The following is a 57,671-nucleotide window of genomic DNA, read 5'->3' as shown; positions in this document are numbered from 1 at the left end:
GCTCCAGGTTATGATTGAGTCCGGACAGGAAAAACTCATAGCTGCCAATCGCGACTGCCTTGTTGACGCCGTGCTGGATAGCGCTCCAGTCAATGCCGTAATTATCCAGGTCGGCACTGGTCTGGATAAGATGGGTGCCGGATAAAGTGCCGTCTGTAGTGAGATACGGCCAGCGCACCTGGACGCCGGGAACGGTGAACCCCTGTGAGGCCAAGCTATGCCATGTGCCGTCGCCGTATGCGCCTTCATGTTTTGACGTAATGGGCGCAATGGCCAGGTAATTGTCGATGGCGGCTTTATCTGCGGCGCTTTGAAAGCCGGCGGCGCTGCTGGTGGCAGCGGCATGGCTGTGAACGGCCGGGGCCAATACGCCCTGGAGCCGTCCCTGGATATAGTCGCTCCACTGGCTCGGCTCGGTATAAAACTGGCCTGGGGTGTCGTAGAGGTCGGTCGGGATGCAGACATTATCGTTAATTACCGGCAGCGGTGTACCGCCGCAGGCTCGCTTACCTATATACGGTTTTTGCGGTGGATCTTCGGCCCGCGCTACGCTTGCCAGGGCAACTATGATCAGCGCACAATTAAGCCAAAATCGCATGGTGTTGCTCCTATTACCAGCGGCTCGGTGACTACATACGGGCCGGTTACTCGTTTATAACCGCAGGCGATGGTGATGCCGCCTCCGGTGATGGTTAAGCTGCCTGTGGTTACAGTGATCGTTTCCGCTATGGTACTGGTCTGGTCGGTCGGTTGACTGTTCGGCGTGAAATCCGGCCAGCCGCCGCTGATGACCAGCGGGGTATCAATATTGCCTACAGTAAGTATCCCATTGGCGGTGCAGTCGATAGGATTTGAGGCGACTGCCGCCTTGACCGCGTTGTATGCGGTCGGTAGATCGGCAAAATACAGGTAATCGAGGCTGCCGCCCGGTGCGCGGCAGACGCCATCCTGGTAGTAACCGAGGGCCGCGATTACCGGATACGACCCGCGGTAGCGCCTGGCTGCGATATCGTCGAGCGTTACGGTGCATGGCCGTTGATTCTCGAATTGTGCGCACAACCCGCCCCAGCCAAGCAGATCGGCGTTGCTGGAGTCGCGAATGATATCGAAGGTGAGCACCTGCCCGGCTGCCGCCTCGAACGTGCAGCGGGGCGAAGTGCTGCTGCAGGTAGTGCTGCCGGTGATGATGGCTGTGCCGGTTCCGCGCTTCTCGACTGTGACTGTGATAGCGTGGGCAGAAGCTGCCAGCAGCAGCATGGTGATTGCGATAAGCCATTGATGCCCTCTGTTGCGCAAATCATTCTCCGAACGTAACCGGATTGCCGTTGCCGTGGGCCAAGGCGGTAGTGGCATTACCAAAAGCCCAAAGACCCCAGTCGCCATGACATGTTGAGCAGGTCGGGTTTACCCGGGTAATCGCCGTGAGCGGCAAATAGTTCATTACGGTTCCCTCCGGAGGCAGGTCCGGGCCTGTATAGCTGCTGCACGGTGTATAGCTTGGGTTGCTCGGATTCCAGATCGGCTGATAAATGGAACCGTTATAATAGTTCCAAGTTGGCCCGGTAGAAGCGTTCAAGTAATTCCAGATTACGCCCTGGCGTGGTTTGGTTGATCGATCGCAACTGAATGCCAGTACTAGCCACCCCACAAAGAGACAAACAATTGGTATCGATATTCTCCACACTAAGAACCTCCTTGAACTTGCCAGGAATCAAGGGTACCGGGCAAACCCTCAACACCCACCGGTTAACCGATCCTTTACGCTAAATTGAGAAGAGTCCCGGCATTACGAACCGTCCCGGCAAGTTCATTGTATTTCCAGGCCGCCGATAATTACTGTTCTTACCCCGCTTGGAGGAGCGATCATGCTCGACACGATCGCACTGTAACCGCTTTCCAACCCGCTGCTATTAATTGCGGTAATGGCAATATAAGTGGGGTTTGTTACCCCTTTAAGTACCGCAGTAGTGACATTACCAACGCTGCTGTGGTTGGCGAATGGTGGTGTCGGTTGATTGCTCCAATGGATGCGGTAGCCAGCCAGATCCGGCTCGCTGTTGGGAGCCCACTTGACTTTCAAATCGGCACTACAGGCAATGCGGGCAAAGAGCGCCATAACTGCCAGCCACAGGATTACCAGCGCTATCAAGGTCTTTTTTATCATTTGATCACCATGGGACCGGTCAAGGTCAGAGTATTGGTAACAGGATCGAATATCAGGTTACTTTTGGCAGCTAGATAACCGTCACTACCGCGGTACTGGACATAGTTGAGGCTACCGGCAGCTGTGGCGACTACGCCTGTGGCGCAGTTCTCAAAAAAATAGGTGTTATTGATGCGCTTCTTTAAGCAAAGACCATCAACGGCAACTGCGCCTGGATCAACGATTGGTATCGCAGTGTTACTCAATGACCAGGCTGTGGTGCCATTGGAATTGTATGAGGTGATAGAGCCGTCATTCTTCATCCGGAGGCGCATCATATCGTTGTAGAGCAGCGCGATCAGTCCGTCGGTCTGGATGCGGGCAATGGGAAAGCCGTTGGCAGCCATAAAATTGAGATAACCAAGGCTATCGACCCACGCGACGGTATTGCCGCTATAGTTTTGAAAATCAAGTAACGTCTGCAGTCCTGGCGTGGCTGGCCGCACAGTTACCGGGTTGTTGCTAGGTTGGGCAATCTTGGCAACGATTTCATCTCTGGTTAGCTGGGTGATATCGCCAGGGTCACCCTTTTGGCCGATAGGTCCGCGCCGGGTGAAAGCAAAGGTGTAGCTGGCCGAACAGTTGCGCTTGTAGGGATATCTGGAGCTGGTGATCCAGGCGAAGCCTTTGACCTTGTTATTGGTACGCTGGCTTGAATACCTGGGCAGTATCGACAACTCCAGGACCTGGCGTTTTTGCTGCTGGCCGTCCAACTCCAGCGGCGGCGGTACCAACTGGGTGTCGACAGCAGGCATGGTCCAGGATGCGCCGGTGATCTGCTTAAGCGTGCTGTGTTCATAAGCCCAGATCGACAGAGGCCCGATGGTTTGCGGAGTCGGATTGCCGCCGGTTTCATCGTAGCTGGCCCCGTCGTTGCCTTCGTTAAAGATGATGCACTCAAGCGGCGGCGGTGCATCGCGACCGTCAAAACCGCGACGACCAAGCGGCACGGATTTGCGGAAATTGGCCGTCCAGGAATCAAACTCGGCTTTGGTTTTTGCCTGGGACAATAGATTATCTAGGCCGGTAATCGCAGAGGTCGGATGGGCATTGGCCGCATCCCGACCAGTGAGATTGTTATGCACCGTTACTCCGCCGCCGGTACCGCCGGGGCGCCGTTGCCAGAAATGTCCGTTTGTGCTGTACGCCTCGAACCACTCCCCTAGTTCATGAACATGCACTTGCATCCAGCGTTGTTTCCGCGACTCCGGAATCAACCGCAACTCTGATGAATAACGGACAAACATCGGTCCGCCTTTAACCTCGTTGGAGTCCACAATCGGGAAATTACCGCCTGGTCGGACGGTATTTGGAACGATCACCCCGGCTGCATACGCCACCCAAACAGCACAGAGCGGCAGGAAAATCGATAGGAAGATTAGCTCTCTCCAGCGTTTCATGACACCACCACAGTAAACGTGCCAGTGAGCTTGTTGGCGCTCCGGTAGATGCGGAACTCGGCCGAGTAGCCGGAGGCATTGACGAACTGGCGCTGAGTAAGTACCCAGGAGTCATCTAAGAAACCGTTGACCGTAAATGCTGCATCGCCGCCGGTGGCGAGATAGGCGACGTATATGTACTGATCGACCGGCGCAACGGTGCGGGTTTGGCCGCGGGACGTACTGAACTCTTTGCTGAGCGCAATGATGCCGGCATCGTCGATTGTCGCGGCAGAGCTTGCGCCCCAATAGCGCTGATGTGTGAATGTCACCGTGCGGCTGCTGGTAGCCGTGGTCTGACCGTCGCCAACCTGAAGCGCATATGTCTGGTTGGTTGAAACCGTGGCGTTGACGCTGTACGGGCTGGTGCGCGGCGTGCCGTTTATGGTCTGACTGGTGGCGGTTTTGTTGGTGCTCCAGGCCAGAGTGCCGACCGTGTATGAGCTGCCGATCTCGCGGGTAATGTTGCCGCCGCTGTCTAGGGTAAATGAGTTGATACCGATCGGCACATAGAGCAGCTGATCAAGGGCATCCTTGACCGTGCCGGCATTGTAGGCGATCTGCTCGGCGCCACTGGGGATAGTCGGTTTATTGCTCAAATCGCCATAGCTGTTACTGACGGCAACCGTGGCCAGGCCGGTGATAGTGCTTGCCGCCTGGGTATGGGCGGACGGTGCAAAGGTGCTTGGTTTGCTCTGGACATCAGCCCACTGCACCGGGCCACCGCCGGACCCGCTGCCGGGGATCCCCTGGGGGCCGGGTACGGCAATGGTGATAATTTCGGTGCCGGTAACATTGACCTGGGCATTGACCGTGACTGTTTCGGGCGTGATGACCGTGCTTTTTTTCTCGACATTCAACTGCTGGCTGGGGCCGGTGATGGTAATGCCGATTCGTTCGGCAGCGCACAGCGCCGGGAGGCACAGCAGTATTATGGCGGCGAGAAAATGTTTCATCTGGTTACAGTCTCCAGGAACTTGATGGCCCCGCGCATGCGATAGGTTACGGTGCCGTCTGGCGCAGTCTGCATCAGGTCATAAATGCCGGCAGCGTTGGAGTTGGCTGCCGTTGCCCGGCGACTGAGCCAATGGCTGGTTTGTCCGGCAGCCGCATCGGTAACGGCACTGGAGAAGTTGACCAGGACCGCTGCGCCCGGCCCTTTTTTGGCCTGAGCCTGCAGCTTGAATGAATATCCGGTGAGATTGACCGGCACACCATTGGCGGTGTGGGTAAGGTTGAGACGGTAATCCTCATTGGCATAGACCGTGATGTCGAACTGGCCGGGATCTAGCGCCTGAGCCGGAATAGCGATCATAAGCAGGATGGCAATGATGATTAATCTCATTCAAATCACCCTTTAAAGCCGTTTTCAAAGTCAGTTTGACACGCCACGCACCGGCAGCAGCCTGGTGAATATATTTGCCGTTTCGCCGGAATAGGATCGCCACAATCAACACAGTGAGTAAGACTGGTGCCGGTTACTCTCCGGCGGTAATGGTCGGCGAGGGCGTCGTCAATCCGCTCCTGGTTGATCTGCTGGCAGAGGTCCATGTCGTCAGGCACGGGCGCTAGCCTCACCAGCGGCAATCAGGTGAGTATCCGGGTTCTTACCTACCCAGAACGCCGGGCCGCCAAACAGATGGACTGCCTCGTAATATTCCCGAGCTCGAAGCCGCCTGAGTTTTTTAACCAGCCAGAGCTGATTGAACCATCCGTCGGCGCCATCGATGAGGCGCAGCACGTTGTTGAGGAAGGTTCGGTCAGCCTCGTCTTTGTCGGCTATAGTCTGACCGGTGGCGTACATCCAATCGTGGATGTCGCAGGCCGGGGCAACGCTCAATCCCCACATGGTGTCAGGGATGAGGTCTACCTTCCAGCCGCCCGGTCCGCAGCCATTAACAACCTGGCAACGGACCGCAGCAGAGGCGGCGACATAACTGTCGGGCGCGTACAGCTTGATCATTTGCCGGCATCCTTGGCAACGATCAGGCCGCCACCGACAAGGGCCTGTCCGATCATGGCCGCTACCTGCGTCCATGGTACACTGCTGGCGACTGCGTCACCGCTGACTGCGCCGTATGCCTGGGCACCGGTAGCTGCAAGGGTAAGGATTCCGGCCAGCGTGGTTTTCCAGCTGCTTTCTTTGATTCGAGTGGTGAGCTTTTTCTTTGACATAAGATTCCTCCAGTTAGTTTGTCAGGCTCTAAAGCCTTCTACATAAACAGTTTTGTCGCTAGTTCGTAACGCGCCATCCGGTCGTCAATGCCGTTAGTGCCACCATTGATCCGCTTGGTGAGGGCGATAAACTTATCTGCATCAGCCAGGGCGTTACAGCCGTTATTGACCCAGAACCAGCAGGCGCTTTCAATTGCACCTTCTTTGGTTTCGAGGTAGGCAAATACGTCGTCGTACGATTTACCGGCGGCTTTTGCGAATTCGAGATATTTGTCTTTACCTGTGATCTGAATAACGCCGCGGCCACGGTGTTTCCAACCGTCACCAGATGATTCCGGGCCGTTGCCCATACGGTCGGCGTAGGCGCGGTTAGCGATCCGTTCGGGTTGACGGGCGTATTCCTCGGCAACGCCTTGCGGGAAGCGTTTAGGCCAAGTAAGGGTTAGCGCTTCGGCGCTATAGTTGAGGTTTTCGATAACATCGGTGAAACCGTTGCTTTCGTGACCGCATTGGGCGAGAAACGCCATGATTCGCAGGCGGGTGTTAATGCCGTATTTAGGGAGTATTGCGTTAAGGGCATCGGTCCAGGCTTGCGGGTGTTTGTTTTGCGGGAAAAGCTTTACGAATTGCTCGACGCTTATCATAGTTCCCCCCAGGAATGGACCGCGGCGGTTCAGGCGTATCCGCGACGCCTGTTCCGCCTGGTGTCGGCAACGGGGATGCCGGCGGTCGGTTGTAATTCAATTGAGGGGGATAGTACGGAGTAATCGCGAGGGGATCATTTATTTAAAATAAAAAAACCCCGCATGGATAGCGGGGTTGCGGGGTATTTCGCCTCTATACTGCCAAACGGTTGCGACTGTCAATCAAAATTAAATTCATCCTGTTTTGGCTTGGGGCCGCTGCTTTCGTTGAGCAGCTTGTAGACGTAATCTACAGACAATCCGGTTTCGAGAGCAACCTTACGCGGCCTGAACTTATTGTCGGGGCCGGCCTGGGCAAACGCATCCAGGATGTATTGACGTTTGGCAGGAAGAAACAGTTTATCGGCACCTTTCAGGTATATATAGACCTTGGGCAGGTCGTTAGTGAGTTTAATGACGTTCTCCAGCCCTATAGATCCGGCCATTAACTGGTAATCTTCGGGCAGATCTTCAATCTTGATGTACTCATGCCATTTTGTCATTTTGTTTCTCCTGAGAGATCCCAGCCTTCTTTTTGTGCCCGTTTACGCAGGGCGGTGGTGATTTTATAGAGATCTTCCGTCTTTACCCAGGCGACTTTGTCTGCCAGGCGCATCTGTTTGGCAATTGAATCGGCATAGCTCCAGGGTAGCTTGCCGATGGTAAGCAGGGCCTCGATCTTCTCCAGCTGATCAGTGCGGCTTTGACCAGGGCGATTCATGTTGTGCGGACGGCCTGGGTATGAGCGGCGCTGTTTACCTGGTACCAGAGCCTCCAGGTGCTGGACGAGCTGCAGGAGCTGGCGCTCAGTTAAGCTGGATTTTGACTCAGCGCCGTCGAAGTTTACGAAGAGGATATCCCGGTATATTTCATCTGAGATATTCCCCTCGGCCATAAGGCTATGAATGCGACCATAGAGCTTAAGGCGGGGAGATTTATCACTTTTAAGGGCTGTTTTAGTCATGGTTTAATCCTCGTTATCTCTTTAAAAACACGAGCCAGTGAGACTTTGCCGTTTTCCCGCACCGATTGCCGAAAAGTGGTTGCTCAGGCGTCAGCGCCAAAATTTGCGCTACCGGCACTTCATGCTCGTTCCACTTGAAAATGAGCGTTCCTTCCGGCCGCAGCACCCGAAAGCATTCCGCGAAGCCCTGACGAAGTTCTTCCCGCCAGTCGCCTTCAAGCTTCCCGTACTTCTTTGCCAGCCACCCCTTGCGGCCGTTCCGTATCAGGTGTGGCGGGTCGAATACCACGAGGGCAAAGCGGTTGTCCCCGAACGGCAGCGCGGTAAAGTCGGCGACCATATCCGGGTCAACAACGAGTGTGCGGCTACCGCCGGCGCTGGACACATCAGGCAACACGTGAGTTTCCCGGCGCTTGTCCACGAAAATAGCGTCCGGGTTCTGCCGGTCAAACCAGAACATCCGAGAGCCGCAGCAAGCGTCTAATATTTGAGCGTTTTCCTTCAAATCAGCCTCCTTGAGATAACAAGCTGCTGGTGCCGCCAAGCGGCACATCAGCGGCCCGTTATGATCATCTTGGCTTATGGCCTGTCGGCCAGTGCTTCCAGCGCGAAGCCGGTAACGGTCGAATCGCAGAAATAGCGGTCTCCGCCATCATACCAATGCGCGATTGTGTGCAATGCCTTTTCCAGCCTGACAATTTTTTCACCCTGTCTCAGCATTGTCGCGTGACAGTCAGCTATTTCAGCCAGCAGCATCTTCCGGCAGTTGTGAATTTGGCCTTCCATGATGTTTTGACCGCAGTGTTTACATTCGGCATACTGATAATTCTCGCTCATACCTTCCCTCCACAAGCAAGATCAGCAGTTGTCAGCGGGTCGCATTCTCCGCAGGCAAAACAGACTTTCGCGCCCATGACAGTGCAGCCGTGTTCTTCCTGCAAAACCTTGATTGCTATGTCTTGCATCATCACAGCTTGCTCGTACACATGCCCCGGTTCCAGCACACCACGCGCAATCTTTTTCAGCGCTTCTTTGTACTTGTCATGTGGGGCAACTGTTTGATGCAGGTCTACTTGCAGCCGTGCTATTTTTCCAAGTGCTTCGTCAAGTTCATCGCGGAGCAACTTTTCGTGCTCGTTTACTTCTGCGATGCTCATAAAGCCCTTTTGCAACGACCTGCGAAATGTAATGTCGTCGCATACACCACAATCACAGCCCTGCTCATGCCCAGTCAATTCGTCTGCCGTTTTCATAGGCTCCCCCGTATTGGTGCTTCACATCCACAAATCGGGCAGTATGCCCGTCTGCCCCATTGTGTACGTCGATCTTCCGGCGCTCCCTTCCAGCCACATTGACAAGAGGCAACCGGCTTTTCGCCTCGACCTCTCCACGGATTTTCACAACCACACTTTTTACACATCCAATGCCCTCCGGGCAGGGGCTGCGCCCCGCGCCAAGATGATTCTAACCAAACATTCAAGCGGGCTGGTGAGGCCCGCCGCTTAATTCAAGCCGTTATATGACCTTTCACTTACGAGCCTCTTGCATCTTGGCTTGCTGCTCTGGTGTGATCTCCCGTTTGCCGAGTTTACCGTTAATGATTGCGCGGAGGGTTCGCAGATCGTCGTCTGTCAAACCCTCGATCAATTCCCGCAGTTGCTCTTTTGTCATAACTATTCCTCCCCTTGCCGAAGTCTTAAAACCTGTTGGTCAAAAGGTGAAATAAATGTAAGGGGTTTCCCTCTCTCTAGTTCGGCCTGCTTCATCCCTGCCGCTGTAATGATGCAACTATACGGGCCAAGTTTAGGGTACGGTAAAACCAGCCCTTTCTGAATCAACGCTTGTATGGGGCGTCCTGCCGTTTGAGCAGAAAACATCAACTGCCTATCTTCAACCGTTGCATCACCCCTAGCGTACCACGCCAATTGTTGACCATCGGGCTTTCCGGTCAGCGTCCCTGCTGCGGCAATCACACGCAGCAGGGTTGATTGTGCAATTGATAATTTCAGCATTGCTCGGTCACATAAAATTCGCTGTTGCGGGTTCTCTGGATGAAATCGGTTGCAGTGGCATCAAGCCAGACTTCGTGCCGTATGTGTGGAGTCCTGAAATTTGTATTTTCGCAGTACGTCTCAATCATAACCCAGTGGGTGTCTGTCGTGAACTGGCGGGAGAGTGTGGTGGTCGTGCCGTCTTTGGATACTGCCACGAATGCTTTCATTTTGTACCTCCTTGGTTTGCCCATCATTTGAACCAAGTATAACATAGCTAGTTACGTTGTCAATAATTTATTTTGCATTATTTAAAATAAAAATGTACTGCCAACAGCGGTCATATAACCACGCCTTGGTGCTGGCTGTAAAAGCCCAGCAGCACAAGGCACAGCCGTTATCTGGGTTAAAACCCGGTATGTTCCGGCAATGCTTCGTATTCACTCACAAGCATGTCCATAATCTCCACCTGATAGCAGTAGTCCCCACCATCAGCGAGAGATTGCAATGCCTCGGTAATATCAGTATCACAGTAGCTACCGTGGCCTTCCAAGGTGATCTTCACCACCTTGATTGTATCGTTGTAATGAGGGCAGTTCATGTGATGCTTATCCGTGATTGGTTGTGGATTGGCACGACACCAGTTTGAGCAAGCGCAATCCAGATAACCAGACGAATCGACCGAACCATCCTGCAATGAGTCGTAATCGTCTTTACATATCTTGTTTCCTAGTGCCATTTTATCCCCCTGTTGCCGGTCATTCGTAAACCCGTTAAAATAGTGACTGTTGCACTTCAACCTGCTCTTGATAGGCTGCTTTTAAACCGACAGTCTCATTATTGATCCGTACCAGTGCCCCATGAGCCACCTGGAAATCAACAATTTCAGCGGAAATACCGAGACAGTTATAAGGATCGTTTGCCTCAAGGCAGCGGGTGTAATAAATCAACTCATTATGCTTGACCAGCACTGCACCCCGTTTCATTGCAACATATATCTGAGGCCAGTATTTTGCGCCCTGCTTGTCGGTCATGAAGGCACCCCCCCCCCCTCGATTTCGGCGTCATCCAGCTCTAGCTGCCACCATCCGCTGTCATCGATGCGTACCATTACTTACTCCACGACATCCTGAAAAAATCTTCTGCAGGTGTCCCTTCACCAAGACTCATTTGTCGAGGTTTCGGTATGCCCCAACTGCTGTCACTGTCCCACGGTCGCTCACAGGCCAGCCGCTCGGCGTCACGTCGATTAAGCCGGCCGCAGTACTCCATGATTCCCACCCGCTCGATATAGTCATAATCAGCAATCGGCAAGGTGTGCGTCCAAGGCACGCTGCTGATCTCGGATGATCTTCTCCTCCAGGGCGAGCCGTAAATAGTTGGAGAGGTTATCTCCGGCAGCGGCTACCACATCGGCATGAAGGTGATCATCGATCCTGGTGCTGATGATGTTGTATCTTGGGTGTTCTTTCATTTTTGGCATGTATCTACTCCCTTACTTTATAAGCCCGTCCGGGAACTGCTCCAGGATCCTGGCATCGATCCGGTCAGGCAGAGTGGCAAAGAATTCGCGGTCGCGGCGATGGGCCTCTTTGGCTGCTATCGCCACACTCTCTGGAATGCCGCGTTTGCCAGCTTCGTAGTCCTGGTAGGTGCGACGCGGTAGGCCGAGCAGGCGGTACATATCGCAGGTGCCAATGCCTATTTCACGGCGCAGCTGCTTTAATTCTGCGCCGGTCATGTGCGTGCAGTTTTGGCGCTTTTTTGTTTTTTTAACTGGTTTTTGCACGCGGGTTTCCTTTGGCTCTTGCTTGATCCCTCAAAGAGAGGGCGCATGGCGATGCGCCCCTACTTTCAATGATCAAACTGTTTTACCGATATTCGACATACGCCGGAGAATCAGGCTCTCCGGGACGTGTTTTGCCATCGTGATAAATGAGACACATCCCGGCATTCATGCAATCCTCAAGCGGAGTATCGTCCGGCACATCAGCTATGGCTGCTCGCAGATCCCCGATAGTTTCAATGTGATCGATCTCTTTATTACGCATCAACATTACGCGGCCTCCTTGATCCTATATAGGCGGCTATGCTCCCGCACGGCATCGGCCAGGGTTTTAATCCGCTCGCTTTTCATAGCGATGGTTTCACCGCAGCAGGCGCAAACTTTAAATACGAGACCGGGGATTTCCCGGTCTTCTTCGATGTTAGTGCCCTGGCATGCAGGGCATTGCAGCTGCTCTTCCATGGCTTCCCCCTTATATCGCCGCTATATCAAGCGGGATGGCAACGTAAGCACCTTGATCGTTTCGCTCATACATCCGGACCTGTTTTTTACTGTTAACGACATTGATGGCGTCTTTAATGATAGCTACGCCCTCATTCCAGGTGTCATTGTCGACCTTATGCCGACAGAGGCGCAGAACCTCGGCGACACGCAGTTTACCGTCAACCTGAGTAAGACTGGCAGTCACAATGCCTTCAAGCTGGCTGCCGTTCCCCATCTCTCTGGCAGCCTGCAGCATCTTGGCCTTAGCAACCTCGATCTCTGGACCGAAGTCGAGAGTCTTCTGGATGGCGATTACAAGCTTGAACTTGCGATCGAAGGTGCCAAAGGTCATATTCCCCTGGGTGCCGCCTCGCTTGGTGTTGTGTTTCTCAAAGAGCAAATCAACAAAGGTGGTAACGTCACTGAAGTTATGTTCCTTGAACCGCGCTATCTTGCCGGCCAGCCCTTTCCAGATCGCCGCGATGGAGAGCACCAAATCGTGCTCCAGGAGGTCGGTCTCACGGATGTTTTTCAAAAGTACCAGGCTCCCTGCAGCATCCTCCATACGGCCATTGACAACCTGGGGATATGCCGCTTCGTAAGTGAGCCGGTCCTGACGTTTAAGGACGGCCCCTGCTGTCGTGTCGACGCCGCGTTCGGTGACCTCGCCCCAGGTCACTTGATTTGCTTGATCAAGGTGGGTAAGTTTCATCCCCTCGGTGGCGGCCTCTATGGCGGCCTCTTTACTTGGATGGTATTCCATGCCGAATGCTGGTGAGTAGCTGTAGAAATCCACTGTTATCTCCTATCTGTGTTTGATTGAGTTATATCTGGCGCAGAACGCCATTGGTGTAGAGCAGGCTGACCAGGCAGCGGCTGCGGGCGCGGTTGTTTAATAATCGCTTCGTCCGGTTCCATTCACGTCGAGCGGCCAGGTGCTTTAAGATGCGTTTAAGCATGGTTTAATCCTCCTCTTGGTATATGCACCCATCACAGGTTATGCAGCGGGGGCATGGCTCGACGGTGAAGCCGTCGGTGTGCATGTTGTCCGGTGTTACATCCAGAAGCGTTTCGCATCTACTGCAGCGGTATTCGGCGGTCATGGCTTACCTCCGTTGTTCGGGCAGCATTTGCATGCCCGGTACATGCGGGCGTAAAAGCTGTCTGTCGTGGGCAGCCGCTTTTTATGGGCGGCACAATCCGCAAAGGGTATGGCGCCAATTTCCGGGCAGAAGATGACTTCCTGGCCGAATACTTCGCGGATCTTCTCCAGGATCGGCTCAGGGTTGGGATAGGTGCCCTTACGAAACCAGGAAAGCTGTGATTGCGACATACCGAGGATTATCGCCACCTTTGCCGCACCGCCTTTGCCGTGCTTATCGTTGCGCTCGGTTATGGCTTGCTCCAGAATCTTTCTCAGATCGTTGTCGGTCATTCGGCACCACCTTCTATGCGCCGCCAGACGATCTTGCGCAGGTTCGGATCATATACTTGTTTGGTGCGCTGGATCTGGGGAGGGTACGGCCCGGTCCACATTGAGGTTATCAAGTTGTAGCGGCCACCGGCTCGGCCTACCAGATAACCGGCAGCACAGAGAGCAGCGCAGTAGGTTTTAGCCTCTGATTCGGCCACTGTGTGCAGTTCTGTGCTGGCATTGAAGGCAAGATCGCGGGGGCTAAACTCTTTGAGTACTTGCATGGCGTTCCACATCTGGCGCCGGCCCTGGCCCATAGTGACCTGTGTGCCGTCCTTACGGACACGAGGGGCTTCTATCCCGGTGTTTTTCTTAAGAAACAGAATGTTGCCGCCTTTAGCGCTACTGCGCAGGGTATGAATCCCTAGATATCCGGCGTTGATCAGGCCGGTCATGTATTCATGGACGCTGGACTGTTCCAGGAGTACGCATTTGGCAATTTCGGTAATAGAAAACAGTGCCGCTTCGCCGCGGTTTCTGATTTCATCCCATATAGCCTGGCGACATTCGGTCGGCTGAGTTTTGTCGATGGGTTTGCGGCTCATTTACGCCCCCCTCCGGCAGGGGCCGACCCGGTGTAGAGTGGCTGATTGCCCCAGGTGTCCAGGTCGATTTCGTCACGCCCCATGCGCAGTGTCATCTCTTCGACCAGTTCGAGGTTGACGCAGATCCGGCGGGCGGACCCACCTGATTTGGCGTGGATGTGAGCAAGGAGATCGTCGTACACTTTTACCTTGCGGCAGTAATGATCGGCCAGAAGGAGGGTATCTTCCATGTCTAGTGGTTGGACTGGCGACCAGTCGAGCACGCGGCTATGGACACGTTCCCATTTCATGAGCTCGGTGGGAAAGTTCTCTTCGCCGATCAGCAGCACCGGGGCCTGGCTGCCGTCGTATATATCGCGGATAATCTCTACAGCGTTCTTTTTTACCAGGTGATCCATTTCGTCTATAATGAGCGGTCGGCCGGACAGTTGTAGCTGGGTACAGACCTGGTCAAGCATGTCGGGCATGGTTTTGGCCGGGGTGATAAGGAACCTTTTAAGTATTTCAGTAAGTACGGTTTTACGGTTCCAGACGCTTTTGCATTCGATGCGGACAGCGTTGTAGCGGTTCATCAGGTAGGTGGCGGCGGATGATTTGCCAAGCCCGGCCCGGCCATACAGGGCACCGATTTTAGGCAGGTGACTGCTGGCGTTGACCAGGCGTTCCATACAGGTTGAGGCCAGGATGACGTTGTTGAGTGCTGCGACGCCACTCTTGACTGATGATGAGGGTTGTGACATTATGAAGCCTCCTTTAAGTTGTATTGAAACGGTCGGGATCGCGAGTTCCGGCCGTTTCTATTTCACGGCTGACGCCGATTCTTCTTCCATTCCCTTTAATACCAGGTATTCATTGCTCTGCTCGTAGATGACAAGGCTCTTATATTCGTCTTCTGATATGGTGCCACCTATCGTGAGTACGTCCCGTAGACCTTTCATCCGCTTGTATTTGGCGCGGGCAGATTCGGTTTCGAGATTCCGGATGTTCGTAGTTGGTTTGGCTTTCAGTTCGGACCTTATCCGGTCTTTCATGGCCTGCTGATCGGGAGTTAATGCCGGGGTTACAGGCTTAAGTGTGCCGTCCAGTGCGGCCCTGGCATCGGCTGCGGCCTGGAGGCCCGGCGTGGAGTACTCGACGCTCGGGCGAGGGAAATAGGTGACGTTCCCTTGCTCCTGGGCGTTTTCCTGTTCGCGGTAGGTGAGTACCGCATCAACGATATCAACTCCCTTAATGGCCTTTTTGGCCTCACGATTAAGCCGGGCAATCTCTTTTTTGTGCTGGGTATGCAGTGCTCGGGTGACTCTGGCGACTTCGGCCATGGAGATACCGGTGCGGTTCGGATCTTCGGCGATGCAGAGGAATTCCCAGACACCATGCTCGTTCATCAGATGGACTATGATGCGACCGAGGTCGGCAGGATCCTGGAAAGCGCGGCACTTTTTGCCGACATGGATACCGAGGGCAGGGTGGATATACACACCACCATTGACGCGGATCCCTTTTTTGCCGATGGTTGGCAGCCGGTTACCCCGGCGGACGGCTTCGGCCATGAGCATATCCAGGGCGCGTTCGTCGCTGATCCTGTGTATGGCATGTGGCCACTCAGCAAGCGCTTGGTTGGGTGTTTTGCCGAGGCGTTCATGTTTGGAGTTGTGATAGGCAGCGGTCCAACGGTCGATGAACTGCTGCAGCTGGGCGGCACTTACTGATACTTCGATAACCTCATCCGGTTTCATGAGGCGCTGGGCAAAGGATTTGCGCGATTCAATCTCTTTGCGATCGGCAACACTATGGCCGCAATAGCCAGGAGTCAGCTCGATCAGGTCATGGCTGAAGGTGCGGAAACTCCGCTCGATATGCGGTTTTTCATCTCCTGAGAACGGTTTGCAGACATGGTGATCAATGTCGAGGTCGTGCAGGATCCGGGTGAAGTGTCCGCCGATATAAGGGGATCCGTTATCGGTGACCAGGGTGCCATGGCAAGGCACACCCCAGTCGAGGATGCAGTTGCGAATGGCCCAGGCGTTATCCCGCGCTTTTTCAGTTACATTGACGTAGTATTTAAGGCGGGCGGTACCGACATCGGTGACGCCGATGATTTTGTAACGCTGGCCGTCGGTGAGCAGTAGATCGGCAGGAGTGGCATCGATCTCCCAGAGCTGATTTGGTCCGGTGATCCCTTCCGACCGCGAGCCAAAGGCAGGTTGGCGATTATTCTTGTAGTTGTCAGGGTTGCAGGCGATTTCGTACTGGTCGCGGTTCTGGCTCTTCCATTTATTCAGAAACCGCATGACCGATTTGTCGCTGACCAGCGGTGCATCATGAATGCCGCGCTCCAGCAGAATACCGCGGAGTGCCTCGTTGGCTTTTTTCTCGCGAATGCGCGGGTGTTTGAGAACCAGGGCTACCAAGATATCGACCATCGGCTGGGTTTTGCCGTCCGGAGAAAAGGTCTCAATCTTGCTCTGGTCTTTGCGGTTGCCGTACATATCTACGAGGCCCATGGAGCCGAGTTCGTACTCGGTCTTGATCCAGTCGCGCAGGGTTTGCGGGTGGAACTGCCGGATCTCGGAGCGCACCCAGGGTGCGACATCTATCCTGCCAAGGGCGTATTCGTGGGCAAAGGAGTTCTGGCCCTCTATTTTGGCGAGGCCGCAGTCGTTGATATACCTGGTGCAGGCTTTAATGATCTCCAGTTTGGCGGCCGCTGCCCGTTTCTGCCAGGCCGGGAGGGCCGCAAACTGGGAGGCGCTTTGTTGCCGGGCTTCGAGGCGTTGGGCTTCTTTTTGAGCTTCGGTTTGTTGGAGTTCGGCGACGAAGGCGATGTCCATCTCTAATACGTCACGGTAACCAACCTTGGTGTTTTGGATAGTCAAGGCTTTGCGGGTTTCTGGTGGGAGGGTGGTGATACAGTACTCTTTTCCACCGCCGCGGCCAGCGCGCTTACGGGAGGACCAGTTTTCACGGTCGGCACGGAATTGCACGGCTCTTTCGGTGCTGGGCATACCGGGCAGGCCGGCTAGATCTCGTGCAGTGTAGTGCGTCCGAGTGACTGTCACCGTTTGCCCTCCAGTTCAGCTAGAAATACCTGGCTCTTGCGCTTCTGGGCCTGCAAGTCTTTTATCAGTTCGTCCTGTTTCTGGATTTCAGCCCGCAAGGCATCAGGGCCAGGAAGGGTATATACTCCTGCGGCCTCGGCCTGGATCCGAATCAGTTCGATATCGCCGGTGGCAACGCAAAATGCAGAATAGTATTCTCCAGGCATCCGGTGTGGATGGCTGCCTGCGGTCCAGTTGTAGAGTTTGTCGGTGGTAATTTCGATGCCGAGCAGTGCGGTCATTTCATCGGCAATTATCTCTCGTGATTTTGGGGCATTGCTGATAGCGTTTTTTATGGCAGCTTGAATCTGGGCTGTGATATTGAGCCGACCTGGCCGAGTTGCTGCCCGTTCGACCTGCTCCTGTTTCAGAAGGTCAAGAAGGGACAGTTGGGCGGGGTTTGTGACTGATTTTTTATGTGATTTAGTCATTGCGGCCCGGTTAAAGGTGGTTTATATTTCAGTTAAATAATCAGTATGTTTTCTGCATACTATTTTTTATGCAGCGTAGCGCTCTGGCCATATCTGTTCAGGAGTTGTTCCGATCTTTTGAGCAATGATCCCCTCCCATTTTGGAGAGGGACAGTAGTTGACCAGCTGCACAGCCTGTCGACTAACTCCGCGCTCTTTGGCTATTGCCGAAAACGACGAACCATTAAGCCGCAATTGATACTTAATCCACTCCCGACGCTGCTCGGGTTTTTTTGGTATCGTGTGCCTTGACATGTAAAGGAGATTACACTTTGAAATTAACCATGTCAAATGCAAAATTACATTTCGGAGTTACATTTTCTCAATTTTAGAATTAAGCGCAAATAAACTTTGTAATTACGGTGTGTTATGGAACTCCGAAATATTTATAAAATTTCGGAGTTCATTTCGGAGTTTGCCTTATGAACTCCGAAATGAACTCAACTCATTTCGATGACGCTTGGGAAAGAGTTAAGAGCGTCTCTGGATGGGGTGACTATAAAGATCTGGCCACGTTCGTCGGATCAACGTCGCAGTCCATATCTGGAGTAAAGAAGCGTGGTAAGTTCCCGTTAGAGTGGGCTTACAAGGTTGCTCAAGCTTTTGCATCAAATACAGACTGGATCATGACTGGAAAGCTTGACCATCTTTCACAGGCCGCAAATGGGAATGGGATTTTACAGGGGCATCATGTTGATGCTGAAGAGATTCATATCGATGTGCATAACCATGTGACTAAGGAGCAGCACGAGGAATATATTGCAAGGGATCCGCTAGATGATGCTTTTGTAAGGGATTGGCATAGGTTGAGTGAGGTGGAAATGATGAGGTTTTGGACGCTATTGAAGGAAAAAATTGAACTATCTAAGGAGGATTAATAATGAGGTTATTGTTAATTTTATTAGTATTGTCTTTAACTTCGATAGCACATGCTGATTGCAATAAGATAGATTATCTTGAACTTAAGGATATGGATCTCAAGGAATTAAGTGAATTATGGTGCAAATATCTGGTTGAAGCTGATAATAATATAAATGAAATGTCAAAAGAATCATATTCCCTCTCACGACGACCTGATTCATACTTTAATAAAGTGAAACAATGTCGGGAACAAATTGACCAGATAGATCGCGTTTACAAGAGAAAAGGAGGCGGAGACTATTCTTGTCCCAGCACTAGCAATTAATTAAGTAAACCATGTGTCCAATACGCTGAAACTGAAAAAACCCATGTGTCCATCGGACGGAAATTTTTTTTCACGATTTTTTGCTCAACTCCGCACTAGATAAGCCGTCCCGCTGATTCCCGTTTAATCCCACTTTATCCCGGTATTATGCCTAGCATGTGTCTGGTCACAGTACTGCACGTACCAGGTTTTGCCACGCTTGTAGAGACTTGCCATGGAACTTGTCCTCCGCAAGTCTCTTTGTTCCGTGTGGCAACCCTTTTGCCCCATTTTTTTCGATTTATTTTGAAAATCGATCGAAACGTAGGGTACATTTTAGGGTACAAAGCACAAAAAAAGGGACTTGCGAGTTACGCAAGTCCCTGTAAATGCTTGGTTGCGGGGACAGGATTTGAACCTGTGACCTTCGGGTTATGAGCCCGACGAGCTACCAGACTGCTCCACCCCGCGTCATTGAAACCAGATTATTAGCACAGAGCTTCAGACTGAGTCAACAACTAAATTCCAAGAATCGAATATTTTTTACTCGGCGATAACAATCGCTCCGGAACCGAGCTTTGCGGCAAGCTCTTTTGCCTCACTCTGGGACAGGTGGCGCCCGGCCCTGACCCGGAATACGATCCCTTTCTCCGGAACCTTCACTTCATAGATGGTCGGGTTCAGACCTTTTGCGGCAAGCTTGCTTCTGAGCGATTCCGCTTCGGCCTTGTCCTTTACCGAAGCCACCTGCACCGCAAACTTCTTCTCGACAACCGGTTGCGGCGCTACCGGTTTCTCGGGAGCAACCGGCGCCTGTGGCTTGGCAGCGGGCTGAGGAACCGGTGAGGGTTTTACCGAAGCGGCAGGCGGAGTTGCTTGCGGCTGAATGGACGGCTTTGCTGCAGGTGCTGGTTGATGCTCGGTAAGGCCGGCGTTGATGCCGCTGCCAATTACAGTCTTTCCTCCGGGCAATGTTTCATAAAAGGTAAGCGGGGTTTGTTGACCTTTGGGCACAGCCGGAAGCGGCGGCTGTACCGGCGAAGCTACCGGTGTGCTTAGCGCCTGCTGCTGGACAGAAACCGTTTTTTTCATCTTGTACCAGCAGAGCGACCAGCCGCCGATGAAACCTGCCGCAAACACCAACAGAACGGCTACCAAAATTCCGGCCACATACTTCCCCACCGGCGGACGGCGTGGCTTGTTCTTGCTGGCAAAACTACGTTCACGATAATCAATTGCCATCGACTGCCATCCTCACATACGCTCAGGCGCAGATACCCCGAGAAGCGACAGGGCATTGCGGATGGTTCTGGCGATACATTTGAGGAGAAAAAGCCGTGCCGTGGTCAAGTCAAGCTCTTCGGTCACCACCCGGTTGCGATTGTAGTAGCTGTGGAACTCCCCTGCCAGCTCCTGCAGGTAATAGACAATCCGATGCGGTTCAAACGCTGCGGCAGCGCCTTCCACCACTTCCGGAAAGGAGAGCAGTGTCCTGATAATCGCCGACTCCTCGTCATTTGCCAGAAGCTCCAGCCGACATTGGGTAAAGTCCGGGACAACCCCGTTCTTTGCCGCTGTCTCGAAAATGCTGCAGATCCGCGCATGAGCATACTGGACATAATAAACCGGATTATCGAGCGACTGCTGCTTGGCCAGATCGATATCGAACACCAGCTGCGAATCCGGTTTGCGCATCACAAAAAAGAACCTGGTAGCATCACGGCCTACTTCGTCGATCAGGTCACGCAGCGTCACATAGCTGCCGGCACGCTTGGAGATCTTGACCTCCTCGCCACCTCTCATGACTGTCACCATCTGATGCAGGACATACTCCGGCCACCCCTTGGGAATATCGGCTTCCAAGGCTTGCAACCCGGCCCTCACCCTGGTGATGGTGCTGTGATGGTCTGCCCCCTGCTCGTTGATGACCCGCGTGAAGCCACGTTGCCACTTGGAGAGATGGTAGGCGACGTCCGGCACAAAATAGGTATAGCTGCCGTCTGTTTTGCGCATTACCCGATCCTTGTCGTCGCCAAAGTCGGTGGTACGCAGCCAGAGTGCGCCATCCTGCTCGTAGCTGTGACCTTTTTCGCTGATCTGTTTTACGGCAGCATCAACGCGGCCTTCACTGTAAAGACTCGATTCGAGGAAATAATGATCGAAACTGACATCAAACGCCGTCAAATCCTGATCCTGCTCTCGCCGCAGATATGCCACCGCAAAGCGGCGGATCGCATCCAGGTCGTTCGGATCACCGCCGGCATTGACATGCTGATCGCCGGCATCCACGGTTTCACAGGCCAGATACGATTTTGCCACATCCTTGATGTATTCGCCCTGGTAGCCGTCCGCAGGCCACCGGGGATCCCCCGGCTCGATACCGAGACAGCGCGACTGGACTGAAAGGGCAAGATTTGCTATCTGGGCGCCGGCATCATTGTAATAAAACTCCCTGGTTACATCCCAGCCGGTGGCTTCAAAAAGGCGGCAGAGGGTGTCGCCTATTGCCGCTCCACGTCCATGGCCGATATGCAGAGGCCCGGTCGGATTGGCACTCACGAACTCTACCTGCAGTTTTTTCCCTTCACCTGAAGTGCTTTTTCCAAAGCTATCGCCGGCAGCTTCAATTTCCAGCAACGCCTGTTGCCAGGCCTCACGGGCAATGAAAAAGTTTATGAACCCCGGTCCCGCAATGTCCACCCGACTGATCAGCCCGGTTTTTGAGCGCAACTTGGCAGCCAAAATTTCGGCGATCGCCCGTGGCGCCTTCTTTTCGGGCTTGGCAAGCAGCATGGCAAGATTGGTTGCAAAGTCACCATGCTCTGGCTGGGAGGGCCTTTCGATAACAAATGCCGGATCTTCACCAACGGAAATACTCCCGTCAGCCCGGCAATCCGCAAGGGCACCCCTGACAATATCTGCTATTCTCCGCTTCATTCACCCTTCCCTTCGCTCTTTTCAGATTCGGCGGCACTTGTGTCCTTTATGGAGACGTCGCGCGAAAAATCCGCGCAACGAGCACCACCGTCCGGAACAGAAAACTTCTTGGCGCAGTTGGCCCGCCAGGCACAGACCACGCAACATTGCAATTTGCCGTCATTACTCATACCGTCTCCATTGTCTCAGCGCTTCTTTACCGACGAGTATTGATGGAACTGGTAAACGATTTCGTTGGGCCGTACCAGGCCGAAGTCCTTGCGGGCGATGCTTTCCAGGTAGCGCCGGTCGCTTTTGAGCGCTTCGATCTCGCGTTTCAGGTTGTCGTTCTCAACTCGTAACGCCTCGCTGCGCCGGGCTATCTCCTGCTTTTCCCGGTTCAGCTCATAAATCCGTAAAAGTCCGCGTTCACCAAACACAGTGAAGAAGAGAAGAAACAGAATGACCGCGGCCGGTATCAGGTAGAGCCGACTGCGCATGGGAACCTCTATTGACGTCAGTTGTTTTTAATAATTGCAGCGAAATACTCGATAGTCTTTCTGAGCCCGTCTTCGACAGCGACATGAGGCTGCCACCCCAGCTTATCTATGGCAAGGCCGATGTTCGGCTGCCGCTGCTGCGGATCGTCTGCCGGGAGCGGCTTGAACACTATCCTGGACTTCGAGCCGGTAAGCGAGATGATCCGCTCGGCAAACTCAAGGATGGTGGTTTCCGTAGGGTTTCCGATATTGACCGGGCCGATAAATCCCTGGCAGTTCATCATCCGGACCATGCCATCCACCAGGTCCGAGACATAACAGAAGGAGCGGGTCTGCTGTCCCTCGCCGTAAACAGTTATATCCTCGCCCTTCAAGGCCTGAATGATAAAGTTGGAAACCACCCTGCCGTCATTTTCAGCCATCCGCGGTCCATAGGTATTGAAAATCCTGATTATCCGCACGTCAACGCCATTCTGGCGATGGTAATCCATCATCAGGGTTTCGGCGACCCGCTTCCCCTCATCGTAGCAGCTGCGGATGCCGATCGGATTGACATTGCCCCAGTAATCTTCAGTCTGCGGGTGGATCTTCGGGTCTCCGTAAACCTCTGAAGTGGAGGCCTGAAGAATTCTCGCCCTGACCCGCTTGGCCAACCCCAGCATATTGATGGTACCCATGACACTGGTCTTCACGGTTTTGACCGGATTGTACTGATAATGTATCGGGGAGGCAGGACAGGCAAGGTTGTAGACCTGGTCAACTTCCAGCAAAATCGGCTCGACGATATCGTGGCGGATCAGTTCGAACCGGTGAGAGTCGAGTAGAGGTTCGATATTTCTCTTGCTGCCGGTGAAAAAATTGTCGAGGCAGATGACATCATGCCCCTCTCCAACCAGCCGCTCGCAGAGATGCGACCCGATGAACCCTGCGCCACCTGTTACCAGTATCCGCATCTGCTATTTCCCACCAGCGGAGATGCCGGAACCATTCCGACCGAGCGGGATATAACGGAACCCTGCCAGCTGCATCCGGTCAGGCTTGTAAAGATTGCGACCGTCTACGATCAGAGGCTCTTTCAGGTCAGCCATGATCCGTTCGAAATCGGGATTGCGATACTCGCTCCAGTCCGTGATTATCACCAGGGCATCAGCTCCGCTAAGAATCTCGTACTGGTTGGTGCTGTAGGAGATCCGGTCCCCGAATGTCTTGCGCGCTTCCTTGATGGCCTCCGGATCGTGAGCACGCACCTGGGCGCCGTTGGCCAGCAGCTCCTCAATGATGGTCAGTGACGGGGCCTCCCGCATATCATCAGTACGGGGCTTGAACGAAAGCCCCCAGCAGGCGACTGTTTTGCCGGCAAGCGGCTTGTCTGCTCCGCTATCACCTAGCAGGTCCAGCACCTTCCGGGCCAGCACATGTTTCTGCAGCTCGTTGACCTCTTCAACAGCGTTCAGCAGGAGCATCTCGTAACCGCACTCGTCTGCAGTCCTGATCAGCGCCTTCACATCCTTGGGAAAGCATGAACCGCCGTAACCTGGGCCGGGAAAAAGAAAATCATAGCCAATACGGGAATCAGAGCCGATCCCTTCGCGAACCGCCGCCACATCGGCGTTCATACGTTCGCAGAGGTTGGCGATCTGGTTCATGAACGATATCCTGGTTGCCAGCATCGCATTCGCCGCGTATTTGGTCATCTCAGCGCTGCGGATGTCCATGATGATCATCCGGTTATGCTTGCGCATGAACGGCTCGTACAGCTCCTTCATTATCTCGGCCGTCCTGACGTTGTCCGTACCGATCACTACCCGGTCGGGCTTCATGAAGTCGTCGATAGCCGCCCCTTCCTTGAGAAACTCTGGATTGGAGACAACATCAAACTCGAAGCCGACGCCCCTGCTGTCCAGTTCAGCCTGCACCGCAGCCCTGACCTTGTCGGCAGTGCCGACCGGTACCGTGGATTTATCGACGATAATCTTGTAACCCTGCATATGCTGGCCGATGCTCCTGCCCACAGCCAGAACATATTGCAAATCAGCGGAACCGTCCTCGCCCGGTGGAGTGCCGACCGCGATAAAGCTTATCAGAGATGCCTTTACCGCAGCTTCGATATCTGTGGTAAAGGAAAGCCGTCCTTCAGACTGATTACGGATAACCAGCTCTTTGAGACCGGGTTCATAAATCGGGATAATACCCTGCTTGAGTCCTTCAATCTTTGCCTGGTCGACATCAACCGTAATAACATTATTGCCGCTTTCGGCAAAACAGGCTGCTGCCACAAGACCAACGTAACCGGCACCAAAAACGCAAATTTTCATCTCAACCTCCCGGTGTCAAATCAAGCGGATTTTATATCACAAACGACTAAAACAAAGCCACATTTTTCAACAGGTTCTAGCCATGGCGATGCTATTGCTGAGTGCTGCAAACTCTTGCAGCGAGAGGGTCTCGCCGCGACGTGAGGGATCGATGCCACAGTCAGCCAGCAGCTCTTTCAACCGTTCATCACTCGGGGCATAATCGCCACCCTTGAGGCAGTTCCAGAGGGTTTTCCGCCGCTGGGCAAACGAAGACTTCACCAACTGTTTGAACAGCCGCTCGTCGCCGATGGGGAACCGCGGCTCGCTAAGTGGCACAAACGAAAGCACGATGGAATCGACCTTGGGCACCGGGAAAAATGCACCGGGCCTGACGATAACCTCTTTTTTGATGGCGAAAAACATCTGGAACAGGACCGAAAGAATACCGTAATCCTTGCCTCCGGCCCCGGCAACCAGCCGCTCGCCAACCTCGCGCTGCAGCATCAGCACCAACCGGCTGAACAGCTTCCGGCTGTCATGAAACTTGAACAGCACCTGCGACGAAATATTGTACGGCAGGTTGGCCGCAACCTTCCAGCTCCCCTCACCCCGGCTCTGCAGCAGCTCTTCCAGGTCCACCCGAAGGATGTCGGACTGCAGCACCTCGACATTGCTTGCCCCTGAGAATTCAGCCATGAGAACCGGCACCAGCTGCTTGTCAAGTTCGACAGCCAGCACCTCTGCTGCGGCTTCAGCCAGAAGGCGGGTCAAGGCGCCACGGCCCGGGCCGACCTCCAGGACCCGGTCGCCGGGAACAAGCGCCACGGCATCAACGATGCGGCCCAGCACCCCTTTGTCCACCAGGAAGTTCTGGCCAAGAGCCTTTTTCGGACGCGGCAACATCAGGTAGCCTCCGCGAATCTGGCTTTGATCCGGTCAAGTGGCCACGACGGCAACGCATCGAAGCCGTTGATGGTAGCTATCCTGCGGGACAGGTAAAACTCACCGGGCACTGCCACCATTGCCGCATTGTCGGCGCAGAGCGCCGGAGACGGGATATACAGGTCGATGCCTCTTGTTGCCGCCAGCCGGGACATTTCGCGGCGCAGACCGCTGTTGCAGGCAACGCCACCGGCAATCACCAGCCTGGTGATGCCGGTTTTTTCAAGGGCACTCCAGGTCTTGACGGTGAGCACCTCGCAGACTGCCGCCTGAAACGAGGCGCAGAGATCATTCAATAGCTGTCCTGATTTCCCTTCGGGATTCTTCTGGGTCCAGTTGAGCACTGCCGTCTTCAAGCCGCTGAAACTGAAATTGCAGCTGCCGTCATGGAGCAATGGCCTGGGGAGCTTGACCGCTACCGGGTCACCTTCGGCAGCGAGCCGGTCAATCAGCGCCCCGCCGGGGTAAGGGAGCCCGACAAGCTTGGCCACCTTGTCAAACGCCTCTCCGGCGGCATCATCAAGAGTTTGTCCGAGTATCGTATAATGCCCGATCCCGTCAACCTTATAGAGATGGGTATGACCACCGGAAACCACCAGTGCCAAATAGGGGAAGGCAATCTCCTGTTCGAGGAACGGCGCCAGCAGGTGGGCCTCGATATGATTAACCCCGGTTACCGGAATGGAACAGGCAGCGGCAATCCCCCTGGCTGCGGCAATGCCGACCAGAAGAGCGCCGACCAGTCCAGGTCCCTGGGTAACGGCAATGCCCTTAATCTCATCCAGGGTCACTCCGGCAGTTTTCAGGGCCTCGATCACTACCGGGGCAACACTCTCCAGATGCCGGCGCGAGGCGATCTCCGGCACGACTCCGCCGTATTCCGCATGAATCGCCACCTGGGATGCCACAATGCTTGAGAGCACCGTCCTGCCGTCCCGCACCACTGCAGCTGCTGTCTCGTCACATGAGCTCTCGATTGCCAGTACCAACATGAAACAGCATCTCCTCAAAAAAACTGCGGGGCGTTCGACACGCCCCTATAAACAGAGTTCTTCTACGATTGTTCCAAAAGGAGTGCGATTTTTGAGTGAGATCAAGGCTGTCGAGCGGTTTCGCGGAGACGTAGCAGCGCTACGTCGCACAAGGGACCGCGAAGACTTACGCAGATATCGCTCAAAAGGTGCACTCCTAAAGAAGGTTGGCGGCCAGTTCAGCCAACTCCGACCTCTCCCCCTTAGTCATCGTTATATGCCCGGCAATCGCCTGTTCCTTGAACCGCTCGACCACATAGGTAAGACCGTTGCTTGAGGCATCCACGTATGGGTTGTCTATCTGGTAGGGATCGCCGGTAAGCACGATCTTGGTCCCTTCTCCGGCCCTGGTTATGATGGTCTTGATCTCGTGAGGCGTCAGGTTCTGGGCCTCATCGACAATCATGTACTGGTTCGGTATGGAGCGGCCACGAATATAGGTCAAGGGCTCGATGTCAAGAATCCCCATGGCCATCAGCTCCTTGTACCCCTTGCTGTGGCGCTTTTCAGCCTCATGCCCGGACAGCAGCAGTTCCACATTATCGAAGATCGGCTGCATCCACGGTGTCAGCTTTTCCTCGATATCGCCAGGAAGAAAGCCGAGATCCTTTCCCATGGGAAAGACCGGTCGCGATACCAGCAGGCGGTTGTAGACATTTTCTTCGGCAACTTTATGCAGGCCGGCCGCAATCGCCAGCAAGGTCTTGCCGGTACCGGCCTTACCCACGAGAGTTACCAGCTTGACATTGTCGTCCAGGAGCGCATCCAGGGCAAAAGACTGTTCGCGGTTGCGGGGATGGATGCTCCAGACCCCTTCCTTGCCCGCTTTTTTCAGCGGTACCAGGCGCCTCTGACTGGCATCGAAACGACAGATCGCGCTGTGTGACGGATTGAGCTGGTCCTTGAGGGTTACGAACTGGTTGGGGTAGAACTCCCCTTCCGCTTCTGCAAACCCTTGCCCATGCACCCGGTCGATGATCAGCGGATCCACTTCCATCTCGACATAGCCTGGATAGAGTTCCTCAATATCGACCTTGTCTGATTCATAATCCTCTGCCACCAGCCCAAGGGCGTCAGCCTTGATTCTCAGATTGGTATCCTTGGTCACCAGGATTACCGGGTTCTTCCCGTCCCGCTCCAGCAGGTCAACCGCGACAGCCAGAATCCGGTTGTCACCCCGGTCCACCCGGAGTTCCGGGGGAAGCCGTTTCAGGACTTTTTCTTCGTAAATTTCAACCCTGACGGTGCCGCCGTTTTCCAGGGCTATCCCCTTGGTAAGGGAACCGTCCTTGCGCAACTGGTCCACCAGGCGCGAGATATGCCTGGCATTGCGCCCGGTTTCGTTCATGTCTTTCTTGAACCGGTCGATTTCCTCAATTACCGTGATCGGGATAATGATGTTGTTGTCCTCAAATCGGTAGAGTGCATGCGGGTCGTAAAGAAGGACATTGGTATCCAGAATGAAAGTCTTCATTGATCCCTTTCCGTAAGCCGTTAATCTTCGGCCACTGTCTTACCGGATGATTACCCGGCAGCGATTATTTCTCGGTATAAATGGTCTTCAGTTCTTTGCCTGCAGATATCAGCTTGATGAAATAGGTCTTGTTCTTCTTGTCAACCCCTTCCATCACCACCTCTCCATCCTTGTTCAGCTGTGCCAGGACAGCATCGGGAGACTCCTTGATGGTAAAGTAGCTGAAGATGTTCGTCTTGAAGATGTCCTGCCTGGTATATGGTCTGATCGGCGGCAGTGAGCAACCAGCAACTGCAACCAGCAGGGCGATACAGGCAACCAACTTTATCCGGCTCATCTCTTCCTCCTTGCAATCCGGTCGATCGCGTCCAAGAACGTGGCGATTTCTGAACCGGTGTTGAACCATCCGGGGCTGACCCTTATGGTGCCGGATGGGTAGGTACCTATGGATCTGTGAGCATTCGGCGCACAGTGGAGACCTGTTCTTACGGCAATTTCGTAGTCATGGTCGAGGACAAATCCGACCTGGCTCGGGTCCATCCCGTCGATGGCGAATGATACCACGCTGCCGCGCGGCAGCGACGGGTCCGGTCCATATACCTTCAAACCGGGAATCAAGCGCAGCCCTTCCATTAAAGGCACGACCAGCGCCGCCTCATGCGCGGCAATGTTGGCCACACCGACACTGCTGACGAATCCGGCTCCGGCGAGCAGTCCGGCAATGGCCGGCGTGTTCTGCGTGCCACTTTCAAAGCGTTCCGGGAGAGTCTCCGGCTGGTCGAGACTGGCAGAGGAGGTGCCGGTGCCACCGACCAACAACGGCTGTAGAGAGACACCATCAGCGATATAAAGAAAGCCGGTGCCCGGTGGACCCATCAAACCCTTATGCCCAGGCGCAGCCAGCATATCGATATGCATTGACCCAACATCTATCGGAATACAGCCGGCGCTCTGGGCGGCATCGACCAGGAATGGGATCCCGGCATTGCGTGCGATCTCGCCGATCAGCGAAACAGCCTGGATGGTGCCGGTAACATTTGAGCAGTGACTCACTGCGATAAGCGCTGTGTTGGGACGAACCGCTGCCGCAAGATCTTCGGGGCTGACAAAACCGTCAGTTCCGGCTTCAACCCAGGTCACTTCCACCCCGCGCCTGGATGCCAGGTGCAGAGGTCTGGCCATGGAATTGTGCTCCATGCTGGTGGTCACCACGTGATCGCCGGGATTCAACAAGCCGTGCAACGCCAGGTTCAGTGATTCTGTCGCACTATGGGTAAACACCAGGCGACTCGAATCCGCCACCCCAAAAAGATGCGCCAATGTCTCGCGCGCTTCGAGCACTAACCTGGCAGCGGAAATCCCTCCGCGATGACCACCTCTGCCGGGACTGCCGGCCCCTTCGCGCAGGGCCGTGTCAACCGCTTGGTACACTTCTTCAGGCTTCGGATATGAAGTTGCTGCATTGTCCAGATATATTGGCATTGTCAAAACAGTAACATGCGATGCCGTGGTTGGCAACCGCATCTTCCCAAGAAAAGATAGGTCATGCGAGGGTTACATTACGGATTGCGGACGGTTCCGGAGAACAGGAAGGTACAAAACCCTGCCGGCTGCATCATTGGTATGGATTCTTGAAGAAATGCGTTCCGGCGCAATGCCACCCCACCAGTTGCCCATGACCGCGAGGTCACCATCGCCTGAATACTCAAGGTCATGGCTATTGTTGGCAGCGATAACATTACCCCAGGCAACATTGCCGCTACCGGAAATTTTGAGGCCGGTCTCGCCGTTCTGGCTGATATTGTTGCCATTTATCCTGATGCGGGAATGCGCCAGATTGATGCCGGCCTTGCGGTTGCTCAGGACCTTATTGAAAGAAACCGCCCCTTCCGAGCCGGTCAGGTCAACTCCGGTTCCGTTCACAGTAAAGCTGCAACCGGTCACCTTAAGTTTGCTGTTTTCAGCAACCAGCGCCGCCTGGCTGTTACTATAAAAAGTAGCGCCGGTCAGATAAAATGAGCCGCCTGAGACCTGCATGCCACTATTATTACTGGAGATATTCATGTCCCGCAGTTCAAGCTCGCTATCAACGGATTTAATACCGATACCGCAACTGCTTACTCCCCCACCAGCAACGTTGGCATAGGAATCTTTCAAACGAATCGCCGTAGCACTTGAAGAAACCTGTAAATCCCGCAAGGTAACCTGTGAATAAAAAACGTCCAGGGCTACAGCTGCCCCTTCAAAACGGCACTGGTCGAGCAGATTCTTCTTGTCGGTGGCAAGCAGTACCATCCCTTGCCAGTCACCGGTCGCCGGCTGCACATAGCGACCGGTAAACAGTATCTGTTTGTCAGCAGCTCCGGCCGCAACCAGCCGCCCCTGGACCAACAGCCCGGCACCACCACTGTCGCCACTTGCAGCAGGGCTGAACCTGACCACTGTCCCGGGCTCAATGGTAAGTGTGACCTGCGGCGGTACCGTCAACCAGCCGGTAACATGAACCTCACCGTGCCAGACCGCATCTTCCCTGAGGGTATCATTCTCATATGCCAGGTCTGCAGAAACAGAGGTATTGACAAGCCGCTCATTCTTCTGCCCAGCGTCAGAAGCTGCGGTCAGAGAAACAGCCGGCACCGGTGGTGCAACCTTAGGTACGATCTTTTCCGCTTCAACAACCGGTGCCGCTTGCTTTACTTGGGGCTGAACCACAGCACTCTTGGCAACAGGTAGCGGCACCGGATCAACGGTCGCTTTCTGCGGCGCAGGGGTCAACCGGGGAGTTGCGGTTATCATCGAATCAAGGCTGCACCCGGTGACGGCACCAGTCAAAGCAAGCAGCAAGGCTATTCTATAAAAAATGAGAGTCATCCTATCTCCTTAAAAAAATTGCAACAAAGCACGAACAAAGCAGGTGCGGTTGTAGCATAAAATGTCACTTATGTAAATCGCCAGGCAGCTCTTGCCAAGCCTCTAAAACTTTTCTCGGAGAATCGGGATGTTACATTTTTTTGACACAAGCCTCTTGACAGGCCATAGATGTTGTGTTTAATTCCTCTTCGTCATACAAAATGTAGTGGTAATTTAATATTTCAATAAAATCAAGGAGAACGGTAAATGGCAAAGGCAACCCCTGACAAAAACAAAGACAAGATCCCGGGTCTCACCCCTAACGCGCTGACCGTTCTGGAAAAGCGGTATCTGAAGCGTGACCTGAGCGGAAAGCCTTTGGAGGGGCCTGTCGACATGTTTCGCAGGGTTGCGGACACCATTGCCGCTGCCGACAAATTTCTGGACAACAAGGCCGATGTCAAGGGCCTTTCCGATGAATTCTATAAAATAATGACCAGTTTTGAATTCCTCCCCAACTCTCCGACCCTGATGAATGCCGGGCGTGAGCTGGGGCAGCTCTCGGCCTGCTTCGTCCTGCCGGTCGGCGACTCGATGGAGGAGATTTTCGAGTCGGTTAAACATACCGCGCTGATTCATAAATCCGGCGGCGGCACCGGGTTTTCCTTCTCCCGTCTCCGTCCGGCACAAGATGTGGTCATGTCCACCACCGGCATCTCCAGCGGTCCGCTCTCGTTCATGAGGGTCTTCGACGTAGCAACCGAGACGATCAAGCAGGGAGGCACCCGCCGCGGCGCCAACATGGGGATCCTGCGGGTCGATCACCCGGACGTCATGAACTTCATCATGTGCAAGGCAGACCAGAAGCACCTGAACAACTTCAATATCTCGGTCGGTCTTACCGAGGATTTCATGCAGGCAGTAGAGGAAGACCGGGACTACACCCTGATTAACCCCAGAAACGGCGAACCGTGTGGAGCTCTCAATGCGCGCAAGGTGTTCAACCGTATCGTCAAGCAGGCCTGGGAGAACGGTGAACCGGGGATCATCTTCCTGGACCGCCTCAATCGGGACAACCCCACCCCGCTCGTCGGCGAGATCGAATCTACCAACCCTTGCGGCGAGCAACCGCTGCTCCCCTACGAATCATGCAACCTGGGTTCGATCAACCTCGGCAAGATGGTGAAAAATGGCGATGTGGACTGGGAGCGGCTGAAAGAGGTGGTGATCCTTGCCGTCCATTTCCTGGACAACGTCATCGAGGTCAACAAATACCCGCTACCGCAGATAGACGAGATGACCAGGTCTAACCGGAAGATCGGCCTGGGGGTCATGGGCTGGGCCGATATGTTGATCCTGCTCGGCATTCCCTACTGCTCCGACAAGGCGATAAAACTGGGCGAAAAAGTGATGAAGTTCATCAACGACGAAGGCCATAGCGCCTCCCGAGAACTGGCAGCAAAGCGGGGTTCATTCCCCAACTTCAAAGGATCGATCTATGACCGTCCCGGCAAGGGAGCAATCCGCAACGCAACGGTTACGACCATTGCGCCGACCGGAACCATCTCCATAATCGCCAACGCCTCATCCGGTGTAGAGCCGCTGTTTGCCGTGTCTTTCGTGCGTAACGTCATGGACAACACCAAGATGATCGAGGTAAATCCGCTCTTTGAAGAAGTTGCCAAGGAGCGCGGTTTCTACTCCGCAGAGTTGATGGAGAAGATCGCCGAGCACGGCACGCTGCACGACATCGTCGAAATCCCTGCTGACGTAAGGGATGTTTTCGTGACCGCCCATGACATCACCCCCGAATACCATATAAAAATGCAGTCGGCATTCCAGAAATATACGGACAATGCCGTATCCAAGACCGTTAACTTCCCCAATGATGCATCAATCGAAGACGTGGAAAAGGTATACCGGCTGGCGTATCAGTCCGGCTGCAAAGGAGTGACGATCTACCGTGACGGCTCCCGCGACGAACAGGTACTCTCCACCGGGAAAAAAGAGGAAAAAGAGGCGCCGGCAGCGGTTGCGGATGACAAGCAGGTTTACAAACGCGAGCGGCCTAAGGCGCTCAAGGGTTGGACCTACCAGATGCAGACCGGTTGCGGCCCGCTCTACGTAACAGTCAACGAGGACAAGTCGGGACTGTTCGAACTGTTCACCACCATGGGCAAGGCCGGCGGCTGTGCCGCCTCCCAGGCAGAGGCGATGGGGCGGCTGGTCTCACTTGCCTGGCGCAGCGGAGTCCAGGCACGACAGGTCATCAAGCAGTTGATGGGAATCTCCTGCCACTGCCCTTCAGGGTTCGGGGAAAACAAGGTAACCTCGTGCGCCGATGCCGTTGCCAAGGCGATTCAGGCCCACATGGCCGCCTCCGGCCTGGACACCGGACTCCAGAAACAGGCCCCCGAGCGGGGCGCCTGCCCCGAGTGCGGCGGTACTGTCGAGCACGAAGGCGGCTGCGCCGTCTGCCGCTCCTGCGGCTACAGCGAGTGCGCCTGATCAGATGTAACGCTAGGCAACAGAGGCAGCAAAGATGATGAAAGCCCCACAGACAAGGTTCTGTGGGGCTTCGTTAATGGGGGCTCCAATCCTGCCCCCAGCGTGACCAAAAATCATTCTACCGTGACTCAAAACTCTCCCAGGTTCAATATCGCCTTTTCTTTCAACGGTTTCGAGAAAAAAGCCCTGACCCCCAGTTCGGCGCATACCTGCCTATCGTAAGGGTCGGTAGACGATGTCAGCGCATACACCCTGATCTCTCTTGTCCGCTCATCAGCACGGATTCTCCGCAGCACATCAAGTCCGTCGATCCTCGGCAGTCTCATATCCAGAATGATGATATCCGGGCGGCTCATCGCCCCTGCCGCTGAAGCCTCATCGCCAAACAACATGCGAACCGCCTCCAACCCATCCTGGGCAACAACAATGTTTTCCAGGCCGATCTTTTTCAGGGTCCAGACCGCGATTTCGGCATCATCGCTGTCATCTTCGACCAGCAGCACAGAGAGCTTTTTCATGCATCCTCTCCGCCCGTCCCTAGGGTAAAAAAGAAGGTCGCCCCTTCTCCCGGTTTTGCCTCTACCCAGATGTGGCCATGGTGCTTTTCGATAATCCGGTGGACAGTTGCCAGTCCGACGCCGGTCCCCTCGAACTCTTCCTGATGATGCAGTCGGCAGAACGGCTGAAAAATGTTTTTGATAAACGCCATATCAAAGCCAACGCCGTTGTCCCTGACAAAATAAACCGTGTCCGTACCAATAACTCGTTGTCCGAACTCGATAGCGGCTTCAGGGCTTTTTGCACTGTACTTGACGGCGTTGCCTAGCAGGTTCTTCAGGCATGTTTCCATCATCAGCAGATCGCCAGTGGCAGTTACATCCGGAGCGATCGAGATATGGACCCGGCGCGTGCCAACATTTTCTACAAGTCCTGAAACGATCCGCATCGCCATTTCCGACAGATTGAGATTCTGTTGATGCATTTCGGCAACAGATATCCGGTTCATGGCAAGAAGCGAGTCGATCACCGTTCTGAGCCGGTCGCTGGCAGCCACAATGCGCTGGGCACAGTGAATTATCTGCTCATCGCCACCTTCCCCTATGATGTCGAGCATCATGGTGCCGAACCCTTCAAGCCGGGCAAGGGGCGCCCGGAATTCGTGGGAAAGCGCATAACAAAAACCTTCCAACTCTCTGATCACCCGCTCCAGCTCGGCGGTCCGCTCTCTGACTCGGCTCTCCAGCTCGTCATTGAGACGTGCGGCTTTCTCTTCTGCCAGCTTGCGCTTGGTGATGTCGCGATTGCTGACACGTTGCCCGAGCGGTGCCCCGTCAGGGCCATGCACACTCTGACAGGTATGAAATATCCAACGATGCTCCCCTTTTTTGGTGACGATCCGGAAATCCAAATGCTCAGGCCCGGTATCGGTGGATTGGGCATGACTATGGTCTACGTAGATGTGCAGATCATCAGGATGGATGATCCGGGTCAACAACTCCGGATCGGCATAGAATTCATCCAGAGTGTAACCGCTGACCTGTTCACAAGAGGGTGACATATAGCGGAGCGTGCCGTCCGGCAGAACCCAGTATTCCCAGTCTGAAGTAAATTCCGCGACCGTGCGGTAACGCAGCTCGCTTTCCCTGAGCGCCGCCTCTGCCTGCTTTTGTTGGCTGATGTCGCGGGCAGCGGCAAAGACTCCCAAAACCTCCCCATACTGATCCCGATAAAGAGCCGCATTGTAGAGTACATCCATGATCCGCCCGGACACATGGCGTAAGGAAAGGGGATAATCCCTGACCATGCCGTTGCGCCAGACAGTTTTGTAACCAATCCTGGCACATTCGGGGTCGGTGAAGTAATCGGAGAAATCGGTGCCGATCAACCGCTCCCGCGGCACGCCCGTTGCCTCAATAGTGGCCCGGTTGACATCCATAATCTTGCCGTCTTTGCTGATGGTAACCAGCGGGTCCAGGCTGGCCTCGATCAGGCTGCGAGCATAGCTTGATGATGCCCGCAAAGCTGTTTCTGCCTTTTTCAACCTTCTCCGGCTCCAGATCAGATAGCCTATAAGAGACGCCTCCGCCACAAGGAACAACAGGGCAATAACTGCATACCCCCAGTATTGTTCCCAGAAACCGGAATGATAATTGATCAGAACCCTGTCCTTCGGCAGCCTGGACTTGTCCAGTCCCCAGCGTTGCATCTCAGCCCAGTCGAACATCGCAACATGCTTCTGAAATATTACCTTTGATAGCTGGGGCGCTGGCTTGGCGTTTATTAGATCAACCGAAAAACGGGCAATCGCGCTCCCCAGCTCCTTAAACGAAAGGAGATTACCGCCAACAATACCGGCACCGAGGAGACTGTCATGAAGACCGAAAACCGGAGATTTCGCTGCTCTGGATATTTCTGTCAAAACATCCCGTGGGGTATACTGCTTTCCTCTGGAATCGCTCGACAAGCGAGTATACAGGATGATCGCATGGTCGCGCTCCTTGGCGACCTCCCTGAGGATCTCGGGCAGGGGATGATTGGTGAGAAAGGTAACGGTCAGTTTCCCCTCAAACTGCTTAACTGCATCCATGGCATATTTAAGATGTTGACAGTCATCGGCTGACGGACCGGATATGACGATGATCTCCTTCGTGCCGGGGAGCAGCGCCAAGGCATAGCGAAGCGTAGTGAGAGCATCGAAACCGTAAACAAACTGAACGAGTTTCCTGGCGCTTGTGTCTTTGCGAATCTCCTGGGGAACGGCCGCAATAATCGGCGTGCCGTTAAACAGCTCTTTCCCCTCTTGCAACATCAAATCCAAAGCATCCGGTTGAAAGAGGATGATGGCATCGAAACGATGGTCAGCGTATTTTGTCCGGAGGTATTCGACCAGGTAATGCCGGTATTCCCTGCCTTGAGCATGTTGCAGATCCAGGTATTCCTGGTGGAGGTCAGAATCTTCCACTCCTGCGGCCTTCAGAACCGGCAGCAGTCCATTATTAAAAAGCGTATGTGCCGGAAGCTTGGTGCTGCCGCCGTAAAGGACGAGCACCGTTCGCTTAGGCGACTGTGAGGTGTAGCTATCTGCCGATGGTGGGAATTGTAGAAAATAGGCTGCCAGCAGGCACCAAATGACGAACCAGAGTACCCTGCAAGGGAAACAGCGATCTGTCTTTATTTTCGGTTCCGTGTTCCCCATCTCACCATCCAATAGGTCACAGCTGCTGACATTTAAAGAATGAGCTGTTCAGACATGAACTCATGTTTTCTCCAACCGCTTTCGGGAAGGTCCGCCTATGGCCGTAGCACTCCCCCAGGTTTTGCAGTCTTTGCCGCAGGCTATCGGGCAGGTTGACCAGCTCAGGTTCCATCCCTCGGAGCCGGGCACATTGGACCCATATGTAGATGAGCTGGTGACCGGTGGTGTCGATGGAGGTAATATGACTGCAGTCAACCAGCAGCCCTGTATCTAAACTTTCACTGATATGCTGTAAGGCACAAGCCAGTGAATCAATTTTGCCTTTGGTTACACCGTTGATAGTCCAATCGCCCTTCAGATACACCACTGGTCCTTCCATGCTGATTATCATACGTCTCTCCCTCGTATTTGTTTCAAGAAGGTGGTTTCGCATAGTCACAACGGTGCGGAGACCGGCACAAGTAACTGATGCCAAATTGGAAGGCATGCTCGCATTCGGCTCGATTGTTCTGGCAGAGATAGAAATCTCCGACAATGCTTCTGGTCCTGCAGTCATGTCTGCTGATGCGACAGCCGGGGTGCGGCAGAGCAGTGTTTAACGGCATCAATTGTCCGGTAACGCCTCGCTTGTCAGTCAACATGCATGGACTCCTTTCCGTTGCTCACCCATCTCCAGCAGTGAGAATCGCTCAGTTTATTATTGCCTACCAATAAATGAAGTCCATGGGGCATTTCGCAGTTACTGTTGCGAAAAACCTTTGCTGCTGATTGAGGAGTGGTGCTGCCGTGCGGGAACTACTTTTTGAGAGGGGACAATCCGTGCCGTACCGCGTATTTGGTCAGTTCGGCCACAGAGAAGAGATTGAGTTTCTTCATGATCATCTGGCGCTGGTTTTCCACGGTCTTATTGCTAATGCCGAGATCATAGGCGATCTCCTTCATGCTTTTGCCGGCGGCAATCAGTTGGAGGATCTCACGTTCCCGGGGGGAAAGGTTCTGAAAGAGAGCACTCATCTCTTCGGGGATACATTGCAGGAACTCTTGGACCAGCAGGGTTGAAACCTTACGCGGCAGGTAGGTCTCGCCGGCAGCAACGGTCGTTATGGCATCGCTAAGCTCGGCAAAGGCGGTATCCTTGAGTAGATACCCGGTTGCCCCGGCTTTCAGCACTTCGACCACGAAGAAACGGTCGCTTTCCATGGAAAGGGCCAGGATTTTGGTAGCAGGGAGCTGCTTCTTGATCTCGCGGGTGGCATCAATGCCGTTCATGACCGGCATGGTCAGATCCATGATCACCATATCAGGCTTCAGCTGCCCGGCAAGACGCACCGCCTCGGCGCCATCACCAGCCTCTCCAACCACCGCCGTTGCATCGACTTTTTCAATCAGCGCCCGCAACCCTTCGCGAAAAATGGGATGGTCATCGACAAGCAGGATTGTTGTTGGCATGCATCCTCCTGGCAGCTTATCTGCTTCCCTCCAGCGGCACGGTCAATGTCACCGAGGTGCCGCTGCCGGCCGCCGATTCGATCACCACCCGGCCGCCGATCTGTTCAATCCGCTGCTGGACGTTGTACAGACCGTAACCGCCATTTTTGATATGCTTTAAATGAGCATCGGGATGGCTAAAACCGATGCCGTGGTCAATAACGTTGACTTCAAGGGTGTGATTATTCGCTTTCAGGGAGAGTTGCGCTTTATCTATCCCCGCATGCTTGGCAACATTCAGCAACAGCTCCCGAACGGCATGGTACAGCGAATAACGGACCTCGGCAGGCAAAGGTTTGGGGTGACCGTCATCGGCAAAATCAATCTGCAGGGCGTAATCACTTTTGATTGACGAGCAGAGCCACTCCAAAGCGGTCTCAATGCCGGAGGTGTCCAGAATTGGCGGCCGCATCCGGAAGGTAAGCGACCGGATATCCTGTATTGAGTTGGCAAGAAGGGATGCTGCCTCCTCTGCTTGCATAAAGAGTGCATCAGAGTTGATGTTTGCAAGCAGCGCATCGAGTTTCATTTTTGCCAGAAGGAGAGACTGCCCCACCTGGTCGTGCAGTTCCCCGGCAATACGTTCCCGCTCCTTTTCTTCAGCCCAGACCAGTTCGAAAGACACCTTTTTCATCTGTTCATTGGCATCTAAAAGTGCCGCGGTCCTCTCGGCCACTCGTGCCTCCAGTTCGTCGTGGGCCTGTTTCAGAGCTTGTAACGCCCTGTTCCGCTCGGTAACATCCCTGGCAGCGGCGAAAACACCCTGCACTGCACCGAATTCATCCTTGTAAACACTGGCATTGTACAGAACCTCCGTAATCAAACCGGAGACATGCCTGAGGGCTAGCGGGTAGTCATGCACAAAACCGTCGGAGAATACCTTGAGGTATCCTTCTCGGGCTTTATCGGGATCTGTGAAGTAGGAAGAGAAGTCGGTGCCGATCAGCTGGTCTCTGGCTATGCCGGTCACCCTCACCGAAGCCTCGTTCACATCGGTGATTTTGCCGTCGGCACTGATGGTGACCAGCGGGTCCAGGCTGGCCTCTATAAGGGTGCGGGTATAGACGGATGCCGACCGGAGAGCATTCTCCGACTGTTTCCGTTCCGAGATATCGCGCAGAAACGTGAAAATTCCGGCTTCGCTCGGCAGGTAATTGGCACTGATATCGAGATCAATAGTCCGCCCGTCCTTGCAGCGGTGCTTGCTTTCAAAGCGGTGGTTGCCTTTGGCAACGATGTCCTGAATGCGCTGCACTACGTCGCAGGGATTTTCCAGTGCCTCGACATCGGATATGGCCATGCCCAGCAATTCATCGCGGCGGTAGCCGATCATATTGCAATACGCATCGTTCACATCGATGAAACGCCCCTGGAGATCGACAATCCAGAAGCCTTCCAGAGTTGTTTGCAGGATATGGTAGAGCAGCCGGTCATTCTTCTGCAGCTGCTCTTCAGGCGCTGTGCGGCTACTGGTGGTGCTCAACTGGACTCTCCCTGGATGCCCATAGGTTCGGAGTCTCCCGTACATTCCGGCTATTTTTCAGCCAACGCCTTCATGATAACCTCCTTCAGCGTTGACAGCTTGTACGGCTTTTGAATGAAACCGGCCAACCCCTTGCCGGCAAACTTCTGGTTGATTTCGTGTTCGTTGTAGCCGCTGCTCATGATGACTTTGACTTCGGGGTCAAGCTTGCGCAACTCGCGGAACGTCTGTTCGCCATCCATGTGCGGCATGGTCAGATCGAGAATGATACACCTGACCCCCTTGGCCTCTTTGTATTTTTCCAGCGCCTCACAGCCATCAGCCGCGGTAACAGCCTCAAACCCGAGCATTTTCAGCATTTCACTGCCAATGGCGCAGACCGTATCTTCATCGTCCACCAGCAGCACCGTACCTTCCCCACGCCACTCGGGATCAACTGCATCAACATTGAAGATCTTTGCCGGACGCTCACCGGCAGGCAACAGCACCTTGAATGTCGTCCCTTTGCCCGGTTCGCTGTAAACCTTGATCGCCCCGCGGTGCCCTCTGATAATGCCGAGTACCGCCGCCATCCCCAAGCCGCGACCGGTGAACTTGGTGGTGAAGAACGGGTCGAATATCTTTGCCACCGTTTCCTTATCCATGCCGCAGCCGGAATCGGCAATCTCCAGGTAGACATACAGTCCTTCGGGGATATTCTCCTCCATCCATACCCCTTTCAGATAGGTCCGGTCACACTCGATGCAGCCGGTACTGATGGCGATGACGCCGCTCTTATTGCCAATGGCGTCAGAGGCATTGATGACGACATTCATGATAACCTGGCGCAGCTGGGTGGCATCCCCCTCGACGCTCGGCAGGTTGTCGCTGAAGTGAAACCGCAGCAGTGCCTTTTTCGAGATCGATACCTGCAGCAGGTGCACCATGTCCTCGATCAGCCGGTTGAGATCAAGCGGTTCGACAACGAACTTCCCCTTGCCTGAATAGGCCAGCAGCTGCTTGGCAAGATCGGTGGCCCGCATGGCCCCTTCTTCGATCTTCTTTAAATTCTCGATGATGACCGACTCCGGAGAGGTGCGCATCATGGCAATATCAGCATTGCCCACGATCGAGGTCAGGATATTATTGAAATCATGGGCTATCCCTCCGGCCATTACCCCAAGGCTCTCCAGCTTCTGGGTGTGCATCATCTGCAATTCCAGTTGACGACGTTCCTCTGCCTGGCGTTTCTGCTCCGAAATATCCCGGTTGGAGACCCTCCTCCCCTTGTTGTTGTTACCCAGGTCAACCGGCCGGCATAGATGTTGAACCCAGCGGATACTGCCGTCACGCTTGATGATGCGGAATTGAAGCTCTTCCGATCCATGAATCTCTGAGAGTGCCGTCATGTGGTGTTTTTCATAGTAATCCCGGTCATCAGGATGGACCAGCCTGGTCACCAGCTCCCTGTCCCGAATGAACTCATCGGGGGTGTAGCCGGTAATCTGCTCGCAGGAAGGAGATACATACATCATGGTCCCGGAAGGGTCCGTCCAGTACTCCCAATCCTGGGTCCAATCGCACATGGTGCGGAATTTTTCTTCACTGTGCACCAGCTGCTTCTCGTAAACAGCCCGCCTGCGGGTAGCAAAGACAATCCCGCCGCAGCCGAGCACCCACAAAAACAGGTAACCGGATGAAATGTACGCCCGGACCCTTTTTTCTCCCTCAAGATACTCTTTGAGCGGAATGGCGATGCTGATGCCCCCCCTGATATCGTCCAGCTTGTAGCCATGCTGGGCATGGCATTTCAGGCAGGGCTGTTCGGTGACGAATCTTGAGATGAGCCGCAGATAAGGCTTGCCGTCAATCTCCTTAACTTGTGATTTTTCTTTTATCACCTTGCCTTCAAATGCCGTAAGCGCCTCGCGCTCCCAACTGTCCGGCGTATTTTCCGGGTTGGTCGGCTTCAGACTGGTAAGCTTGCTGACCACCGGGTCGGCCGATGATTTTCTGATATCGCTAAAAACCATCCTGGTCATGTATGCCGGGTTTACCAGGGTGAGCTGCTTGCCGTCAGTGGTTGTCACGTCACGGTTGGGGATGGTGAGGTAAGGGTTTGGTTCAATCTTGTCGGCAGCAGCGTAGACCCCACCTAGCCTGGCACCCCAGGCGCGATAATAGTAGTTCAACCGAAAATAATCGCGCGCCTCATTTTCTGCTTCAAGAATGACGCTCCGATGATGGGCCACAAGGGTCACGCCGGTTATTGCCACAATGACTGCGGTCCAGATCAGGCACAACATAAGGCAAAAACCGCCGGTTTTGCCCAGTTTTTCAGTGCATTGCATAGATAACCTCTATTCGACTGCCGATTCCCGGACAGCTAATTACATATCTCTAATTATCTTTACAAATGTAACACTCTAATCCGGCATGTCCATAGAGACTTTTCTTGCGCTGAGAGTAGAGAAATTGATATCCGTCCTTGACATTTTAGAAATAATTTATTAATTGGATATCACACATTAGTGTTTACAATTAATATTCTTAATCTTACAAACACACCCCACACAAAATCCATTCGCACAAAACACTGCAAATTTAAATTGTTACCTATTTAATTTCCGATCCAGGGGGGAACATGAATCAGCCAAATCTTCTAAAATACGCTGCATTGGGCACACGTAACGTCAGATGGTGGTCTGGATTCGTTTGTTTCCTGTTACTGTTCGCTATCAACACTTTTGCAGAGGCGCGGCAATTAACATGGAGCACAATGGCGCCGTTGTCAAATGCCGGAGCACGGGCCGGTATAGGTAATACCGGTGAGAAGATCTATATCCTTGGAGGAAAGACGGCATCCGGGGTTTCAGCGGCAGTCAGCGTGTATGACCCCGCCGCCGATACCTGGCAGAGCGTGCCCCCCCTCGCCACGCAGCGAGCTTCAGCCGGTACGGCAATTCAGGGAGGCACAATATACCTGGCCGGTGGCGAAGGCTCTGCAGATGCGGCAAACTCGGTAATTTCCTATGACACCGCCACTGGAACGACTGAATCGCTCGGTAGCTTGATAAAGGCCCGCTCAAACCCGTCCGCAGCTCTGTTCAACAATAACCTCTACATAATCGGTGGTGTTACCTCAGGCTTCGACTCCATCGAGGAGTTCAATCTCTCCAGTCGTACCAGCGCCTCCAAGACCACCTTGCCGGGCAAGCGCCGTGGTGCTGGTGCCGTGGCTGTGGGAAGCATGATCTACATCATCGGCGGCCTGGATGAAAACGGGCTAGCTGCCAATTCCTGCTGGGAATATGACCCTGCCAACAACAGCCTTATGGAAAAAGCAGCCATGCCGGTTGCAGCTGCCGGGAAAGGAGCCGTTTACCATAACGGCCGGATCTACATAGTTGGCGGGGAAACAAGCGCCGGTACGACTACAGCCTGGAGCAAGCTGGTTCAGGAATATGATCCTGCGACCGATTCCTGGCGCATCATCGGCGAGATGCTTACCTCGCGATACGGTGCGGCCGTAACTATCCTGAATAACGTGCTCTATGCCATCGGCGGCGATGACGGTGCACAAACCGCCAATTACCTGGCGGTAAACGAGATAGCCTTCCCTGCTTTGTCGGGCAATCTGTGGAGCAGCAGCGGCATTATGACTGCCGGCATCAGTGACGTTATTGCCTGCTCTGGTGGAACCGAACAGCTGGGATTGAAAGCCGACGGGACGGTCTGGAGCTGGGGGGATGGCAATACATGGGGAGAACTGGGACGCAGTGGCGATCCTCACGTGCCAGGGCCGGTATCAGGGCCGACCGGGGCCAAGGCCATTGCCTCGGCTGGCGCCCAATCCGCAGCACTGGCAGGTGACGGCTCAGTCTGGGTCTGGGGATATTACGGAGGTTATTCCCCGACCCGGATCGACCATTCCCAGTTTCAGGATATGACCGCCATCAGGACCGCGACCTTTGCCGATATCCTGGCGCTCAAGAGTGACGGCACAGTCTGGAGATCGAATCTCGGGGCCATATCTCAACTGCAAAACCTGAGCAACATCCGGGCGATTGAACAGGGGATGTATCATGGGCTGGCAGTAAAGAATGACGGAACCGTCTGGAGCTGGCCAGACAATACAGAGGGAGGAATCCCCCATACTTGCAACCCGGCTCTGCCTGCTCAAGTGACCGGCATCAGCCAGGCAATCCAGGTAGCAATAGACAACTATGCTTCTTTCGCACTGAAAGCGGACGGAACGGTCTGGGCATGGAACCCGACCAATCCTGTACCGGTGCAGGTGCCCGGGCTAAGCGGCGTGGTGGAGATTTCCGGCAACGGCATGGCCCTTAAACGTGACGGCACTGCCTGGGATATCGATTACAACGCCACAGGTTTAAAGGTCAGCCAGGTTACCGTTGTCAGCGGCGTCGTTGAAATGGGGGTCAGGAACGGCCAGTTCATTATCCCGGCCGGGACAACTCCGCGCATCATCAACGCAGTCATGCCATCAGGTGACAAACTCGGGTACAGTCGTTTCCTGGCAGCCAGCGGCGGAACAGCTCCATATACATGGGGTGTCGATGCCGGCTCATTGCCTGCCGGATTGGCCCTGGCTAGCGACACCGGGGAGGTCCATGGTCAGCCAACTACTGCCGGGACTTCATTTTTCACAATCAGGGTCGCAGACGCAATAGGCAAGACAACGGTCAAGCAGTTCAGTATCACCATCTATGACATACTCACGATCTCAACGGCTTCGCTGCCTGACGGCGTGATCGGGAGGTCTTACAGTAACCCTCAGTTAACAGCCACCGGCGGGCTTCCCCCCTACACATGGAGCTACACCGGCAATCTGCCGCCAGGGCTGGTTCTGAACTCAAATTCTGGCGTGATATCCGGCACACCTGCCACTGCCGGCTCCTACTCGGTTCAGTATACCGTTACTGATGCCAGGGGGACCAGTAATTGGAACTCGCTGACTATCACGATTCATCCAGCCATGGCACTGCCGGCTACGCCAGCGCCAACGGGCCATGTTGCAAAGCATTACAGCTTTTCGGTGCCGATAACAGGTGGGCTTACCCCACTTGCCTGGTCAGTTATCTCCGGCAAACTGCCCCGAGGGCTCTCCCTGAACAGCTCAACCGGCGAAATATCCGGCTATCCGGTGGCTGCCGGTCAATCCGAGTTTACGCTGCAGGTTGAAGATGCCACAGGTTCACTCCAGTCAAGAGACGTAACCCTGACCGTTACCACACTCCCCGGAAAGCTCTGGAGCTGGGGAGGCGGTTACCGGGACATACTCGGCAGGAGCGGCGATCTTACAGTGCCTGGAGAAATCAGCAATCTGGAAGGGGTTACAGAGGTTGCCATCGGTGGCTACAACTCTGCAGCCCTGCTGATGGACGGCACGGTCTGGACCTGGGGCGACAACATGTGGGGCAACATGGGGCGCAATAGCTTTACTGTCAGCTACAGCGTGCCGGGGAAAGTCGAAGGGATCACCGGTACTGCTATAGCGGTCGGCACCTACCAGACCGTTATTCTGCAGCCCGGCAAGACCCTCTGGTATTTCGGCGGCTGGGCCAGTTGGGAAGGACAGCAGGTTATCGGGGCGGATAATGTTACAGCAGTGGTGGCTGGCGGCGATGCTATCCTTTTCATGAAGGGGGACGGCAGGGTCTGGCAAATGAGGGGTTACAGCCAACCGGTCCAGGTAACCAACGCTCCTACGAACGGAATTGCCATCGCCAGGGACAAAACCTTTGACCAATTCCTGGTGTTGACTGATGAGGGCAAGGTCTGGAGAACCATTAACACCACAGCAACAGAAATTGCCGGACTGACTGATGTGATTACTGTGGCGGATGGGCTGGCATTGAAGAATGACCGCACCGTCTGGGATATCAGCGGTACCACGCCGGTACCGGTAACCATCCCGGCCGAACCTGTTGTCGTTGCTCTGGCCAAAGGGTTTGCAGTAACCGCTGACGGTAACGTCTGGGATATAAGTGGCACTACTCCGATCCCGGTCAGTGGCATCGGCCAGGTAACAACGGTTGGCAGGGATTATTATTACGCAAACATGGCAATTGTCCCCCATACTGCCACGACCCTGGTTACCGATGCCTTTCCATTTGGGACAACCGGTGTAAGCTACAGCAAACCGGTTGCCGTATGCGGCGGGACCAAACCCTACAGTTGTGAATTGACTGCCGGAGCACTGCCACCTGGTCTGTCCCTTGGTGCAAGCACCTGCTCGGTAACCGGGACACCATCCACACCAGGCCCCTATGGATTTACGCTCCGGGCTGTCGACAATATGTCGATTGCTGATTCAAAGGAATTCACCCTCAATATTTACGACCCGCTGACCATCACAACGGAATCACTGCCCAATGGCGGCGTTGGTACCGCTTACAGTGCCACGCTGACCAGCTCCGGCGGAACAGCCTATTCCTCGCTGGACTACTGGTCCGGCATGCCTCCTGGACTGACCTACAATTCAAACACCAGGGTCATATCCGGCACCCCGACAGCATCCGGCACCTATTATGTTACCTTCAGACTCACCGATCAAAACGGGACAATGGTATCTAAAACCTTCCCCATCTTCGTACTCGGCATTGCGACACAAACCCTGACAAACGGACAGGTGAGTGTGCCGTACAGCCAGAACCTGAGCGTAAACAGCGGCGGCACCCTACCCTTCACCTGGACTGTAACGGCTGGCAGTCTGCCGCCCGGTCTCCTGCTGGACCGGCTGACCGGTATGTTAGTGGGAATGCCTACCACGGCTGGCACCTACTGTTTTACGGTGCAAGCGGCAGAAAACGGGACAGCCGTGACCAGCAAGGCATTTTCGATTGCCATCGCGACCGCTGCACCGGCCACCGGCTACCGCTGGACCGGCATCGGCCCTGATGGCGGAAGCATCACTGAACCAGTCTTTGATCCGGCCACCCCAGGAAGACTCCATGTCGCCACCTACGGCGGCGGCGTTTTCAGCAGCAGTGACAGCGCTGCCAGCTGGTCGCCGGGCAATCATAACCTGGCCAACCTGTTCGTCCGGTCACTCACCATTGATCCCTCATCTCCGGCCACCCTCTATGCCGGCACCAACGCCGGGGTCTTCAAGAGCCTGGATGGCGGGCAGGTCTGGGGCCAGGTCAGCAACGGGTTAAACAGTTACGATCAGGTTCAGCTGGTTGTGATTGATCCGGTTACCCCTTCAACGCTGTACGCCGCAACGTCCGGCTATCTCTACAAAACCATCGATGGCGGTGGAACCTGGTCGTCGTTACCGCAATACTATACTTCACACCTGGTAATCGATCCGGTCACCCCCACAAAGTTATATGCCGGCACCAACGGCAACGGGATTTACCGAAGCAGCAACGGCGGCACCACCTGGAATCAGATAAACAGCGGGCTGCCTTTTGGCTATGACTTCTACGAGATCTACATAAGCTCCCTGGCCATTGACCCGGTAACTCCCACAACGATCTACACCGTCACCAGCGGCACCGTTTACAAGACCGTCAACGGAGGCGACAGCTGGAGTGCTGCCAACACCGGCCTGGGGACAGCAAATGTCTATCGGGTAGCTGTCGATCCGCAAACCCCGGCTACGCTCTATGCAACCACCACTGCAGGTCTCTATCGCAGCACCAACAGCGGCGACAACTGGAGCCTGGTAAATGCCGGAATGACCGGCAGCCTGATTAAGGTTGATCCCCATGCGGCGGCAACTCTCTATTCTGTCACCACCGGCGGACTCCGCAAGACAATTGACAGCGGTGTCACCTGGCAGCCGGCAAACAACGGCCTGACAGCTTCTTCTGTTTCCTCTTTGGCTATCAATAGCATAAACGGCACGGTACTGGCGGCAGTCGGCGCTGAGCTTCTGCAAAATAGCGGCAGCAGCTGGAGCCAGGCCGCTACCGGTACTCTTACAGGCAATATCTACGACCTGGCTCTGAATCCAGCCTCAGCGACAGTCTATGCCACCAATAGCGGCGTAAACAAGAGCACAGGGGGTTCTGCCTGGACAGCTATCAACACAGGCCTTGGCGGGACATACGGGATCAACGCCAACAAGCTGGCCATCAATCCGCAAAACCCCGACATCATCTATGTCGGTACCAATTCCGGAGTTTACCGGACCAGCGACGGTGGCAACAACTGGCAGCCCGATACTGCCAACTTTCCTACCGGCTACGAATACATTTCCATACCAGCCCTGGCCTTGGCGGCGGCAAACCCGTCAACAGTCTATGCCGCCTGGCAAGGCTCCTATGACTTCGGCGATAGCGATGCCGGTGTCTACAAGCGTGGGATATTCGGCACCTGGAGCCGCCTTGTTCCGTCCCTCACAAATTTTTATGTCACAAGCCTGGCAACCGATCCTGACGGAACCACTGTCTATGCAGGCAGAAGCGGATACGGGGTTTACAGGCTCGATGGTGGCACCTGGGCACTTAGCAACAGCGGACTCACCAACCTGAACATCAGCGCCCTCGCAGTTGATCCCCATGTGCCAACTACGGTCTATGCCGCAACCAGCGGCGGCGGGGTCTTCAAATCAACCAACAGCGGCACAAGCTGGGCCCCTTTCAACGAAGGGCTTGGGAGCCTTACCATTCAGTCTCTGGCCATTGATCCGGTCAGTTCCATGCTTTACGCAGGGACCAACGGCCGCGGGGTATTCCAGATCGCGACCACCTTGGTCATTGCCAATCCGTCCCTTCAGCCTGCTGTGCGTAATGCACCTTACAGCCAGCAGATCAAGGCCGCAGGCGGCAGGCCCCCTTATGCCCTGTCTCTCAGCGGAAGCCTCCCGGCTGGAATAAGCTTCAATACCACCACCGGAATACTTTCAGGCACTCCGACCGCCACCGGCGACAGCACCTTCACAATACAGGTTACGGATGCGGATAACCTTACCGCCAGCAAAAGCTACACCCTTACGGTGCTTGCAATCGCCACAGCAGACCTTGTAGTTACCGCCATCAGTGGCCCGGTCAGTGCAGATCCCGGGGCTGAAATTTCCGTTCAGGATTCTGTCACCGGCGGCTCAATAGGGTATGCAACTCCAGCATTCAGTGTTTCCCTTTATCTGGACATGCACGACTCTTGCGATTCGCCATACAGGGTTCTGGGGAGCAGGTCAATAAGTGGCCTATCACCTGAAAACAGTTCATCCGCAGCAACAACGGTCCGGGTGCCTGCCAACATAGTTCCGGGCACCTACTATTTATGCTCCGGAATAGGCCTCGGCCAGCAGATATTTGACCCCAATGAAGCCAATAATCGCAAAACAGGCAACCAGATCACAATCAACGCTCTTGTCACTCCGGCCTCTGTCTGGACCTGGGGGAATTACCCGGGGCGTTCGGGAGATGCCACTTTACCGGGCCTGGTAACAGAGCTTAACAGCATCATCTCCGCCGATGCCGGTGATTACCACAACGTCGCACTCAAGTCTGACGGAACGGTCTGGACCTGGGGGAGCAACATGTTTAGCGCCCTCGGCCACTATGGATTTGACGGGCTTCCGGCCCAGGTGGATGGGCTTACAGGAGTCAAGGCGGTTGCCGCCAACGTTGCTCAGACCCTCCTATTGAAGACCGACGGTACCTTGTGGGGAATCGGCCCTTACAGCTCATCGCCAACGCCATTGTCATCTCCGAATGGAGTGAAATCTATTGTCGCCAACGGCGTTTACAGCCTGGCGCTCAAAACAGACGGGACTGTCTGGCGGGGAACATACAGTGATTCCTATTTCCCGCAGGTAAATGGACTGACTGATGTGGTTGCAATAACGGTCAACACTTCCAGCGAGAGATTTCTGGCCATCAAGGAGGACGGAACCTTATGGGTGGTTGATGCAACAACTGCAACGAAGATCAATGGTTTGGAAGGAGTCGTACTTGCAGGGGGAGGATATGCCGTGAAAGCCGACGGTACCCTCTGGACCACGGGCGCTACGCCGGAGCAGGTAAGCGGCATCAGCAGCGGCATAGTTGCCCTGACCAAAGGAATGGCACTCAAGGATGACGGAACTCTCTGGCTGCTCAACGGCACTACCGCCAACCAGTCGCCTGAGATCAGCGGGATATCGGCGATTTCCGTAAATGATACGGCAATCGCGCTGATTCCTGCTGCCGTGCAGCCGCAAATACTCAATACCGCTCTGCCCAATAGTCTTACCGGTTCAACCTACACCAAGACCCTGCAGGCATCGGGCGGAACAGTACCCTATTCATGGTCACTTCCTGCCGACCCTCTCCCGGGCGGTCTGACCCTCAACGCCGCTACCGGCGAGATTTCAGGGGCACCAACAGTGCCGGGAATTTTCACCTTTGAAATCAAGGTGACTGACTCGGCCAATGCGACCTCAACCAAAAGCTTTACCATCGCCGTATTTGATATCGCTCCGGCAACATTTGCCAATGGCACCACCGGCGTACCATACAGCCAGACTCTGACCGCAACAGGTGGAACAGCTCCTTACACCTGGTCCTTAGTTTCCGGGACACTCCCGGCCGGTCTCACCCTTGACCCGTCTTCCGGACTGGTTTCCGGCACTCCAACAGGTGTTACCGGTGCATATTTGTCATTCCGGGTTGTAGACGCCAACGGCTTTACCCTTTACAAAACCTATAGCTTTGCCATCAACGGCATTCAGCCGTCAGCCCTGGCTTCCGGGATTACAGGCGTCAACTACAACCAGGCTCCCTGGGCATCAGGAATGAGCGGGACATTGACCTGGAGTATCAATTCAGGAACTCTCCCCCCGGGGTTGGCCATCAACAGCCCCGATGGACAAATCTACGGAACACCCACCACTGAAGGGAGCTATAACTTTACCATCCAGGCAACCGATTCCCTTGGAGTGACTGCCCTCAAGCATTATTCTGTAACGATTTTCTCCATCTCGCCCTACCCTCTCCCTCTACCTCCGGCCATTGCCGGGACCCCCTACAGCCAAACCTTGTCGGCATCCGGTGGAACAGCACCTTACACCTGGTCAGTTACGCCAACTTACTCGGCTACACCCGGCCTTACCCTGAGCTCTACCGGCACTGTTTCCGTGGCATCGCCAGCTACAGGAGGCTACAATCTGCCTCTGACCCTGACTGACGCTGCCTCCAAGAGCGTATCAATCATGACCAACGTCAGCGTAATCGAGATACCGGCCAAGGTTATCGGCGGCGCAGTGGGCACTGCCTATTATCAGTATCTTGCTGGAAATGGAACCAACGGCATTACCTGGTCAATCACGTCTGGGAGCCTGCCGCCAGGCGTTGTACTGGAACCGGCTACAGGATCAGTCTCAGGAACCCCGACCAGTCCAGGAATTTACACCATTACAGTTCAACTGACGCACAACGCAACTGCAACCATAATCGGGACCAAAACCAGTGCCATCCCGATTTTCGAGCTCACCCCGCAAACCATGCCAGGAGGTGCAAAGGGCGTTGTTTACAACAATAGCCTTGCCGCTTCGGGAGGAACAGCACCATACACCTGGTCGGTTACTTCCGGTACCATCCCTTACGGGCTCTCGCTGAACGCATCAACCGGCACAATTTCGGGGACCCCGTCAAATGGGGCTAATTTCGCACCAACAGTGAAAGTGGTCGATGCCGCCGGTTATGCCGTTACAAAATACTTCCCCATATCTATAATAGAGTTAACCACCGTAACTAGTGACTTCCCCATAGCCGGCAAAAATGCCGCATACAGTAAAACGGCAACCGTAAATGGCGGTTTTGCACCATATTCATGGGGGATAACGTCCGGCGCGCTCCCGGCAGGCGTGGCTCTCAACCCGACGACCGGCGAAATATCCGGCACGCCAACGGCTGCAGGAACATTCAACTTCTCCCTTAAAGTTACCGATGCCACCGCGAATTCAAACAGTAAAGTGCTGACGATTTCTGTACTCGGCTTTACCAATCCGTCCCTTGCCAAGGGAGTTGCGGGAACTCCGTACAGCGCTTCACTTACCGGTGCGGGCGGCTACCCTTCTTACCGCTGTACAATCACAGCAGGAACCCTGCCTGCCGGGCTTTCCCTCAACGAAACATCCTGCCTGATATCCGGGACACCGACCATTCCAGGGACAGAGGCAGTTACGTTCAGGATTACCGACTCGGCAAGCAACACCGCATCCGGCACCTATGCGATCTCGATCCTGGGATTCACAGCGGCACTACTCCCGGATGCTGAAATAGGTTATGTCTATGATCAGACGTTAACCGTATCCGGCGGTCCGGCACCCTATACCTGGATAAAGGATGCCGGAACACTCCCTCAAGGATTGACCCTCAACATGTCAACCGGGCAAATCTCAGGAATCCCGGCAGGCTTGGGGACATCCTCGTTCACCGTCAGGGTCATAGACGCCAACTCGACCCAGGCCTCCAGGGCTTTCACCATTACAACCAAAGGGATCTCGCCTCTCGGGCTGGCAGGGGGCGCAGTAGGTTCACCTTACAATCAGACAGTTACAGCTGGGGGAATAGCATTACCATACACATGGCAGATAACCTCCGGTGCTCTTCCGGACGGCCTGTATCTGGACAGTGCAACAGGAGTAATTTCCGGCACCCCCTCGACTCCGGGCACGTTCTCATTCACCCTCAAAGCAAGCGATTCGGCTTCCCTTTTCGTCTCCAGGGCCATGTCGATCATTATCAATCCAACTCTGACAGTGACCACCACATCGCTCCCTCCGTTCATCGGCCGAGGCGGCTACTTCCAGTTGGCCGCCACCGGTGGACAGACACCATATTCATGGTCACTGATTTCCGGCACCCTACCCAGCGGCCTTATGATGAACGGTGCCACCGGGGTAGTCACCGGAAGTTCCGACACAGCCGGATCATTTGAACTGACCTTCAAAGTGACGGACGTAAATGGCGCCACTGCCACCAAGGCCTTTACCCTGACCCTGTACAACCCGCTCTATATCGGCGGGACGTTCTCGACCGTTGGGTCGATCGGCAATGCGTACTCAATGGCTCTCTCACCCTGGGGGGGGAATCCGCCGTACAACTGCACCGTCACCTCCGGCAACCTGCCGGCAGGAGTGACTCTCGACAGCGCCAATTGCACGGTTTCCGGCACCCCGACCCAGGCCGGGAGCAGCAGCTTTTCGGTAAAGGTGACCGATGCGAATGCGGCCACCAACTCCAAAAACTACACCATCGCCATAACAGAGCTGCCGCTCGCCATAACCTCCACATCGATGCCAGCGGCAGCTTCCGGCCGGCCCTACAGCTTCACCCCTGTTGCTGTGGGCGGCAAAACCCCCTATACCTGGGCGCTCAACTATGGGTCGCTGCCTGCCGGGCTGACCCTGGACAGCTCCACCGGGACCGTCTCCGGAACCCCGACGGTGACGGGGAGTCACTTGATCTACTTCCGGGTAACCGATGCCTACTCGTCAGTAGTGGTCAAGGTACTGACCCTGACCATCAGCGCACCGCCGACCATAACGACTACTACCGTGCCGAGCGGCTCTACAGGTAGTTCCTACAGCAGCACCATTGCCGCGACCAGCGGCAGCACTCCGTACTCCTGGTCGATTGCATCCGGAAGCCTGCCGCCGGGATTGTCTCTCAACGCGGCAACCGGAGCCATCACCGGGATACCCTCTGCTCTCGGCACCTTCTGTTTCACGGTGCGGGTGACCGATGCCAACGGCATCAGCAGCGATGCCCCGTTCTGCATCACCATCGATCCGCAACTGACCCTGACTGTTCCGGCCCAAACCGTCTGCACGATCGGATCACCGTGCAGCATTTCCCTGCCGTTCACCGGAGGAACTGCGCCGTACAGCTGTTCGGTAATAGCAGGTACGCTTCCGGCCGGGTTAACCCTCGCAACCACCACGAATAGCTGCCTCATCTCTGGAACACCGACCGTAAACGGCATTTTCGGTGTAAATGTACGGGTGATGGACAGTAATTCGCGGACCACCCAAAAAGGGATTACCATTACCGTAAACGAGGCGATCCTTACGATTCCGGGAGTCACCGGCAGCTATGCCACGCTCCAGTCCGCCTTCGGCGCGGTTCCCGACGGCGGCAGCATCAATCTGAGGGATCTGCTGTTCTCCGAAGCCCTTATCTTTGACCGTCCGGTTGCCATAACGCTACGCGGCGGCTATGACGCTGCCTACAGCACCAACCAAGGGGTGACAACCATCTCCGGGGAGCTGGTCATCGCCCAGGGGACGGTCACGGTCGAAAACATTACGATCAAGTAGGGTGATCTGTTGTTCGAGCTGAAACGGAAAAGGCCCGCATAATCGCGGGCCTTTTCCAATATTATCAGCAAGTCACCTTACCCCCAGAGCCGCTCCCTGAGGCCGGAACTCCGCTGTACCCGGCGGCTCACTGCCTCGATAAACGACTGGTCCCTCCCCCAAAGCTCCACCCGTTTCCGCCCTCTGGTGATGGCGGTGTAAATCAGCTCGCGGGTCAGGACATCTCCGGGGAGCGGCGGGAGCAGGACCAGCAGGGCATCGAACTCCGATCCCTGGCTCTTGTGCACAGTCATGGCAAACACGGTATCGCACCCCTTCAGCACCAGCGGCGAAAAACGCCGGCAGTTCCCCTCCAGCGCCGGGAACCACACCTGCACCCCCTCCCCTGCTTCAGCGTTCAGGGTAATGCCGATATCGCCATTGGCAAGCCCCAGCTGGTAGTCATTACGCGAGATCAGCACTGGCCGGTAACGATACCAATCCTGGCCGTCGGCACCACGCAGCTTCAGACCGAGCGCCCGCTCGGCAATGGTGTTGATCTGCTGCACGCCGTAAATACCCTGGCGCACCGGAGAGAGAATCCGGAACCTTCCGAACCGGTCCAGACAGGAGGCAGCATCTTCAGCCAGGAGAAAATCGCCATAGCCCTGCGCCGCCACTGTGCTGAGCTGCGACGGCAGCTCATCGGGAGACGGCAGTTCCCGCCAGGTGATATCGGCAAAATCACCCGACTTCATCAGCTCCAGCGCCTCAGCTCCCCGTCCCTCGTTCACCAGCCTGCTGACAGCGGCAATGCCGCTGGACTCGGTGAAGCGGTGGCTCTTTTTCAGAGTCACAATCGAATCGCACAGCTTCGGCACCGGGCCGGCCGGATAATCAGGGAGTGTTATCCCGGAGACCGCTGCATAGGCATCATGCAGGGCCGGAGAAAAGCGGTTCTGCCGGTACGGGTGGCAGATATCACCCAGCACCGCGCCCGGCTCCACCGAAGCCAGCTGGTCGCGGTCACCCAGCAGCACCAGGCGGCTAGCCGGCTTGATTGCGGCAACCAGCTTGGCCATCAACGGCAGATCCACCATCGACGACTCATCGACCACCACCACGTCGAACAGGAGCGGATTCTCGGCAGTATGGCGGAACGAGACCGACCCCGGCAGATACCCCAGCAACCGGTGAAGGGTGTAAGCTTCCCGTGGAATTGCCAGCCGGATTGCCTCTGGCAGCGACAGACTCTCCATGGCCCTGGCGACCGCCTCCATCAGGCGGGCCGCTGCTTTGCCGGTCGGAGCGGCCATGGCTATGCGCAGCTCCTTTCCCTGGTGCAGCGCCAGCAGGAGAGCCAGCATTTTGACCACAGTGGTGGTCTTGCCGGTCCCCGGCCCTCCGGCAATCACCGTCAGCGAACGCTTGACAGCGGTAAATGCTGCCAAACGCTGCCAGTCAGGCTCTGTTGCATCCGGACTGCTGGGGAACAACGCTGCCAGCTCGTTACGGAGCCGCTTATCGTCAATACCATCGCGGCTTTCAGTTGCCATGGCCAACAGCCGGTCAGCAAGCGCCTGCTCGTATCCCCAGTAGCGATGGAGATAGAGCCGGTTGCCGGCATCGAGCACCAGCGGGGCAAAGCCCCCAGGCGCAGTCACTACATCGTATTGTGCCAGCTCCCGGCCCCATTGTGCCGCATCCAGCAGGCAACTCGCCTGATCTTCGCCAAACCCTGCCGCTGTTGCGGCAGCAGTGGCGACCTCGCCGGCAAGCGAGCCAAGTTCTGCGCAGATACTGCCGTTACCGGCAGCGCTGGAGGCAAAGGCCGCTCCCAGCCACAGTCCGGGGTGCCGGCGCCCCGCCAGGCGGCAGATAAAATCGGCAAACACCCTGTCGAGAGCGGCCAGTTCAATGAGGGACCGGTCAGTTGTCATAATTTGTCTGTCTCATAAAGGGATATAAGGTCGGAAAGCTCCAGAAGCAGCTCCCTACAGGGCCTCGCGCTAAAAACCCCGGTGTCGACCGCATCCCTGGCTATGCCGCGAAGAAACAGGTAGAACACCCCACCGAACTGTCGATCATAGTCGTAACCGGGTATTTTCACCGAGAGAAACCGGTGCAACGCCACGCTGTAGAGATGATACTGCAGGGTATAGAATTCCCGCTCCATCACCCCGGACAGTTGCCCGGCAGCATAGTCGGAGCGACGATTTCCCAGGTGATTGGATTTCCAGTCAAGCAGGTAGTAACGGCCATCGACCCTAAACACCAGGTCGATAAAACCGCGCAGCATCCCTTTGACCTCTGAAAAACCAAGCTCTGCCAGTTTTTCCGGAAATGCCCCGCCAATGCCGTGCCGCCGGAAGACAGCAGCCAGCGTTGCCGGAGCTAGGGAATCGAGCGGCAGCATGAACTCCAGCTCCGGTCGCCAGCTTCCGGGGAGTAGCCGCCCAAGCGTGACCGTCTCTGAGCCCAGTGTCAGCGGCGCTGCCAGCGTATCGGTTACCATGGCGGCAACAGTTGCGGTCCATTCCGGAGCAAAGCCGTGGGCTAAAAGTTGCTCTTCCGCCAGAGCCAGCAGTCCATCTTGTGATAGAGCGGCAAAATCAACCCGCTCCAGAATGGCATGCAGACAGGTGCCGGCCTGGGCGCCCCGCGGAAAGGCAAAAATACCGGCCGGTGCGGCTTCGGCAGTTGACGCTGACTCATCGCTGCGGGCGTGATCGGCGTCCCGGTCAGGGAGTTCGCTGCCATGGGCTTTTGATGAGGTGAGCCCGGTGAAGCTCGTTACCCGCCAGCCATTGTCAATGTCGCCGTGGAAAGGGCGAGCCGCCAGCGTCGCGGCCGGTTCCGGGACCGGGCAGACCGGGGCAACCGCGGTGCCACCGGTCTCAACCCTGATTGAACCGTTGGAAAGCTCTGCCAGGCGATGCAGCGCAGCGATTTCCAGCTCTTCATCCAGCCCGGCCATGAACTTGGTGGTAACAGCCACCGGGTCGGCAGCTTCGTCAAGCGCCGGCCGGTGGAGCAGATAGGCCAAGGCCGACGAACCGGAGTGCTTGAATCTTCCCCAGGTAAGGTAGCAGCGGAACTTCGCCCTGGTCAGGGCAACATAAAGCAGGCGCAGGTCCTCGGCAAACTGTTCTTCCTTGGCCTGCCGCAGGTTTTCCTCCAGCTGGTCCGAACCGATATCGAGAAACAGCCGGTCGCCGCGATGGAAAACCGGGGTGCTCTCCCGGCGGACCCCTTCCCAGGCATAGGGACAGAAGATCACCGGGTATTCGAGCCCCTTGCTCCGGTGAATGGTTACCAGCTGGACGCAGCTCTCGTCCGTCTCCAGCCGCAGCTGGTATTCGTCGCTATCCGGCGCCTCGGTTATATGCTCTGCCAGCCAGGCGATCAGACCTTCCGCCCCAAGCTCCAGTTCGAGCTCTGCCCGGTGCAGCACCTCAATGGCATGGAGCAGATTGGTCAGACGGCGTTCGCCGTCACGGTATGCCAGCAGCCGCGGCCTGACCCCTTCAAGGGACAGCAGCTCCATGGCCATCACCATGAAACCGTGCTTGAGCCATTTATCGTGATAGGCCCTGAATCGTTCGAGCAGATCGATCCATTGCGAGGAATCGCCGGACATCGCTACCAGCGCCCCGGGCGACCAGCCGAGGATGTCGGTGACCAGCCCTCCTTTGAGGCAGGCGATGTTGCCAGGATCGACAACGGCAACCAGCAACCGGTGCAGCTCCAGCACCTCGCGGCAACGAAACAGGCTTTCCGTGCCGTGCATGACGCTGGGAATACCCAACTCCCCGAGCGCAGCCTGGACAACTCGCCCCTGGTGATTCTTCCTGACCAGCACGGCAATATCACCGGCAACAAGAGGCTTGCCGGCGATGAGCGCTGCGCCGCGGCTACCGGCCCGGAGCAGCTCCGCCACCTCCTGGGCAACGTCGGTCGCAATAAGCTGCTCTGCCTTTCCTTTGGCAAGAGGCTTCTCACCATGATTGCCATAATAGCGCACTACAAACGGCGGCTCGCCGGGGAACAACCCTTCGCCAGCGCCATACCTGCCGGCAGTCACCCCGCGGTATGCGATTTCCGGGAGCAGAAACGGCAAATCCCCGCTGAACAGCAGGTTAAAGGCGTTGAGCAGTTCCGGGGTAGAGCGCCAGTTTCTGAGGAGAGTGAACGAATTGCTTGCCTCCTGCCCCTTTACCGCAGCCAGATAGGCGTGCAGGTCGGCGCCCCGGAAGCTGTAGATCGCCTGT

Annotated in this window: 58 protein-coding genes and 1 tRNA gene (2 of these 59 running past the window's edge); 3 read left to right on the top strand and 56 right to left on the bottom strand. The window is 55.2% G+C overall.

What is annotated here, in order from left to right; translation table 11 throughout:
- From KI809_RS15630 to KI809_RS20980, 35 genes are all read right to left on the bottom strand, one after another.
- Positions 1-598: the 5' end (the start) of a hypothetical protein gene (locus KI809_RS15630; RefSeq protein WP_214172512.1), read on the bottom strand. 1,361 nt of this gene lie to the left of the window's left edge; the window shows 598 of its 1,959 coding nt (coding positions 1-598); its start codon is at positions 596-598; its stop codon lies beyond the left edge, outside the window.
- Positions 571-1,296, bottom strand: coding sequence for a hypothetical protein (locus KI809_RS15625; protein WP_214172511.1), 726 nt, complete (start codon positions 1,294-1,296; stop codon positions 571-573). Before KI809_RS15625 ends, KI809_RS15630 begins: the two co-directional genes overlap by 28 nt.
- A 1-nt stretch (position 1,297) precedes the next feature.
- Entirely contained in the window at positions 1,298-1,441 is a 144-nt protein-coding gene (locus KI809_RS15620; RefSeq protein ID WP_214172510.1) for a hypothetical protein, read from the bottom strand.
- Positions 1,442-1,807: 366 nt separating this feature from the next.
- Complete coding sequence (locus tag KI809_RS15615) at positions 1,808-2,164, bottom strand: hypothetical protein (RefSeq protein ID WP_214172509.1); 357 nt, start codon at positions 2,162-2,164, stop codon at positions 1,808-1,810.
- Positions 2,161-3,603 (bottom strand): hypothetical protein, encoded by a 1,443-nt coding sequence (locus KI809_RS15610; protein ID WP_214172508.1) that lies wholly within the window; start codon positions 3,601-3,603, stop codon positions 2,161-2,163. Before KI809_RS15610 ends, KI809_RS15615 begins: the two co-directional genes overlap by 4 nt.
- Positions 3,600-4,598, bottom strand: coding sequence for a hypothetical protein (locus KI809_RS15605; RefSeq protein ID WP_214172507.1), 999 nt, complete (start codon positions 4,596-4,598; stop codon positions 3,600-3,602). Before KI809_RS15605 ends, KI809_RS15610 begins: the two co-directional genes overlap by 4 nt.
- Complete coding sequence (locus KI809_RS15600; protein WP_214172506.1) at positions 4,595-4,987, bottom strand: hypothetical protein; 393 nt, start codon at positions 4,985-4,987, stop codon at positions 4,595-4,597. Before KI809_RS15600 ends, KI809_RS15605 begins: the two co-directional genes overlap by 4 nt.
- Positions 4,988-4,992: 5 nt before the next feature.
- Entirely contained in the window at positions 4,993-5,205 is a 213-nt protein-coding gene (locus tag KI809_RS15595; RefSeq protein WP_214172505.1) for a TraR/DksA family transcriptional regulator, read from the bottom strand.
- Positions 5,198-5,605 carry a hypothetical protein gene (locus KI809_RS15590; protein ID WP_214172504.1) on the bottom strand — a complete coding sequence of 136 codons (408 nt, stop codon included), beginning with the start codon at positions 5,603-5,605 and terminating at the stop codon, positions 5,198-5,200. The genes KI809_RS15595 and KI809_RS15590 overlap by 8 nt, the downstream gene beginning before the upstream one ends.
- Entirely contained in the window at positions 5,602-5,817 is a 216-nt protein-coding gene (locus KI809_RS15585) for a hypothetical protein (protein ID WP_214172503.1), read from the bottom strand. Before KI809_RS15585 ends, KI809_RS15590 begins: the two co-directional genes overlap by 4 nt.
- Positions 5,818-5,855: 38 nt before the next feature.
- Positions 5,856-6,461 carry a glycoside hydrolase family 19 protein gene (locus KI809_RS15580; protein WP_214172502.1) on the bottom strand — a complete coding sequence of 202 codons (606 nt, stop codon included), beginning with the start codon at positions 6,459-6,461 and terminating at the stop codon, positions 5,856-5,858.
- Between the two features lie 218 nt (positions 6,462-6,679).
- Positions 6,680-7,003 carry a hypothetical protein gene (locus tag KI809_RS15575; protein WP_214171538.1) on the bottom strand — a complete coding sequence of 108 codons (324 nt, stop codon included), beginning with the start codon at positions 7,001-7,003 and terminating at the stop codon, positions 6,680-6,682.
- Positions 7,000-7,464, bottom strand: coding sequence for a regulatory protein GemA (locus KI809_RS15570; RefSeq protein WP_214172501.1), 465 nt, complete (start codon positions 7,462-7,464; stop codon positions 7,000-7,002). The genes KI809_RS15575 and KI809_RS15570 overlap by 4 nt, the downstream gene beginning before the upstream one ends.
- 13 nt (positions 7,465-7,477) lie before the next feature.
- On the bottom strand, positions 7,478-7,969 hold the full coding sequence (locus KI809_RS15565; RefSeq protein WP_246559437.1) for a class I SAM-dependent methyltransferase: 492 nt from the start codon (positions 7,967-7,969) through the stop codon (positions 7,478-7,480).
- Between the two features lie 74 nt (positions 7,970-8,043).
- Positions 8,044-8,301, bottom strand: a complete 258-nt coding sequence (locus KI809_RS15560; RefSeq protein WP_214172500.1) for a hypothetical protein — start codon at positions 8,299-8,301, stop codon at positions 8,044-8,046.
- On the bottom strand, positions 8,298-8,717 hold the full coding sequence (locus tag KI809_RS15555) for a hypothetical protein (protein WP_214172499.1): 420 nt from the start codon (positions 8,715-8,717) through the stop codon (positions 8,298-8,300). The genes KI809_RS15560 and KI809_RS15555 overlap by 4 nt, the downstream gene beginning before the upstream one ends.
- The gene (locus tag KI809_RS15550) at positions 8,686-8,871 is read right to left on the bottom strand and encodes a hypothetical protein (protein WP_214172498.1); all 186 of its coding nucleotides are present in this window, start codon (positions 8,869-8,871) and stop codon (positions 8,686-8,688) included. The genes KI809_RS15555 and KI809_RS15550 overlap by 32 nt, the downstream gene beginning before the upstream one ends.
- A 120-nt stretch (positions 8,872-8,991) precedes the next feature.
- Positions 8,992-9,135, bottom strand: coding sequence for a hypothetical protein (locus KI809_RS15545; RefSeq protein WP_214172497.1), 144 nt, complete (start codon positions 9,133-9,135; stop codon positions 8,992-8,994).
- Positions 9,136-9,137: 2 nt separating this feature from the next.
- Positions 9,138-9,476: a hypothetical protein gene (locus KI809_RS15540; RefSeq protein WP_214172496.1), complete on the bottom strand. Its 339-nt coding sequence runs from the start codon at positions 9,474-9,476 to the stop codon at positions 9,138-9,140.
- Complete coding sequence (locus tag KI809_RS15535) at positions 9,470-9,685, bottom strand: hypothetical protein (protein WP_214172495.1); 216 nt, start codon at positions 9,683-9,685, stop codon at positions 9,470-9,472. Before KI809_RS15535 ends, KI809_RS15540 begins: the two co-directional genes overlap by 7 nt.
- A 176-nt stretch (positions 9,686-9,861) precedes the next feature.
- Complete coding sequence (locus tag KI809_RS15530; protein WP_214172494.1) at positions 9,862-10,194, bottom strand: hypothetical protein; 333 nt, start codon at positions 10,192-10,194, stop codon at positions 9,862-9,864.
- 34 nt (positions 10,195-10,228) lie between these two features.
- Positions 10,229-10,489, bottom strand: a complete 261-nt coding sequence (locus KI809_RS15525) for a hypothetical protein (RefSeq protein ID WP_214172493.1) — start codon at positions 10,487-10,489, stop codon at positions 10,229-10,231.
- Between the two features lie 76 nt (positions 10,490-10,565).
- Entirely contained in the window at positions 10,566-10,769 is a 204-nt protein-coding gene (locus tag KI809_RS15520; RefSeq protein WP_214171535.1) for a hypothetical protein, read from the bottom strand.
- Positions 10,756-10,938 (bottom strand): hypothetical protein, encoded by a 183-nt coding sequence (locus tag KI809_RS15515; RefSeq protein ID WP_214171534.1) that lies wholly within the window; start codon positions 10,936-10,938, stop codon positions 10,756-10,758. Before KI809_RS15515 ends, KI809_RS15520 begins: the two co-directional genes overlap by 14 nt.
- A gap of 12 nt (positions 10,939-10,950) precedes the next feature.
- Entirely contained in the window at positions 10,951-11,244 is a 294-nt protein-coding gene (locus tag KI809_RS15510) for a helix-turn-helix transcriptional regulator (RefSeq protein ID WP_214172492.1), read from the bottom strand.
- Between the two features lie 82 nt (positions 11,245-11,326).
- Complete coding sequence (locus tag KI809_RS15505) at positions 11,327-11,512, bottom strand: hypothetical protein (RefSeq protein WP_214172491.1); 186 nt, start codon at positions 11,510-11,512, stop codon at positions 11,327-11,329.
- Positions 11,512-11,703, bottom strand: a complete 192-nt coding sequence (locus KI809_RS15500) for a hypothetical protein (protein WP_214172490.1) — start codon at positions 11,701-11,703, stop codon at positions 11,512-11,514. Before KI809_RS15500 ends, KI809_RS15505 begins: the two co-directional genes overlap by 1 nt.
- 10 nt (positions 11,704-11,713) lie before the next feature.
- Positions 11,714-12,520: a DUF3164 family protein gene (locus KI809_RS15495; RefSeq protein WP_214172489.1), complete on the bottom strand. Its 807-nt coding sequence runs from the start codon at positions 12,518-12,520 to the stop codon at positions 11,714-11,716.
- Positions 12,521-12,548: 28 nt separating this feature from the next.
- A complete protein-coding gene (locus tag KI809_RS20785; RefSeq protein ID WP_281416920.1) occupies positions 12,549-12,683 on the bottom strand; it encodes a hypothetical protein in 135 nt (44 codons plus the stop codon).
- Between the two features lie 140 nt (positions 12,684-12,823).
- Positions 12,824-13,159, bottom strand: a complete 336-nt coding sequence (locus tag KI809_RS15490) for a hypothetical protein (RefSeq protein WP_214172488.1) — start codon at positions 13,157-13,159, stop codon at positions 12,824-12,826.
- Positions 13,156-13,743 (bottom strand): hypothetical protein, encoded by a 588-nt coding sequence (locus KI809_RS15485; RefSeq protein ID WP_214172487.1) that lies wholly within the window; start codon positions 13,741-13,743, stop codon positions 13,156-13,158. Before KI809_RS15485 ends, KI809_RS15490 begins: the two co-directional genes overlap by 4 nt.
- Positions 13,740-14,483 (bottom strand): AAA family ATPase, encoded by a 744-nt coding sequence (locus KI809_RS15480; protein ID WP_214172486.1) that lies wholly within the window; start codon positions 14,481-14,483, stop codon positions 13,740-13,742. The genes KI809_RS15485 and KI809_RS15480 overlap by 4 nt, the downstream gene beginning before the upstream one ends.
- Positions 14,484-14,540: 57 nt before the next feature.
- Positions 14,541-16,802, bottom strand: a complete 2,262-nt coding sequence (locus KI809_RS15475) for a DNA-binding protein (RefSeq protein ID WP_214172485.1) — start codon at positions 16,800-16,802, stop codon at positions 14,541-14,543.
- Positions 16,799-17,272, bottom strand: coding sequence for a hypothetical protein (locus tag KI809_RS15470; RefSeq protein ID WP_214172484.1), 474 nt, complete (start codon positions 17,270-17,272; stop codon positions 16,799-16,801). Before KI809_RS15470 ends, KI809_RS15475 begins: the two co-directional genes overlap by 4 nt.
- 66 nt (positions 17,273-17,338) lie before the next feature.
- Positions 17,339-17,566 carry a helix-turn-helix domain-containing protein gene (locus KI809_RS20980; RefSeq protein WP_214172483.1) on the bottom strand — a complete coding sequence of 76 codons (228 nt, stop codon included), beginning with the start codon at positions 17,564-17,566 and terminating at the stop codon, positions 17,339-17,341.
- A gap of 167 nt (positions 17,567-17,733) precedes the next feature.
- Between KI809_RS20980 and KI809_RS15460 the strand changes: the two genes are divergently transcribed.
- On the top strand, positions 17,734-18,189 hold the full coding sequence (locus KI809_RS15460) for a helix-turn-helix domain-containing protein (protein ID WP_214172482.1): 456 nt from the start codon (positions 17,734-17,736) through the stop codon (positions 18,187-18,189).
- 681 nt (positions 18,190-18,870) lie between these two features.
- Here the strand turns inward: KI809_RS15460 and KI809_RS15455 are convergent.
- The 13 genes from KI809_RS15455 to KI809_RS15395 form a co-directional block, all read right to left on the bottom strand.
- Positions 18,871-18,947 (bottom strand) — tRNA-Met (locus KI809_RS15455).
- A 72-nt stretch (positions 18,948-19,019) separates the two neighbouring features.
- Positions 19,020-19,718 carry an SPOR domain-containing protein gene (locus tag KI809_RS15450; RefSeq protein WP_214172481.1) on the bottom strand — a complete coding sequence of 233 codons (699 nt, stop codon included), beginning with the start codon at positions 19,716-19,718 and terminating at the stop codon, positions 19,020-19,022.
- A 12-nt stretch (positions 19,719-19,730) separates the two neighbouring features.
- Complete coding sequence (gene argS / locus KI809_RS15445) at positions 19,731-21,413, bottom strand: arginine--tRNA ligase (protein WP_214172480.1); 1,683 nt, start codon at positions 21,411-21,413, stop codon at positions 19,731-19,733.
- A complete protein-coding gene (locus tag KI809_RS15440) occupies positions 21,410-21,583 on the bottom strand; it encodes a hypothetical protein (protein WP_214172479.1) in 174 nt (57 codons plus the stop codon). Before KI809_RS15440 ends, argS begins: the two co-directional genes overlap by 4 nt.
- Before the next feature lie 15 nt (positions 21,584-21,598).
- Positions 21,599-21,892, bottom strand: a complete 294-nt coding sequence (locus KI809_RS15435) for an FtsB family cell division protein (protein ID WP_214172478.1) — start codon at positions 21,890-21,892, stop codon at positions 21,599-21,601.
- A gap of 17 nt (positions 21,893-21,909) precedes the next feature.
- Entirely contained in the window at positions 21,910-22,845 is a 936-nt protein-coding gene (locus KI809_RS15430) for a UDP-glucuronic acid decarboxylase family protein (RefSeq protein ID WP_214172477.1), read from the bottom strand.
- Between the two features lie 3 nt (positions 22,846-22,848).
- Positions 22,849-24,207, bottom strand: a complete 1,359-nt coding sequence (locus KI809_RS15425) for a UDP-glucose dehydrogenase family protein (protein ID WP_214172476.1) — start codon at positions 24,205-24,207, stop codon at positions 22,849-22,851.
- A gap of 66 nt (positions 24,208-24,273) precedes the next feature.
- Positions 24,274-25,092, bottom strand: a complete 819-nt coding sequence (gene rsmA, locus KI809_RS15420) for a 16S rRNA (adenine(1518)-N(6)/adenine(1519)-N(6))-dimethyltransferase RsmA (protein WP_214172475.1) — start codon at positions 25,090-25,092, stop codon at positions 24,274-24,276.
- Positions 25,092-26,123, bottom strand: coding sequence for a tRNA (adenosine(37)-N6)-threonylcarbamoyltransferase complex transferase subunit TsaD (tsaD, locus tag KI809_RS15415; RefSeq protein ID WP_214172474.1), 1,032 nt, complete (start codon positions 26,121-26,123; stop codon positions 25,092-25,094). The genes rsmA and tsaD overlap by 1 nt, the downstream gene beginning before the upstream one ends.
- Positions 26,124-26,319: 196 nt before the next feature.
- Positions 26,320-27,636, bottom strand: a complete 1,317-nt coding sequence (locus KI809_RS15410) for a PhoH family protein (protein WP_214172473.1) — start codon at positions 27,634-27,636, stop codon at positions 26,320-26,322.
- A 64-nt stretch (positions 27,637-27,700) separates the two neighbouring features.
- On the bottom strand, positions 27,701-27,973 hold the full coding sequence (locus KI809_RS15405; RefSeq protein WP_214172472.1) for a hypothetical protein: 273 nt from the start codon (positions 27,971-27,973) through the stop codon (positions 27,701-27,703).
- The gene (locus KI809_RS15400) at positions 27,970-29,118 is read right to left on the bottom strand and encodes an aminotransferase class V-fold PLP-dependent enzyme (protein WP_214172543.1); all 1,149 of its coding nucleotides are present in this window, start codon (positions 29,116-29,118) and stop codon (positions 27,970-27,972) included. The genes KI809_RS15405 and KI809_RS15400 overlap by 4 nt, the downstream gene beginning before the upstream one ends.
- 72 nt (positions 29,119-29,190) lie before the next feature.
- Positions 29,191-30,507: a right-handed parallel beta-helix repeat-containing protein gene (locus KI809_RS15395; protein ID WP_214172471.1), complete on the bottom strand. Its 1,317-nt coding sequence runs from the start codon at positions 30,505-30,507 to the stop codon at positions 29,191-29,193.
- A 246-nt stretch (positions 30,508-30,753) separates the two neighbouring features.
- Between KI809_RS15395 and KI809_RS15390 the strand changes: the two genes are divergently transcribed.
- Positions 30,754-32,994 carry a vitamin B12-dependent ribonucleotide reductase gene (locus KI809_RS15390; protein ID WP_214172470.1) on the top strand — a complete coding sequence of 747 codons (2,241 nt, stop codon included), beginning with the start codon at positions 30,754-30,756 and terminating at the stop codon, positions 32,992-32,994.
- A 128-nt stretch (positions 32,995-33,122) separates the two neighbouring features.
- Here the strand turns inward: KI809_RS15390 and KI809_RS15385 are convergent, their stop codons facing one another.
- The 6 genes from KI809_RS15385 to KI809_RS15360 form a co-directional block, all read right to left on the bottom strand.
- Positions 33,123-33,512 (bottom strand): response regulator, encoded by a 390-nt coding sequence (locus KI809_RS15385; RefSeq protein WP_214172469.1) that lies wholly within the window; start codon positions 33,510-33,512, stop codon positions 33,123-33,125.
- Positions 33,509-36,190, bottom strand: a complete 2,682-nt coding sequence (locus KI809_RS15380; protein ID WP_214172468.1) for a PAS domain-containing sensor histidine kinase — start codon at positions 36,188-36,190, stop codon at positions 33,509-33,511. The genes KI809_RS15385 and KI809_RS15380 overlap by 4 nt, the downstream gene beginning before the upstream one ends.
- Positions 36,191-36,206: 16 nt before the next feature.
- Positions 36,207-36,581: an STAS domain-containing protein gene (locus tag KI809_RS15375; RefSeq protein WP_214172467.1), complete on the bottom strand. Its 375-nt coding sequence runs from the start codon at positions 36,579-36,581 to the stop codon at positions 36,207-36,209.
- Between the two features lie 404 nt (positions 36,582-36,985).
- Positions 36,986-37,639 (bottom strand): response regulator, encoded by a 654-nt coding sequence (locus tag KI809_RS15370; protein WP_214172466.1) that lies wholly within the window; start codon positions 37,637-37,639, stop codon positions 36,986-36,988.
- A 16-nt stretch (positions 37,640-37,655) separates the two neighbouring features.
- The gene (locus KI809_RS15365; protein ID WP_214172465.1) at positions 37,656-39,161 is read right to left on the bottom strand and encodes a PAS domain-containing sensor histidine kinase; all 1,506 of its coding nucleotides are present in this window, start codon (positions 39,159-39,161) and stop codon (positions 37,656-37,658) included.
- Positions 39,162-39,211: 50 nt separating this feature from the next.
- Positions 39,212-41,491, bottom strand: coding sequence for an ATP-binding response regulator (locus KI809_RS15360; RefSeq protein WP_214172464.1), 2,280 nt, complete (start codon positions 41,489-41,491; stop codon positions 39,212-39,214).
- A gap of 428 nt (positions 41,492-41,919) precedes the next feature.
- Here KI809_RS15360 and KI809_RS15355 point away from each other — a divergent pair, with 428 nt between their 5' ends.
- Positions 41,920-53,421: a putative Ig domain-containing protein gene (locus tag KI809_RS15355; RefSeq protein WP_214172463.1), complete on the top strand. Its 11,502-nt coding sequence runs from the start codon at positions 41,920-41,922 to the stop codon at positions 53,419-53,421.
- A gap of 77 nt (positions 53,422-53,498) precedes the next feature.
- Here the strand turns inward: KI809_RS15355 and recD are convergent, their stop codons facing one another.
- Positions 53,499-55,340, bottom strand: coding sequence for an exodeoxyribonuclease V subunit alpha (recD, locus tag KI809_RS15350; protein ID WP_214172462.1), 1,842 nt, complete (start codon positions 55,338-55,340; stop codon positions 53,499-53,501).
- Positions 55,337-57,671, bottom strand: the 3' portion of a protein-coding gene (gene recB, locus KI809_RS15345; RefSeq protein ID WP_214172461.1) for an exodeoxyribonuclease V subunit beta. 1,229 nt of this gene lie beyond the right edge of the window; the window shows 2,335 of its 3,564 coding nt (coding positions 1,230-3,564); its start codon lies off the right edge, out of view; the stop codon is at positions 55,337-55,339. The genes recD and recB overlap by 4 nt, the downstream gene beginning before the upstream one ends.

The sequence above is a fragment of the Geoanaerobacter pelophilus genome (assembly GCF_018476885.1).
GTDB classification, from domain to species: Bacteria; Desulfobacterota; Desulfuromonadia; order Geobacterales; family DSM-12255; genus Geoanaerobacter; species Geoanaerobacter pelophilus.
Note: the sequence above shows the minus strand (reverse complement) of the source record. Positions and strands in the feature narration are given on the sequence as shown.

Coding starts and splice junctions, on each gene's coding strand:
- KI809_RS15620 (WP_214172510.1), bottom strand. CDS start 1,441: ATGAACTATTTGCCGCTCACGGCGATTACCCGGGTAAACCCGACCTGC.
- KI809_RS15615 (WP_214172509.1), bottom strand. CDS start 2,164: ATGATAAAAAAGACCTTGATAGCGCTGGTAATCCTGTGGCTGGCAGTT.
- KI809_RS15610 (WP_214172508.1), bottom strand. CDS start 3,603: ATGAAACGCTGGAGAGAGCTAATCTTCCTATCGATTTTCCTGCCGCTC.
- KI809_RS15605 (WP_214172507.1), bottom strand. CDS start 4,598: ATGAAACATTTTCTCGCCGCCATAATACTGCTGTGCCTCCCGGCGCTG.
- KI809_RS15600 (WP_214172506.1), bottom strand. CDS start 4,987: ATGAGATTAATCATCATTGCCATCCTGCTTATGATCGCTATTCCGGCT.
- KI809_RS15590 (WP_214172504.1), bottom strand. CDS start 5,605: ATGATCAAGCTGTACGCGCCCGACAGTTATGTCGCCGCCTCTGCTGCG.
- KI809_RS15585 (WP_214172503.1), bottom strand. CDS start 5,817: ATGTCAAAGAAAAAGCTCACCACTCGAATCAAAGAAAGCAGCTGGAAA.
- KI809_RS15580 (WP_214172502.1), bottom strand. CDS start 6,461: ATGATAAGCGTCGAGCAATTCGTAAAGCTTTTCCCGCAAAACAAACAC.
- KI809_RS15575 (WP_214171538.1), bottom strand. CDS start 7,003: ATGACAAAATGGCATGAGTACATCAAGATTGAAGATCTGCCCGAAGAT.
- KI809_RS15570 (WP_214172501.1), bottom strand. CDS start 7,464: ATGACTAAAACAGCCCTTAAAAGTGATAAATCTCCCCGCCTTAAGCTC.
- KI809_RS15560 (WP_214172500.1), bottom strand. CDS start 8,301: ATGAGCGAGAATTATCAGTATGCCGAATGTAAACACTGCGGTCAAAAC.
- KI809_RS15555 (WP_214172499.1), bottom strand. CDS start 8,717: ATGAAAACGGCAGACGAATTGACTGGGCATGAGCAGGGCTGTGATTGT.
- KI809_RS15545 (WP_214172497.1), bottom strand. CDS start 9,135: ATGACAAAAGAGCAACTGCGGGAATTGATCGAGGGTTTGACAGACGAC.
- KI809_RS15540 (WP_214172496.1), bottom strand. CDS start 9,476: ATGCTGAAATTATCAATTGCACAATCAACCCTGCTGCGTGTGATTGCC.
- KI809_RS15535 (WP_214172495.1), bottom strand. CDS start 9,685: ATGAAAGCATTCGTGGCAGTATCCAAAGACGGCACGACCACCACACTC.
- KI809_RS15530 (WP_214172494.1), bottom strand. CDS start 10,194: ATGGCACTAGGAAACAAGATATGTAAAGACGATTACGACTCATTGCAG.
- KI809_RS15525 (WP_214172493.1), bottom strand. CDS start 10,489: ATGACCGACAAGCAGGGCGCAAAATACTGGCCTCAGATATATGTTGCA.
- KI809_RS15515 (WP_214171534.1), bottom strand. CDS start 10,938: ATGCCAAAAATGAAAGAACACCCAAGATACAACATCATCAGCACCAGG.
- KI809_RS15505 (WP_214172491.1), bottom strand. CDS start 11,512: ATGTTGATGCGTAATAAAGAGATCGATCACATTGAAACTATCGGGGAT.
- KI809_RS15500 (WP_214172490.1), bottom strand. CDS start 11,703: ATGGAAGAGCAGCTGCAATGCCCTGCATGCCAGGGCACTAACATCGAA.
- KI809_RS20785 (WP_281416920.1), bottom strand. CDS start 12,683: ATGCTTAAACGCATCTTAAAGCACCTGGCCGCTCGACGTGAATGGAAC.
- KI809_RS15490 (WP_214172488.1), bottom strand. CDS start 13,159: ATGACCGACAACGATCTGAGAAAGATTCTGGAGCAAGCCATAACCGAG.
- KI809_RS15485 (WP_214172487.1), bottom strand. CDS start 13,743: ATGAGCCGCAAACCCATCGACAAAACTCAGCCGACCGAATGTCGCCAG.
- KI809_RS15480 (WP_214172486.1), bottom strand. CDS start 14,483: ATGTCACAACCCTCATCATCAGTCAAGAGTGGCGTCGCAGCACTCAAC.
- KI809_RS15470 (WP_214172484.1), bottom strand. CDS start 17,272: ATGACTAAATCACATAAAAAATCAGTCACAAACCCCGCCCAACTGTCC.
- KI809_RS20980 (WP_214172483.1), bottom strand. CDS start 17,566: ATGTCAAGGCACACGATACCAAAAAAACCCGAGCAGCGTCGGGAGTGG.
- KI809_RS15460 (WP_214172482.1), top strand. CDS start 17,734: ATGAACTCCGAAATGAACTCAACTCATTTCGATGACGCTTGGGAAAGA.
- KI809_RS15450 (WP_214172481.1), bottom strand. CDS start 19,718: ATGGCAATTGATTATCGTGAACGTAGTTTTGCCAGCAAGAACAAGCCA.
- argS (WP_214172480.1), bottom strand. CDS start 21,413: ATGAAGCGGAGAATAGCAGATATTGTCAGGGGTGCCCTTGCGGATTGC.
- KI809_RS15440 (WP_214172479.1), bottom strand. CDS start 21,583: ATGAGTAATGACGGCAAATTGCAATGTTGCGTGGTCTGTGCCTGGCGG.
- KI809_RS15435 (WP_214172478.1), bottom strand. CDS start 21,892: ATGCGCAGTCGGCTCTACCTGATACCGGCCGCGGTCATTCTGTTTCTT.
- KI809_RS15430 (WP_214172477.1), bottom strand. CDS start 22,845: ATGCGGATACTGGTAACAGGTGGCGCAGGGTTCATCGGGTCGCATCTC.
- KI809_RS15425 (WP_214172476.1), bottom strand. CDS start 24,207: ATGAAAATTTGCGTTTTTGGTGCCGGTTACGTTGGTCTTGTGGCAGCA.
- rsmA (WP_214172475.1), bottom strand. CDS start 25,092: ATGTTGCCGCGTCCGAAAAAGGCTCTTGGCCAGAACTTCCTGGTGGAC.
- tsaD (WP_214172474.1), bottom strand. CDS start 26,123: ATGTTGGTACTGGCAATCGAGAGCTCATGTGACGAGACAGCAGCTGCA.
- KI809_RS15410 (WP_214172473.1), bottom strand. CDS start 27,636: ATGAAGACTTTCATTCTGGATACCAATGTCCTTCTTTACGACCCGCAT.
- KI809_RS15405 (WP_214172472.1), bottom strand. CDS start 27,973: ATGAGCCGGATAAAGTTGGTTGCCTGTATCGCCCTGCTGGTTGCAGTT.
- KI809_RS15400 (WP_214172543.1), bottom strand. CDS start 29,118: ATGCCAATATATCTGGACAATGCAGCAACTTCATATCCGAAGCCTGAA.
- KI809_RS15395 (WP_214172471.1), bottom strand. CDS start 30,507: ATGACTCTCATTTTTTATAGAATAGCCTTGCTGCTTGCTTTGACTGGT.
- KI809_RS15390 (WP_214172470.1), top strand. CDS start 30,754: ATGGCAAAGGCAACCCCTGACAAAAACAAAGACAAGATCCCGGGTCTC.
- KI809_RS15385 (WP_214172469.1), bottom strand. CDS start 33,512: ATGAAAAAGCTCTCTGTGCTGCTGGTCGAAGATGACAGCGATGATGCC.
- KI809_RS15380 (WP_214172468.1), bottom strand. CDS start 36,190: ATGGGGAACACGGAACCGAAAATAAAGACAGATCGCTGTTTCCCTTGC.
- KI809_RS15375 (WP_214172467.1), bottom strand. CDS start 36,581: ATGATAATCAGCATGGAAGGACCAGTGGTGTATCTGAAGGGCGATTGG.
- KI809_RS15370 (WP_214172466.1), bottom strand. CDS start 37,639: ATGCCAACAACAATCCTGCTTGTCGATGACCATCCCATTTTTCGCGAA.
- KI809_RS15360 (WP_214172464.1), bottom strand. CDS start 41,491: ATGCAATGCACTGAAAAACTGGGCAAAACCGGCGGTTTTTGCCTTATG.
- KI809_RS15355 (WP_214172463.1), top strand. CDS start 41,920: ATGGCGCCGTTGTCAAATGCCGGAGCACGGGCCGGTATAGGTAATACC.
- recD (WP_214172462.1), bottom strand. CDS start 55,340: ATGACAACTGACCGGTCCCTCATTGAACTGGCCGCTCTCGACAGGGTG.